General features: G+C 37.2%; 64 protein-coding genes, 1 riboswitch and 1 other annotated feature (2 of these 66 cut by a window edge). Of the genes, 55 read left to right on the top strand and 9 right to left on the bottom strand.

What is annotated here, in order from left to right; genetic code table 11:
• Positions 1-135, bottom strand: partial view of a bifunctional diguanylate cyclase/phosphodiesterase gene (locus EDD60_RS05015; RefSeq protein WP_132226295.1) — the start only. Its footprint begins 2,865 nt before the window's first position; only the first 135 of its 3,000 coding nucleotides appear in the window; the start codon lies at positions 133-135; its stop codon lies off the left edge, out of view.
• A gap of 132 nt (positions 136-267) precedes the next feature.
• Here EDD60_RS05015 and EDD60_RS05010 point away from each other — a divergent pair, with 132 nt between their 5' ends.
• From EDD60_RS05010 to EDD60_RS04925, 18 genes are all read left to right on the top strand, one after another.
• Positions 268-1,122 carry a DMT family transporter gene (locus tag EDD60_RS05010; protein ID WP_066449496.1) on the top strand — a complete coding sequence of 285 codons (855 nt, stop codon included), beginning with the start codon at positions 268-270 and terminating at the stop codon, positions 1,120-1,122.
• 101 nt (positions 1,123-1,223) lie between these two features.
• On the top strand, positions 1,224-1,742 hold the full coding sequence (locus tag EDD60_RS16370; protein WP_082787427.1) for a prepilin-type N-terminal cleavage/methylation domain-containing protein: 519 nt from the start codon (positions 1,224-1,226) through the stop codon (positions 1,740-1,742).
• Between the two features lie 80 nt (positions 1,743-1,822).
• Positions 1,823-2,587, top strand: coding sequence for a prepilin peptidase (locus EDD60_RS05000; RefSeq protein ID WP_066449639.1), 765 nt, complete (start codon positions 1,823-1,825; stop codon positions 2,585-2,587).
• 20 nt (positions 2,588-2,607) lie between these two features.
• Positions 2,608-3,798: a type II secretion system F family protein gene (locus EDD60_RS04995; RefSeq protein WP_066449499.1), complete on the top strand. Its 1,191-nt coding sequence runs from the start codon at positions 2,608-2,610 to the stop codon at positions 3,796-3,798.
• 14 nt (positions 3,799-3,812) lie between these two features.
• Positions 3,813-4,715, top strand: a complete 903-nt coding sequence (gene pilM, locus EDD60_RS04990; protein WP_066449502.1) for a pilus assembly protein PilM — start codon at positions 3,813-3,815, stop codon at positions 4,713-4,715.
• An 11-nt stretch (positions 4,716-4,726) separates the two neighbouring features.
• Positions 4,727-5,371 (top strand): translocation/assembly module TamB domain-containing protein, encoded by a 645-nt coding sequence (locus EDD60_RS04985; protein ID WP_066449505.1) that lies wholly within the window; start codon positions 4,727-4,729, stop codon positions 5,369-5,371.
• 1 nt (position 5,372) lies between these two features.
• Positions 5,373-5,648 (top strand): type II secretion system protein GspM, encoded by a 276-nt coding sequence (gene gspM, locus EDD60_RS04980; RefSeq protein ID WP_066449507.1) that lies wholly within the window; start codon positions 5,373-5,375, stop codon positions 5,646-5,648.
• A gap of 81 nt (positions 5,649-5,729) precedes the next feature.
• Positions 5,730-6,110 (top strand): hypothetical protein, encoded by a 381-nt coding sequence (locus EDD60_RS04975; RefSeq protein WP_066449508.1) that lies wholly within the window; start codon positions 5,730-5,732, stop codon positions 6,108-6,110.
• Between the two features lie 15 nt (positions 6,111-6,125).
• Positions 6,126-6,581, top strand: coding sequence for a hypothetical protein (locus EDD60_RS04970; RefSeq protein ID WP_066449641.1), 456 nt, complete (start codon positions 6,126-6,128; stop codon positions 6,579-6,581).
• A complete protein-coding gene (locus EDD60_RS04965; RefSeq protein WP_066449511.1) occupies positions 6,568-7,503 on the top strand; it encodes a type II secretion system protein in 936 nt (311 codons plus the stop codon). The genes EDD60_RS04970 and EDD60_RS04965 overlap by 14 nt, the downstream gene beginning before the upstream one ends.
• A gap of 17 nt (positions 7,504-7,520) precedes the next feature.
• On the top strand, positions 7,521-8,084 hold the full coding sequence (locus tag EDD60_RS04960; RefSeq protein ID WP_066449513.1) for a PilW family protein: 564 nt from the start codon (positions 7,521-7,523) through the stop codon (positions 8,082-8,084).
• A 44-nt stretch (positions 8,085-8,128) separates the two neighbouring features.
• Positions 8,129-9,619 (top strand): PilW family protein, encoded by a 1,491-nt coding sequence (locus EDD60_RS04955; protein ID WP_066449515.1) that lies wholly within the window; start codon positions 8,129-8,131, stop codon positions 9,617-9,619.
• 19 nt (positions 9,620-9,638) lie between these two features.
• The gene (locus EDD60_RS04950) at positions 9,639-11,312 is read left to right on the top strand and encodes a GspE/PulE family protein (protein WP_066449517.1); all 1,674 of its coding nucleotides are present in this window, start codon (positions 9,639-9,641) and stop codon (positions 11,310-11,312) included.
• Positions 11,313-11,323: 11 nt separating this feature from the next.
• The gene (locus tag EDD60_RS04945) at positions 11,324-12,370 is read left to right on the top strand and encodes a type IV pilus twitching motility protein PilT (RefSeq protein ID WP_066449519.1); all 1,047 of its coding nucleotides are present in this window, start codon (positions 11,324-11,326) and stop codon (positions 12,368-12,370) included.
• Between the two features lie 11 nt (positions 12,371-12,381).
• Positions 12,382-13,245, top strand: coding sequence for a type II secretion system protein (locus EDD60_RS04940; RefSeq protein WP_082787429.1), 864 nt, complete (start codon positions 12,382-12,384; stop codon positions 13,243-13,245).
• 101 nt (positions 13,246-13,346) lie between these two features.
• Positions 13,347-13,580 (top strand) — a binding site (T-box leader).
• Between the two features lie 118 nt (positions 13,581-13,698).
• The gene (locus EDD60_RS04935; RefSeq protein ID WP_066449522.1) at positions 13,699-14,682 is read left to right on the top strand and encodes an ABC transporter substrate-binding protein; all 984 of its coding nucleotides are present in this window, start codon (positions 13,699-13,701) and stop codon (positions 14,680-14,682) included.
• Between the two features lie 11 nt (positions 14,683-14,693).
• Complete coding sequence (locus tag EDD60_RS04930) at positions 14,694-15,557, top strand: ABC transporter permease (protein ID WP_066449524.1); 864 nt, start codon at positions 14,694-14,696, stop codon at positions 15,555-15,557.
• Positions 15,551-16,345, top strand: coding sequence for an ABC transporter ATP-binding protein (locus tag EDD60_RS04925; protein ID WP_066449527.1), 795 nt, complete (start codon positions 15,551-15,553; stop codon positions 16,343-16,345). Before EDD60_RS04930 ends, EDD60_RS04925 begins: the two co-directional genes overlap by 7 nt.
• A gap of 85 nt (positions 16,346-16,430) precedes the next feature.
• On the opposite strand, the gene EDD60_RS04920 is transcribed toward EDD60_RS04925, so the two are convergent.
• Positions 16,431-17,180, bottom strand: a complete 750-nt coding sequence (locus tag EDD60_RS04920; protein WP_066449533.1) for a MurR/RpiR family transcriptional regulator — start codon at positions 17,178-17,180, stop codon at positions 16,431-16,433.
• Between the two features lie 101 nt (positions 17,181-17,281).
• Between EDD60_RS04920 and EDD60_RS04915 the strand changes: the two genes are divergently transcribed.
• The 8 genes from EDD60_RS04915 (at position 17,282) to EDD60_RS04880 (ending at position 24,973) form a co-directional block, all read left to right on the top strand.
• A complete protein-coding gene (locus EDD60_RS04915) occupies positions 17,282-17,566 on the top strand; it encodes a ParB N-terminal domain-containing protein (RefSeq protein WP_066449535.1) in 285 nt (94 codons plus the stop codon).
• Positions 17,517-18,266, top strand: a complete 750-nt coding sequence (locus EDD60_RS04910; protein WP_243646633.1) for a pseudouridine synthase — start codon at positions 17,517-17,519, stop codon at positions 18,264-18,266. Before EDD60_RS04915 ends, EDD60_RS04910 begins: the two co-directional genes overlap by 50 nt.
• A gap of 30 nt (positions 18,267-18,296) precedes the next feature.
• Positions 18,297-19,625 carry an MATE family efflux transporter gene (locus tag EDD60_RS04905; RefSeq protein WP_066449538.1) on the top strand — a complete coding sequence of 443 codons (1,329 nt, stop codon included), beginning with the start codon at positions 18,297-18,299 and terminating at the stop codon, positions 19,623-19,625.
• Positions 19,626-19,654: 29 nt separating this feature from the next.
• Complete coding sequence (locus EDD60_RS04900; protein ID WP_066449646.1) at positions 19,655-19,900, top strand: Smr/MutS family protein; 246 nt, start codon at positions 19,655-19,657, stop codon at positions 19,898-19,900.
• A 16-nt stretch (positions 19,901-19,916) separates the two neighbouring features.
• Positions 19,917-21,350 carry a beta-Ala-His dipeptidase gene (pepD, locus tag EDD60_RS04895; RefSeq protein WP_066449541.1) on the top strand — a complete coding sequence of 478 codons (1,434 nt, stop codon included), beginning with the start codon at positions 19,917-19,919 and terminating at the stop codon, positions 21,348-21,350.
• 28 nt (positions 21,351-21,378) lie between these two features.
• Complete coding sequence (locus EDD60_RS04890; RefSeq protein WP_132226292.1) at positions 21,379-22,854, top strand: glycoside hydrolase family 1 protein; 1,476 nt, start codon at positions 21,379-21,381, stop codon at positions 22,852-22,854.
• Between the two features lie 106 nt (positions 22,855-22,960).
• Positions 22,961-23,043, top strand: a riboswitch (cyclic di-GMP riboswitch).
• Positions 23,044-23,206: 163 nt separating this feature from the next.
• Complete coding sequence (rlmD, locus tag EDD60_RS04885; protein ID WP_132226291.1) at positions 23,207-24,337, top strand: 23S rRNA (uracil(1939)-C(5))-methyltransferase RlmD; 1,131 nt, start codon at positions 23,207-23,209, stop codon at positions 24,335-24,337.
• A 171-nt stretch (positions 24,338-24,508) separates the two neighbouring features.
• Positions 24,509-24,973, top strand: coding sequence for a hypothetical protein (locus tag EDD60_RS04880; protein ID WP_132226290.1), 465 nt, complete (start codon positions 24,509-24,511; stop codon positions 24,971-24,973).
• Between the two features lie 65 nt (positions 24,974-25,038).
• Here the strand turns inward: EDD60_RS04880 and EDD60_RS04875 are convergent, their stop codons facing one another.
• The 7 genes from EDD60_RS04875 to EDD60_RS04845 all read right to left on the bottom strand — a co-directional run bounded on the left by EDD60_RS04875 (position 25,039) and on the right by EDD60_RS04845 (position 32,082).
• Positions 25,039-26,046, bottom strand: a complete 1,008-nt coding sequence (locus EDD60_RS04875; protein WP_132226289.1) for a DNA cytosine methyltransferase — start codon at positions 26,044-26,046, stop codon at positions 25,039-25,041.
• Between the two features lie 82 nt (positions 26,047-26,128).
• Entirely contained in the window at positions 26,129-26,893 is a 765-nt protein-coding gene (locus EDD60_RS04870) for an Eco47II family restriction endonuclease (RefSeq protein ID WP_132226288.1), read from the bottom strand.
• An 82-nt stretch (positions 26,894-26,975) separates the two neighbouring features.
• Positions 26,976-27,623, bottom strand: coding sequence for a DNA-3-methyladenine glycosylase family protein (locus EDD60_RS04865; protein WP_132226287.1), 648 nt, complete (start codon positions 27,621-27,623; stop codon positions 26,976-26,978).
• Between the two features lie 8 nt (positions 27,624-27,631).
• On the bottom strand, positions 27,632-28,087 hold the full coding sequence (locus EDD60_RS04860) for an 8-oxo-dGTP diphosphatase (RefSeq protein ID WP_165973124.1): 456 nt from the start codon (positions 28,085-28,087) through the stop codon (positions 27,632-27,634).
• Between the two features lie 10 nt (positions 28,088-28,097).
• Positions 28,098-28,301: a helix-turn-helix domain-containing protein gene (locus EDD60_RS04855; RefSeq protein ID WP_117445783.1), complete on the bottom strand. Its 204-nt coding sequence runs from the start codon at positions 28,299-28,301 to the stop codon at positions 28,098-28,100.
• Between the two features lie 16 nt (positions 28,302-28,317).
• Entirely contained in the window at positions 28,318-31,116 is a 2,799-nt protein-coding gene (locus tag EDD60_RS04850; RefSeq protein ID WP_132226285.1) for an ATP-dependent DNA helicase, read from the bottom strand.
• Between the two features lie 18 nt (positions 31,117-31,134).
• Entirely contained in the window at positions 31,135-32,082 is a 948-nt protein-coding gene (locus tag EDD60_RS04845; protein ID WP_132226284.1) for a hypothetical protein, read from the bottom strand.
• 514 nt (positions 32,083-32,596) lie between these two features.
• On the opposite strand from EDD60_RS04845, the gene EDD60_RS04840 reads away from it, so the two are divergent.
• From EDD60_RS04840 to EDD60_RS04700, 29 genes are all read left to right on the top strand, one after another.
• Positions 32,597-33,112, top strand: coding sequence for an ECF-type sigma factor (locus tag EDD60_RS04840; protein ID WP_132226283.1), 516 nt, complete (start codon positions 32,597-32,599; stop codon positions 33,110-33,112).
• Positions 33,113-33,180: 68 nt separating this feature from the next.
• Positions 33,181-33,948 (top strand): phage antirepressor, encoded by a 768-nt coding sequence (locus tag EDD60_RS04835; RefSeq protein ID WP_132226282.1) that lies wholly within the window; start codon positions 33,181-33,183, stop codon positions 33,946-33,948.
• A gap of 5 nt (positions 33,949-33,953) precedes the next feature.
• Positions 33,954-34,394: a DUF7768 domain-containing protein gene (locus EDD60_RS04830; protein WP_132226281.1), complete on the top strand. Its 441-nt coding sequence runs from the start codon at positions 33,954-33,956 to the stop codon at positions 34,392-34,394.
• Positions 34,387-36,642 (top strand): phage/plasmid primase, P4 family, encoded by a 2,256-nt coding sequence (locus EDD60_RS04825; protein WP_132226280.1) that lies wholly within the window; start codon positions 34,387-34,389, stop codon positions 36,640-36,642. Before EDD60_RS04830 ends, EDD60_RS04825 begins: the two co-directional genes overlap by 8 nt.
• Before the next feature lie 144 nt (positions 36,643-36,786).
• Positions 36,787-37,068: a VRR-NUC domain-containing protein gene (locus EDD60_RS04820; protein ID WP_132226279.1), complete on the top strand. Its 282-nt coding sequence runs from the start codon at positions 36,787-36,789 to the stop codon at positions 37,066-37,068.
• Positions 37,049-38,410 carry a DEAD/DEAH box helicase gene (locus EDD60_RS04815; RefSeq protein ID WP_132226278.1) on the top strand — a complete coding sequence of 454 codons (1,362 nt, stop codon included), beginning with the start codon at positions 37,049-37,051 and terminating at the stop codon, positions 38,408-38,410. The genes EDD60_RS04820 and EDD60_RS04815 overlap by 20 nt, the downstream gene beginning before the upstream one ends.
• Positions 38,400-38,822, top strand: coding sequence for a hypothetical protein (locus EDD60_RS04810; RefSeq protein ID WP_132226277.1), 423 nt, complete (start codon positions 38,400-38,402; stop codon positions 38,820-38,822). The genes EDD60_RS04815 and EDD60_RS04810 overlap by 11 nt, the downstream gene beginning before the upstream one ends.
• Positions 38,823-38,940: 118 nt before the next feature.
• Positions 38,941-39,336: an HNH endonuclease gene (locus EDD60_RS04805; protein ID WP_396627787.1), complete on the top strand. Its 396-nt coding sequence runs from the start codon at positions 38,941-38,943 to the stop codon at positions 39,334-39,336.
• Positions 39,337-39,446: 110 nt separating this feature from the next.
• Positions 39,447-39,998: a terminase gene (locus EDD60_RS04800; protein ID WP_132226275.1), complete on the top strand. Its 552-nt coding sequence runs from the start codon at positions 39,447-39,449 to the stop codon at positions 39,996-39,998.
• Between the two features lies 1 nt (position 39,999).
• Positions 40,000-40,782 carry an S-adenosylmethionine synthetase N-terminal domain-containing protein gene (locus EDD60_RS04795; RefSeq protein WP_132226274.1) on the top strand — a complete coding sequence of 261 codons (783 nt, stop codon included), beginning with the start codon at positions 40,000-40,002 and terminating at the stop codon, positions 40,780-40,782.
• 9 nt (positions 40,783-40,791) lie between these two features.
• Positions 40,792-42,069, top strand: a complete 1,278-nt coding sequence (locus tag EDD60_RS04790) for a site-specific DNA-methyltransferase (protein WP_132226273.1) — start codon at positions 40,792-40,794, stop codon at positions 42,067-42,069.
• Complete coding sequence (locus EDD60_RS04785; RefSeq protein ID WP_132226272.1) at positions 42,053-43,900, top strand: DNA cytosine methyltransferase; 1,848 nt, start codon at positions 42,053-42,055, stop codon at positions 43,898-43,900. The genes EDD60_RS04790 and EDD60_RS04785 overlap by 17 nt, the downstream gene beginning before the upstream one ends.
• 88 nt (positions 43,901-43,988) lie before the next feature.
• Positions 43,989-44,699: a virulence protein gene (locus tag EDD60_RS04780; RefSeq protein WP_132226271.1), complete on the top strand. Its 711-nt coding sequence runs from the start codon at positions 43,989-43,991 to the stop codon at positions 44,697-44,699.
• Complete coding sequence (locus tag EDD60_RS04775) at positions 44,699-44,926, top strand: DUF4314 domain-containing protein (RefSeq protein ID WP_132226270.1); 228 nt, start codon at positions 44,699-44,701, stop codon at positions 44,924-44,926. The genes EDD60_RS04780 and EDD60_RS04775 overlap by 1 nt, the downstream gene beginning before the upstream one ends.
• A 132-nt stretch (positions 44,927-45,058) precedes the next feature.
• Complete coding sequence (locus EDD60_RS04770) at positions 45,059-46,003, top strand: amidoligase family protein (RefSeq protein WP_132226269.1); 945 nt, start codon at positions 45,059-45,061, stop codon at positions 46,001-46,003.
• A gap of 88 nt (positions 46,004-46,091) precedes the next feature.
• Positions 46,092-46,562 (top strand): gamma-glutamylcyclotransferase family protein, encoded by a 471-nt coding sequence (locus EDD60_RS04765; RefSeq protein ID WP_132226268.1) that lies wholly within the window; start codon positions 46,092-46,094, stop codon positions 46,560-46,562.
• A complete protein-coding gene (locus tag EDD60_RS04760; protein WP_132226267.1) occupies positions 46,552-46,752 on the top strand; it encodes a hypothetical protein in 201 nt (66 codons plus the stop codon). The genes EDD60_RS04765 and EDD60_RS04760 overlap by 11 nt, the downstream gene beginning before the upstream one ends.
• A 64-nt stretch (positions 46,753-46,816) precedes the next feature.
• Positions 46,817-48,418 carry a terminase large subunit gene (locus tag EDD60_RS04755; protein WP_207905294.1) on the top strand — a complete coding sequence of 534 codons (1,602 nt, stop codon included), beginning with the start codon at positions 46,817-46,819 and terminating at the stop codon, positions 48,416-48,418.
• A 23-nt stretch (positions 48,419-48,441) separates the two neighbouring features.
• Positions 48,442-49,785 carry a phage portal protein gene (locus tag EDD60_RS04750; protein WP_132226266.1) on the top strand — a complete coding sequence of 448 codons (1,344 nt, stop codon included), beginning with the start codon at positions 48,442-48,444 and terminating at the stop codon, positions 49,783-49,785.
• A complete protein-coding gene (locus EDD60_RS04745; protein WP_132226265.1) occupies positions 49,703-50,530 on the top strand; it encodes a head maturation protease, ClpP-related in 828 nt (275 codons plus the stop codon). Before EDD60_RS04750 ends, EDD60_RS04745 begins: the two co-directional genes overlap by 83 nt.
• 14 nt (positions 50,531-50,544) lie before the next feature.
• Positions 50,545-51,735, top strand: coding sequence for a phage major capsid protein (locus EDD60_RS04740; protein ID WP_132226264.1), 1,191 nt, complete (start codon positions 50,545-50,547; stop codon positions 51,733-51,735).
• Positions 51,736-51,866: 131 nt separating this feature from the next.
• Positions 51,867-52,139 (top strand): head-tail connector protein, encoded by a 273-nt coding sequence (locus EDD60_RS04735; protein WP_132226263.1) that lies wholly within the window; start codon positions 51,867-51,869, stop codon positions 52,137-52,139.
• A complete protein-coding gene (locus EDD60_RS04730; RefSeq protein WP_132226262.1) occupies positions 52,139-52,471 on the top strand; it encodes a phage head closure protein in 333 nt (110 codons plus the stop codon). Before EDD60_RS04735 ends, EDD60_RS04730 begins: the two co-directional genes overlap by 1 nt.
• 2 nt (positions 52,472-52,473) lie before the next feature.
• The gene (locus EDD60_RS04725; RefSeq protein WP_073126634.1) at positions 52,474-52,854 is read left to right on the top strand and encodes an HK97 gp10 family phage protein; all 381 of its coding nucleotides are present in this window, start codon (positions 52,474-52,476) and stop codon (positions 52,852-52,854) included.
• Positions 52,854-53,171, top strand: coding sequence for a hypothetical protein (locus EDD60_RS04720; protein ID WP_132226261.1), 318 nt, complete (start codon positions 52,854-52,856; stop codon positions 53,169-53,171). Before EDD60_RS04725 ends, EDD60_RS04720 begins: the two co-directional genes overlap by 1 nt.
• A gap of 5 nt (positions 53,172-53,176) precedes the next feature.
• The gene (locus EDD60_RS04715; RefSeq protein WP_132226260.1) at positions 53,177-53,752 is read left to right on the top strand and encodes a major tail protein; all 576 of its coding nucleotides are present in this window, start codon (positions 53,177-53,179) and stop codon (positions 53,750-53,752) included.
• Between the two features lie 13 nt (positions 53,753-53,765).
• The gene (locus tag EDD60_RS04710; RefSeq protein WP_132226259.1) at positions 53,766-54,140 is read left to right on the top strand and encodes a hypothetical protein; all 375 of its coding nucleotides are present in this window, start codon (positions 53,766-53,768) and stop codon (positions 54,138-54,140) included.
• 226 nt (positions 54,141-54,366) lie between these two features.
• Positions 54,367-57,552, top strand: coding sequence for a phage tail tape measure protein (locus tag EDD60_RS04705; protein ID WP_132226258.1), 3,186 nt, complete (start codon positions 54,367-54,369; stop codon positions 57,550-57,552).
• A protein-coding gene (locus tag EDD60_RS04700; protein ID WP_132226257.1) for a hypothetical protein crosses the window boundary here: on the top strand, positions 57,549-57,671 show its start. 528 nt of this gene lie beyond the right edge of the window; 123 of the gene's 651 nt are visible here — the first part of the coding sequence; the start codon lies at positions 57,549-57,551; the stop codon falls past the right edge of the window. Before EDD60_RS04705 ends, EDD60_RS04700 begins: the two co-directional genes overlap by 4 nt.

Here is a 57,671-nt window from a genome sequence, read left to right as displayed (position 1 = left end):
TACTTCCATAATATTATTTAATATATTTAATAAAGATTGAAAAATATGATCATAATGACTTCCTAAAAAGAAACGTCGAAAGTCTTTACAATGCTGATAAATTTCTAGAAGATATTTCCCATTTTTTAAGTCCACAATATCACTCCCTTGTCATTATTATATAGTTTTTCAAAATAGAATGCTATGGTTATTTAGTGGAATTAAAAAAGTATTTCCTTTTACAAATAGAGTAAAATAAGATATATTAATGAACATTGAGGTGAGAGTATGAAAAACAAAGGAATTATGTTTATTGTTATATCAGCATTATGTTTTGCTGTAATGAATTTATTTGTTAAATTATCTGGTGATTTACCGGCTATTCAAAAGAGTTTCTTTAGAAATTTTATTGCTGCGTTTATCGCCTTAGCAATCTTAAAGAAAAGTGGGGTAGGTTTTCATATTGAAAAGAAAAATGTTCCGCTCTTGCTTTTACGCGCTATTTTAGGGACAATTGGAATTATTGCTAATTTCTATGCCGTTGATCATTTATTATTATCAGATGCATCCATCATTCAAAAATTAGCCCCATTTTTTGTTATTATCTTTTCTTTTCTATTATTAAAAGAAAAAGTATCCAAACAACAAATTCTTTCTATTATTATTGCTTTTATAGGAATGTTATTTGTTGTTAAACCAAGCTTTGCAAATAGTGAGCTATTTGCATCTTTAATAGCTATGATAGGTGCTATGAGTGCAGGAATGGCTTATACACTAGTAAGAATGTTGTCACAAAGAGGAGTCAAAGGACCACAAATTGTCTTTTACTTTTCACTTTTTTCATGTTTGAGTGTTATTCCGTATTTAATATTTAACTTTCAACCTATGACTTTTCAGCAAATCGCTTACTTATTATTAGCTGGAATTGCTGCTGCAGGTGGACAATTTGCAGTAACATCTGCGTACTCACATTCTGCTGGTCGCGACATCTCTATTTATGATTATTCACAAGTTATTTTTGCAGCATTATTAGGATTTATTGCCTTTGGACAAATCCCAGATTACCTTTCTATTATCGGATATTTTGTGATTTTTATGGTGACATTCTACATGTATTTACAAAATCAGCGAGAAAACTCATAAGTTGTGATATTTTTACAATTTATTTGTTATTTTTTTGTGATTTTTCTTGATGAATCCTTTTTTTGGTATTATAATCTAAGTATGAAAGGGAGGTTTTTGAAATGAATATCAAAAAACTTAGAGAATTAAAAAAGAATAAGAAAGGTTTTACATTAATTGAAATCATAGTAGTCGTTGTTATTTTGGCTGTATTAATGGCTGTTGCAGTACCTTCAGTTATGAAATACTTAAGCGAAGCTGATAATGCTAAATACATGGCACAAGCAAGAACTGTCATGACAACTGCTCAAGCTGAAATGGCTAAAGCTTATGCTGGTGATAAGAAAATCGATGCAGAGGAATGGGCAGCAATGATAAGCGATACAGCAAAGGCAGAAGGAACTATCAATACGGCTATAGGTGATGGTAAGAACGCAACTAACATTAAGTTGTATACTAGTGCTAAAATTACTCAAAAAGGTGATGTGATAACTGTTACTGATCAGTCTGAAATTACAGCTCCATCTGGTACTACAACATTGTCTAGTCCTGATTTTAAAGTAATGACTTTTAATTTGGATGGTAAAGGAATTGCTATCGAATTAAATGGAAAAGTTTATGTAGGTGACGAATTTGAATAAGTTTTTAAACCCTCTCTCTTTTTGAGAGAGGGTTTCATTCTTTAAGCAAATCAGTTATAATAATAGAAGGGTGATAAATGATGGAAACAATACTTATATTCTTGTATATTTATATGTTTGTTATTGGAACTTGTGTTGCAAGTTTTATAAATGTTGTTATTTATCGCTTGCCTTTAGGAATCAGTGTGGCAAAAGGAAGAAGTTTTTGTCCAAGTTGTCAACATCAATTAAAAGCTATTGATTTAATTCCAATTGTTAGTTATTTGTGTTTAGGTGGAAAATGTCGATATTGTCGTTCACCTATTCCTATGAGGGATACAATATTGGAGTTTATTGGTGGAATGCTAGGAATGTTGTGTTTTTATCGTTATGGAATCCATTGGATGACATTGATTTCATTTGTGTTTGCAATGATTTTAGTGGCTATTACAATGATTGATTTTGATACAATGACAATTCCTAATTCTTTAGTGATTGCTTGTTTAGTTGTTTGTGTTTTGTATTATCCTTTTAATCATAATAGTTTGTGGGAATGTCTTATTGGATTTTTTATTGTTAGTGGACCAATGTATTTAATGAACTTGATTATTCCTGATTGTTTTGGTGGAGGAGATATCAAATTGATTGCCGTATGTGGGTTAATGTTAGGTTGGAAATTGGTATTGGTTGGCATGTTTATAGCTGTTATTATTGCTGGATGTTATGCAGGATATTTAATGTTAACACATAAGGTTGATAAGAAAGGTCATATTGCTTTTGGTCCGTATATTTGTTTTGGAATGTTTGTATCGTTGTTGTATGGGAATGAATTGTTAAGCTGGTATTTAGCTTTGTTTGGATTATAATATGAGAGGATGGAACGTTTATGGCAACGTTTAAGTATATTGCAAAGGATATAAATTCTAAGAAATATCATGGCAAGAGAGAGGTCAATTCTCGTGAAGAACTTGTCACTTTATTGCGTTCTGAGAATTTATATCTTTTGAAATGTAAAGAGATTGTAAAAGAAGAAGATCGTAAAAAAATGAAGTTAAATGATTTATCAGAGTTTTGTAGAGAATTAGGAACGATGGTTTCTTCTGGTATTTCTTTGATCATGGCAATGAATATCATAGCAAAAAGAACACCTAATCCAAAGTTACAGGCCCTATATAAAGATATTTATGTTAAGCTTCAACAAGGGTTGTCGTTATCAGATGCTTTGGCTGCACAAGGAGAAATGTTTCCTTCACTTATGATTAATATGTTTAGGGCTAGTGAATCAACGGGAATGTTAGATAAGACATCTATGAAACTCGCAACACAATTCGATAAAGATAATAAATTACAAAATAAAGTAAAGAGTGCAATGATGTATCCGATGATTTTGGTTGTTGTAACGATTTTTGTAGTCATTGCGGTATTTACACTTATTTTGCCTAATTTCTTTGATATGTTTGGTGATGCGCCAATTCCTTTGATTACTCAAGTTATGTTTGGGATTTCTAAAGCAATGATAGCTAATTGGGAATGGTTTTTAATTGGAGTTTTAATTATAATATGTATTATTACAATGAGTATGAGAGTGACTAAGATACGATTTGCTTGGGATAAATTTAAGGTACATTGTCCTAAAGTAGGATATCTAACAAAAATTATCTATACTGCTCGTTTTGCTAGAAGTATGAGTTCACTTTACACAAGTGGAGTATCCATGTTAAATTCATTAGCTTTGGCAAGAGGAACAATTAATAATGTTTATATAGCCAGTCAATTTGATGAAGTCATTAAACAGGTGCGTGATGGAACAAATTTAAGTCAAGCAATTTCAATTATTGATGGGTTTGATCCTAAACTTGCAAGTTCAGTTTATATTGGTGAGGAAAGTGGTAAATTGGATCAAACTTTGTTAAATGTTGCGGATGATTTTGATTATGAAGCAGAACTGGCAACTGAAAAAATGGTGACATTATTGCAACCATTAATGATTATTATTTTGGGTGTTATTATAGGTACAATTATTATATCAGTCATGCTTCCTCTTTATTCTTTATATGGAAGCATTGGATCAAGCTAAGAGGGGGTATAACTATGAAAAATGGAACAGTGATATATATTTCAAGTGAGAATATATCTGTTGTGACTGCTGAATCTAAAAGAGATGTTTTAAGAGTTAATGATTATTTTCAACTTCCTCTTAATGAGGGAACAATGTTAAATGGGGTCATTATTGATGATTATGATTTGAAACAGAAATTAAAAGTTGTATATGATAAGGGAATTACTGAGGCTGTTTTGGTCGTAGATAGTGCAAAGATTTTGGCTAAATCTGCTAGTATTCCAAAAATGCGAGAAAAAGAAATTTTACAGTTTGTTAAAGATGAATTATCTACTGTTGATAGTAATAGTGAGGATGTTGTATATGATTATTCTTATATAGGAGATGATGAAACTGTTAAAGGTGCAAGTAAAATCTTTTGTGTAGGAGTAGAAAGACAATTTATTGATAGTTATTTGGAAGTCTTTAATGAATCTGGAATTGCTATTGTTGCAATTGATTATGCTATTAATGTTTTAATGAGTCTTGTCAAACAATTAGCAGGATTTCTTGATAAGTCATATGCAATCACCCAAATAGATGGTCAAAATGTAATCAGTGTTTTGTTTATTAACAATGAATATATTTTGACAAATCGTTCAAGAATTTTTTCTACTAAGGGGACTTTAGAATTTGAAAATGAAGTTATAGGAGTTATTTCTCAATTGAAACAATTTGCTTCATCAAGTCAGCAAGATCATCCATTAACAGATATTTATTTCTTTGGATTAGATCAAGAAAAAGAGCAAAAGTTATTTGATAGAATAAGAACTTCTTTAGGCATTATTGCTAATCGATTGCCTAAATCAAAGGCGATATATGCTGTCAATAATAATGAAGTATCTTTTGATATTAATGATTATGCCTATTGTGTTGGATATTTTAAGAGAAAGTGAGGTCGTTAATAATGTTTAGAATTCAAAATAAAGAATTAGACTTACTTGCGGCCTATAATCGAAAAGAAGGTCCTTCAAAGTCATCAAAAGTATTAAAATATGTAAGTATTCCTTTAGGATTATTTCTTGTTTTTGCAATGGCATTTATTTTTATATTTGTGATGAATAGAACAGTTCAAAATAAAATTGATGATGTTCAATTATTAAATGAAGAAATTCAATTGAAAATAGATGCTACTGATAAAGAACCATATTATAAGCTAGCAACATTAAAAGCAACTTATTCATCATTACAATCTGTTGATAACACTATTGCAAGTTTACCAGAACTTACAAAAAAACAAGTTTTAACATTAAAAAATTCATTATTATCAAATATGACATTAAATTCATTAAGCTTTGATCAAGAAGCAAAAACAATTGCAGCTTCATTTACTTCAATGAATGTTCAAAATATTGAAAAATATATTTCTAATTTAAAAACAAAATATCAAATGACTAATATTTCTTATAATGGTTATCAGCAAACGAAAAAAACAAACACTGTTGGTACTGGTGAATTTGATGCTTTGACTGGTCAAGAGATAACAACAACCAGTGAAACAACATTTTATTCATTTAGCATAGTTATTTTGTTAGATGGAGGTGCACAATAATATGAAAGAAATTGTAGACCAATTATCTAGTCGAGAGAAAAAATTATTGTATTTTCTTGTTTGTTTTTTAATAGTTGTAGGAGGATGGTTTTTTGTTATTGTTCCAGCTTTGGATAAAAATACTGTATTAAATAAAGAATATCAAGATATTTTGATGGAAAATACTGCTTTACAAATAGAGTTAACAGATTATCTTGGAGCACCAGATCAGTTAAAAGTTGAACAAGATAATTTGAAACAAGTTATAGAAAATTATAATCCTATTTTATCTACTTAAAAAATAGATAAATTAATAACAACAACTTTTTTATCGCAAGGATTGACTCCTACATCATTAACATTATCTGATGTTACAGCAGTGAAAATAAAAAAAGCTAAAGATGATAAAAAAGAAACAACGACTAATGAAACAGATGAAAAAATAAAAGAATTAACAAAAACTGATGAAAAAGATAAAACTAATGAAAAAGATAAAACAGATGAAAAAGACAAAGATGATGAAACGAGCAAAGATAAAACTGATGAGAAAAAGAAAAAACAAGAAGAAAAGGATTATGTCTTTCAAGCAAAAGTTAATGTTTCAGTAACGGGAACATTAAATCAAATAACAAAAACAATTGATGAATTTAATAAGATGAAAGGGGTAGAAATTTCTAAATTTAATTTTAGTGAATCTACTGATCCAACAAAACCTGCAACAGTATCATTAGAAATTGTTATTTATATGGCAGAACAGTAAAGTGAGGTGTCAATGATGAAAAAGATGAATGAACGTGGTTCTACAATTGTAACAGGAATAGTTATAGTTCTAATTATTTTCATCATATTAGGGACTGCACTTGCTATTGCAACATCTTACCAAAAAAGAGCAATTAATGAACATGCAAGAAAACAGGCATATTTAAATGGTATTTCTGTCATAGAGACTATTGCTGGTCAAATAAATAATAGTGAGGAATTATTTTTACCTTCAAATAACTATACTGATAGAAAAATAACTGATGTTCAATTACCGAATGGTCATGCAGGTGAAATATCTGCAGTTATTAAATATGATAACAATGACAAAAATATAATTTATATTCAAGTAACATCTATATATAATCATCAAACTGAAGAAATACAATTAACATTGATGAAACAAAGCGGTCAATGGAAAAAAGTAACTTATTCTAAGATTGGGGATGAATACAACCATGAAAATGAATAAAAAGGGATTTACTTTAATTGAATCGATAATTACTTTTGCTATACTTGCTATTGCAGGAGGAATGTTTTTAGTAGGTTTTTATAATGTATCAGTTATTGCGAGTGAAGGTTCTATCATAAAAACAGAAACGAATACATTATATAATTCAATTGTTGCGACTGACAATGATGATATAAGTCTTTATTCTGACTCAATGATTTTCACTTTTGATGATGGAACATCTACATCGTTTAAGTGTTCTACAGTATCTCAAGAAAAAATGGTTGGCAGTTCTTCAGATATGTTTGATATCAAATTTTCTAAGTTTATATCATCTAATCAATTAAATGAATGGGTTGACAATGAAACTCCATCTGATGATGAAATGGTAGAAGCAACTATAAGATTTCGTATGCGTTGGCCTATGGCAAGCACTCAAGCTTCTTTCCCATCATATATAAAAGTTAACATAAATCATAATTATGATGGTGGTGTTACTTATCAATATTATTCTGACGAAAGCATTAAAATAAAAAAGTCTGCTACTGAGACATATTATAATGAAAAATATGTTTTAAGTTGCTTAAGCAGAGTCGCAACTCAATCTCAAATAAAAAGTTCTATTTCCGCTTATTTAAATATAAAGGGAGATATCATATGGTATCAGATTCAAAAACAAGCTGATTCATCATATGATGTTATTGGTTTTGAAACCCCATATGGAGATTATCAAAATAGAACAGTTTTATTGGGTCCTAATGGAGGGACTTTGTTTGATGAAAGAGATAATTGGGCCCGCGGGAATTTGCAAAGCGCCTTTTCTAAAAATGGTTATCAAGATGCAAAAGCGATTAGTATTCGTGATGGAAAGGCCTATACACCAGAAGAAATTTATGATAACCGTAATAAATATAGATTTAACATATATATGATTGAAAAATAATGGATGGAGATAAGATAATGAAAACGAGTAAAGGTTTTACTTTAATTGAAATGATTTTTTCAATTACTGTTGGATTAATAATGATATTTATAATAGTTGGATTTACTTTGTCTTCATCAAAACCGGTTAATATTGATATTGAAAAACAATCTTTAGATTCAATTATTGATTTTGTTAGAGGAGAAATAGAGTATTCTACAGATGTTAGATTTATTCCAAAAGATAGTAAACTTGTACCTGATTATTCTGATGATGACTTAAATTGGCATTATTTCTATGTTAAAAATGGAGAATTATATCATGATGGTGAAAGGGTTTTTGATAAAAATTTTACTAATAAGAAAAGTCTTTCTATCATGATGAAAGGAAATGGAACAACCCAATCGAATCATCGTTTGGATATAAAATATAAATTGTTAGACAATAATAATGATTTAGTATATTCAAGTAGGGATACAATTTTGTTTATTAATCTATCTGTAGATCAAAAAATACTTAAACAGGGACTTTATACTGCAGAATATAAAGAATTATTAAATACTGAATATTGGTTATTTTATCTGAATGAAAATGATAAATAACGATATTGCGTAAGTTTTATATAACGTAAAGGAGAGATGAAATAATGAAAAAAAGTAAAGGATTTACTTTAGTGGAAATTATTGTTTCAATTGCTATAGGGTCAATTGTTTTGCTTATAGCTGGAGGAATTATTTTATCATCTTCTAATTTTTTAACAACAACAACAGAAATGGATTTAGATAAAAGATGTATAGATTCTATAACTGATTATGTTAGAGACGAAATTAAATATTCGACTGATGTAAGATTTATAGAACAAGATAATAGTATGGTGCCTAATTATTTAGAAGATTCTGACTGGCATTATTTCTATATTAAAGATAATGAATTATATCATGATGGAGCGAGAGTGTTTGATAAAAATTTTACAAATAAGAAGAATCTCTCTATTGCTATGAAAGGTGATGGTACTTCCCAATCAAATCAACGGTTAGATATTAAATATAATTTAGTAAATAATAAAAATGAAGTAACATATACGAATCGAGATACGGTTATATTTCTTAATTTATCTACAAATAAGCAAATTTTAGAACAAACTTTTTATACATCTGATTATAAACAATTATCAAATGATGGCTATTGGTTATTTTATGCAAATAAGGATAAAGGAATAATTGATCAGTCTGATAATGATAATACAATTGAAGGTGATGGGACAGTTGCTGACCAATTATTATCTATGGATTTAGGGACAAATAGATGGTTTTATTCATCATCATATTTTTATAGGGAAGGAGATAGAGTCTTTCATAATGGTTACTGGTGGTTATACAATAATACAACTAATTCTGGATGTGATGAGCCAGGGGTTTCATCTTCTTTCTGGAAAAGATTGACATCAGAATGGACATTAAATAGTAAATATTCTTTAGGGGATGTTATTATTTATAATGGTAAATATTATCGTAATTTAGGTTTACTTCCTTATAACCCTGTACCTGATAATATTTGGAATAAAAACTGGGAAGAAATTTCTGAAGAAGAAGCTAAAAGTACGAAATATGAAATAAAACCTAATGAATATGCTAATTATGATGAAAAAACAATTATATCAAAGCTTGATAAAATAGATCTTTCAAAAATTGTTGATTATGATCCTAAAAAAAATAGTCAATATCCAGTATTTTTTAGCGATCCTCCAACAGATCCTAGTGGCTTTGTAAGAATTCTTGATACTTCAGTAACAGGTACATTTTATCATTATTATTATCGTGTATTTAATAATGATGCTAAGCCAGGAGAAAAATCTAATGGAAAATTTGGTTGGCAAGAGATTAAATTAGATTATGATGAGAATAGTGCTTATGTTAAGGGAGATAGTATATTATCAGTGGCAAACAATGGAAGTGTTAAGAGTCATTTTGAAGCACAATGTGATATATTGACGGATGAAACATTAGATGTCATTAAAAATTATACAACTAATATCGCTAATACAGGATATTATGAAGGACAATTATATAGCAACTATTTAAATCCAGGAGGTGAGTATAATACTAGTTATGGTTTAGTTTGGAAGAAATTATATTGAAAAGGTTGGTGAGAGATATATGAAAATGATACCAATAGGTGAGGTATTAAAAGAACAAGGATATATTAATGAAGAACAGTTACAATTGGCATTAGATGCTCAAAAGAATGATAGAAGTAAGAGATTAGGTCAGCATTTAATTGATTTAGGTTTTGTAACAGAAGAACAAACATTGCAGGCTTTATCAGTTAAATTAGGGGAACCTTTTGTAGATATGAATAGTGTTAATATTGATGTGGAAGCAGTAAGTAGAATTCCTGAAACATTAGCTAAAAAATATAATATTTTATCTACTGAGATTAAAGGAAATACCTTAGGTGTTGTAACAAGTGATCCAATGAATTTCTACGGTTTTGAAGATATTCGTTTAGTAACTGGAATGGATTTAGCTATTTCTTTAGCGACAACAGAAGCAGTAAAAAATGCTATTTCATATTATTATTCTGAGGTTCGTGCTAGAAATGCTGCGGATGTTGCAAATCAACAAACGAATCAATTTCAAATGTCTGATGAGGAAATTTTTGATAGTGAAGCTGATGATACACCTGTTGTTAAATTATTAAATTCTTTATTAACAAATGGTTTTAATAGTAATGTTTCAGATATTCATATTGAGCCATTTGATAATGAAACATTAGTGCGAATGAGAATTGATGGAATGTTGATTGAATCCATGAAATTACAAAAAAATATTCACAATGCTTTGGTTGTTCGTACAAAGATTCTTGCGAATCTTGATATTTCTGAAAAAAGAATTCCTCAAGATGGACATTTTGTTATAACGATTAATGGAGAAAGAATGAATCTTCGTGTATCTATTGTTCCAACTGTTCATGGAGAGAAAATTGTTTTAAGATATTTAAATTCTAATACACCTATTGATTATGCTAATCATTTTGGTATGAATGATGAAAATTATGAAAAAATGATGAAAATGATGGATAATCCTAATGGTATCATTTATGTAACTGGTCCGACTGGTTCTGGGAAAACTACGACATTATATATGATTATGGAAAAGTTAGCTAAACGCGATGTGAACATATTGACGATTGAAGATCCAGTTGAAAAAACATTAGATAGAATTAATCAAATGCAAGTCAATAATGTAGCAGGATTGACTTTTGAAAGTGGTTTAAGGGCTATTTTGCGTCAGGATCCAGATATTATTATGGTTGGTGAAACACGTGATGCTGAAACTGCTTCTATTTCCGTAAGAGCTGCTATTACTGGCCACTTAGTTGTATCTACATTACATACGAATGATGCGATTAGTACGATTGTTAGACTTGAAGATATGGGGATTGAACCTTATATGGTTTCTAATAGTGTTGTTGGGATTGTGGCTCAACGTTTAGTTAAAAAAGTATGTCCACATTGTGCTAAAAAAGTAAAGGCTAATGATGATGATAAACGTATAATGGGAAAAGATATTGAATATGTTTATCAAAGTGTTGGATGTCCGGCATGCCATCATACTGGATATAAAGGACGTATTGCTGTTCATGAAATGATTTTGATTGATAAACGTATTCGTCGAATGATTAGTGATAAAAATGATATTAGTGATATTTTTGATTATGTAAAGGTTAATCAAAATTATCATTCATTATTTGAAGAAACATTAAAACTAGTTGAAGAAGGTAAAACAACAGTTAACGAATTGTTAAAGATTTCATATTATGAAAGATAGGAGGTAGTCATATGCAAAGACTTGATGATATTTTACATCTTGCCCGTAATAATGGATATTCTGATGTTCATTTAGGTGGGGAAAATCATATTATGATGCGTAATAATGGGATACTTTTTCCTTATGAACATTCATATACTACTGAAGATGTAGTTGAAATGATTTTATCAATGTTGGATGAAAATCAAAAAGAAAGATTAAATGCTGGTAAAGATATTGATTTAGTTTATGTGGAAAATATAAATCGTTACAGAGTCAATGTTTATAAAGAAAGAGGGCAATTATGTGCGGCATTAAGAGTTATCTATGAACGTATACGTTCTTTAGAAGAACTACAATTACCTCCAATTCTTAATAAATTAACAAAAGACAATAGAGGATTGGTTTTATTAACAGGACCTACTGGTTCTGGAAAGTCTACGACTTTAGCTGCAATGATTAACGAAATCAATCATCATCGTAAATGTCATATTTTAACAATTGAGGATCCTATTGAATATGTTTATAGACAAGATTTAGCACTAATTCATCAAAGAGAAGTAGAGTTCGATGTTGAGTCTTTTGATACAGCCTTAAAAAGTGCATTAAGAGAAGATCCAGATGTTATATTAGTTGGAGAAATGCGTGACTATGAAACTATTCAAGCCGTTATGACTTTAGCTGAAACTGGACATTTAGTCTTTTCAACACTTCATACAATTGGAGCAGCAAAAACAATTGATCGTATTGTGGATGTATTCCCTCCTCATAAACAAGAGCAGATTCGTACACAACTTTCGGGAGTTTTAAATGCTGTTGTTACACAACAATTAATACCTACAGCAGATGGAAAATCGCGTGTAGCTGCATTAGAAGTTATGCTTGCAACACCAGCAGTTGCAAATTTAATTAGAGAAAATAAAGGTCATCAAATTAATAGTATGATTCAAACTGGCTCACAATTTGGTATGCAATCGTTAAATATGTGTTTGGTTTCTCTTTTAAGACAAGGTAAGATTTCAAGAGAAAGTGCTATCCAATATACAGATAATATTGCTGAATTACAGCAAATGATTTAGAGGTGATAACCTTGAATAATCAAAAAGGTTTTACATTAGTAGAAATTATTGTAACAGTTGTTATTTTAGCTATTTTAATGGCTGTAGCAGTGCCAGTATCAATGAGTTATTTTGATGATGTACATGAAAAAAGAATTATAAATGAAGCCCAATCTGTTTTTCACGTTGCTGAAAGTGGTTCAAGATCTAATCGTGCTTCTTTGAATGGGACATATCACTCTAGTTCAGGGACATATTATGAAGTTAATAATGATATACTTCAATCCTATGTTTCTAAAGCAAATGGTAGTGGAACAATAAAAGATTTAAGATTTGAAAATGATAAAATCAGTTATTTTAGATATAAATATGATGAAACAACATATGTGTTGTATACAAAAGAATCAAATGAATTTGTTATTGAAACGAATCCAGATTTGAGTACAATAGCTGAAATAATTATGACATCTGAAGAACCGATGAGTCAAATTAAAGATTATTTTAATACAAAAGCAGTAGGAAGTGTTGCAGATTCTGAAGCGCCTAGTAAAGAGGCAACTGGAGGTAAATTGCATGGGATTGGAAGTGCAATTTCTAGGTGGCTAAATGATTCTGGAATTAATTCTGATTATTTTAGCTGGAAAATAATTTTTGAAAAGAAAGAAACGGATAATCGTATGTGTGAACATAAATTTCGTTATGTATATGCAATGTATATTTGTAATGAGAAAATCACTAAAGCAATGGTTGGTAAAGAATTAGAAGTTTGTGTTTATAAATTTTATGCTGATGGTTGTGTTTATAATTTAGATGATTCTTTTGGTTCAACTATAAAGTGTAAAGTTATTATGCAAACAACACAGGGTTATACTTATCCAATTTTACAAATACCATAATATAAATGGAAAAATCATAAATATAATATGCTTTTTTATCTAAATAACAAAAAAATATATTTTTTATTGACACACTATAAATTCTATGTTAAATTGTATACAACAAACCAATGAGTAGGAGATAAAACTTAAAGATGTACTTTTAGAGAGTCTAGGGTGGTGGAAGCTAGATAGTGGCAGTTAAGTAAATGGACCTACGAGGGCAAAGGGGAAAGGTAACGAGTATCCTGCGACGTGAGCTTACGTTATAAAGCAAAAATGTGTTAGCATTTTACAGAGTGGGTTCATTGTAACCAATAAAGGTGGTACCGCAGATTATTACATCTGTCCTTTGATAGGACAGGTGTTTTTTGTTTTATGCTAACAAGAGGGGGGGAATTGTAATGAATAGAAAACGATGGTGTAGCTTCTTTTGATTTAATAAAAAAATAAATGAAAAGGAGAGAAAGAAAAATGAAAAAATTAGTTAAGGGTATGATGGTAGCAGCGTTAGCTACAAGTTTATTAGTGGGGTGTGGAAGTGAAAAAGCTTCCCAAGATGTTAAGAAGGTTGCAGTTATTCAGTATGTTGAACATACATCATTGAATACAATTAAAAATGCATTTGACAAACAAATGCAAACATTAGGTTATAAAGATGGTGAAAATGTTGAGTATTTATTTAAGAATGCTCAAGGTGATAACAACACTGCAGCAAGTATTATTCAGGATTTTAAAGGAAAGAATCCAGATGTTGTCATGGCAATTGCCACACCAGTGGCTCAATCAGCAGCAAAATTAGCGACTGACACACCAGTTGTCTTTGCCGCAGTCAGTGATCCAATTGGAGCAAAATTAACTTCATCTTTAGAAAAACCAGATAAGAATATAACAGGAACAAGTGATGAGATTCAAGTGGAATTGATTTTAGAAAAAGCAATGCAAGTGAATCCACAATTAAAGAAACTTGGTGTGATTTATAACAAAGGTGAAGCGAATTCAGTGACAAATATTAATAAAGCAAAAGCTTTTGCTAAGGAAAAAGGAATTGAAATTGTTGAAGCAACAGTGACAGGGGTTAATGAAGTTCAAAGTGCAATTGATGTTTTAACAGCAAAATCAGATGCTATCTTTGCACCGAATGATAACACTGTAGCAAGTGCTATGAATGTGGTTTCTAAGGCTTGTGTGAAAGCGAAGATTCCTTTATATGTTGGGGCTGATTCAATGGTTCAAGATGGTGGTTTCTTAAATGTTGGTATTAATTATGAGGATTTAGGGAAAGAAACAGCAAATATGGTTGATCAGATTTTAAAGGGAAAGAATGTTAAAGATATTCCTGTCAAAGTCTTTAAAGATCATTTAAATATTTATGTTAATGAGAAGATTTATCAACAATTAGGAATACAATTACCAGATAGTATATCAAATGACAAGTCATTATCAATGATGAAATAGGGGTTGATTTTATGAATATGACAATCATTTTAGGCGCATTAGAATTAGGTGGAATATTTGCTATATTATCACTTGGTTTATATATCAGCTATAAGATTTTAAATCTTCCTGATTTAACAGTTGATGGAAGTTTTACCTTAGGGTGTGCAGTGAGTGCAATCTTCACTGTTCACTCTTACCCTTATTTAGGGATTATTGTATCATTTTTAGCAGGGTGTTTTGCTGGTCTTGTGACAGCATTATTGATTACTAAAATTAAAATCATGCCTTTGCTTGCTGGGATTTTAACAATGACTGGCTTATATTCCATTAATTTAAGAATCATGAATGATTCTCCAAGTATTTCTTTATTTGAAGAATCAACAATCTTTTCTTCATTATCATTTTTACAGCCTTATGATAAATTGATTCTTATTGGTCTCATTGTTTTCTTAATCGCATTATTTTTGCACTATTTTTTAAGAACACAACTTGGCTTAGCGCTTCGTGCTTGTGGGGATAATGAAGATATGGTTCGAGCAAGTTCGATTGATACAGATAAGATGAAAATTCTAGGTCTTTCTTTAGCGAATGGTTTTGTCGCTATGTCAGGAGCGGTTTTTACACAACATCAAACATTTGCTGATATTAATAGTGGGACTGGAATGATGGTCATTGGTCTTGCAAGTATTATTGTTGGTATGACTTTTATTAAAAAAGATAAGATTATATTTCAGCTGCTTGCGGTTATTATAGGAGCAATCTTTTATCGAGGTATTTTAACTGTAGCATTGCAGTTAGGACTACCTTCAGGTGATTTGAAGTTATTATCTGCATTATTAGTTGTCTTAGCAATTGCATCAACACAAATGAAAAGGAGGAAGAAAAGATGTTAGAGTTAAAAGATGTCAAGGTTGTCTTTAATCCAGGAACTGTGAATGAAAAAGTAGCTTTAAATCATATTAATCTCCTTTTAGAAGATGGTGATTTTGTCACTATTATTGGCAGCAATGGGGCTGGGAAATCAACTTTATTTCAAACGATTGCTGGGGCAGTTGAAGCCAGTCAGGGGCAGATTATTTTAAATCAAAAAGATTTAAGTGATATGCCAGAATATCAACGTTCACGTTTCATCGGACGATTATTTCAAGATCCTTTAAAAGGAACCGCTCCATCTATGACAATTGAAGAAAATCTTTCATTAGCATCACAAAGGGGTAAACATTTTAGTCTTAAATTATTTTCTCACACTCATAAACAAGAAATGAAACAAGCTTTAAAAGAATTGAATCTTGGTTTAGATGAAAGGCTTGATGTCAAAGTTGGAACTTTATCTGGAGGACAAAGACAAGCACTGACTTTATTGATGGCGACTTATGTTACACCACAGTTACTTTTATTAGATGAACATACTGCAGCTTTAGATCCCAAAACAGCTCAAAAAGTGTTATCTATATCTTCAAAGCTTGTTGAAGAAAACCATATTACAACCCTTATGATAACCCATAACATGGAAGATGCACTTCGATATGGAAATAAAACAATGATTATGAAAGATGGAGAAATTATTGCTTTAATTGAAGGAGAGAGAAGAAAGAATATGACTGTTGATGAATTGATTCATTTGTATTCTACTTCTACACATGATTATAATGATCGTCTATTGTTGAGAGATAGTAACTAATTGTTGCTATCTTTTTAGTTATGCACAATAAAATGTGCATAACTATCTATTCGTGCACAAAAAAAGTTGATATCAATCAACTCTTTTATAAATAGTATTGTTGGAAATAATGGAGACGTATTAAATCACAAATCGTCATAATCTGATAATTAAAGTTAATACTATCAAATTTACCTGGAACATAAATAACTTTACAATTTGGACTTGTTTCAGTTCTTAAATATTTCTTATTTTGTGTAATTAAGATTTGTTGAGCATTTTCAATATGAACATCTTCTTTAGATTTCTTAAATCCTTCTAGATATCTACCAGTTGCACTAATTACAATCGCAACATCTTTTTCATCCATAACAATTGGGTCATAGCTATGATATTGAATAAAAGGTTTCCCAAAAGTAATCATATCAGTTTGTAGTTCAATCGCAATAGAAATAGGGTATAAAGCACCAAAAACAACAATTCTTTTCGCTTTATATAATTTAGCACAAATATCACTAATAATAGTTTCCATTTCATCATCACTACAATCTTTATCCATTTTTTCAATAAAATCTCGACTATCAACACCAAGCATTCTTACTCTAATTTGATTTAAACGTGTCTGATGATGATTCACTAATGTTTCTCTAAATTCCTCATATTGATTAAATCCTAATAAAGCTATAAAAGCATAGAGTTCTTCTTTTTTAAAACTTCCCAACTCTAAGAACTTTTCTTCACTCATATCTTCCATTTCTAAATAATGAAAAATAACAAAAGTACAAATCTTATAATGAAAATCATGAAATAATGTCCCATTTAAATATGTGAGGATACGACTTAATAAGATATTCATATAGTTACCTCCCTTGTTTTTTATTATATCATGATATAAAGTAAAAAGATAATCATTTTGATTTTATGAAAAAAATGATATAATTTTAAAGAGGTGATTTTGTGCGTATTCATAAAATAGATTTATCATCCATTGAATTTAACTATTGTTCTTATTCAAAAGAACTTTATGATTCGATTGTTCGTATTGGTTTTTCATTTCCGATTGCGGTTTATCAAAATGGTGATTATTACCAATGTGTTGATGGTCATAAACGCTTATCAGCATTAACTGATATTCTTAAAGACAATCCTCATTATAAACGTGGACGAGAGGTTTGTATCGTTATTAAAAATAATGATAACATTCGTTCAAATGATTGTTGGAGAGGAAGAAATACTCATTAAACCTTTATATCTTATTTTAATGAAAAATCAATTAGGAAATGTCAAACAATGTCGGACATTGATAAAACATGGTCGTGTACACGTTAATGAAGATATTATCAGTGATATTGATTTTCAAGTGAATGAAGATGATGTGATAAAAGTCGATGGACAAGTTATTGATACAAATGTTTTTGTTTATTATATGATGAATAAGCCTAAAGGATATATTTGTGCTAATCATGATAAAAAGTATCCTTGTGTTATTGATTTGATTGATAGAAAAGATTGTTATTGTGTGGGAAGATTAGATAAAGATACGACAGGTTTTTTATTATTAACCAATGATGCTTCTTTATCTAAAGCATTATTATTACCAGATTATCATGTTGAAAAAACATATTTGGTCACTGTTTTGAAACCATTAAAAGAACAATTAATTGATCTTTTTAAAGAAGGTATTGTGATTGATCAAAAAATAAGGTGTCAAAGTGCAAGGTTAGAGATTATTGATGATTTTCATTGTTATGTAACGATTCATGAGGGAAGATATCATCAAGTAAAGAAGATGTTTTTATCTTGTGATAATCAAGTGACTGCCTTAAAGCGAATGAGTTTTGCTGGAATTTTATTAGATGAGCAATTAAAAGAGGGACAATTTCGTCAATTGACAAAACGAGAATTTCAAAAAATGAAAGAAGTACAAAAGAAATATTTTTAGGATTATAATAGGTTCGTGGGGTGAACGAATATGTTATTTTCTAATCGTGATTTAAAGAAATTAATGATTCCATTAGTCATTGAACAATTATTAGCCGTGACAGTTGGTTTTGCAGATACAATTATGGTATCAAATGTTGGCGAAGCTGCTGTTTCAGCAGTTTCATTGGTTGATGGAATTAATATTTTATTAATTAATATTTTTGCTGCGTTGGGAACCGGAGGAGCCGTTGTGGCAGCACAGTTTATTGGCCAGCAAGCCCATGAAAAAGCACGATATTCAGCTAAACAATTGATTTTGATTACGGCTTTATTATCAGCGATAATGATGGTTATTGTGGTCTTTTTTAATGCTTCACTGTTACATTTGATTTTTGGTAATGTTGAAGTAGATGTGATGAAAAATGCTGAAATTTATTTTTTATTTTCAGCGCTTTCTTATCCTTTTATTGCTTTGTATAATTCTGGAGCAGCTTTGTTTAGGGCAGTAGGAAATTCTAAGATTTCAATGATTAATAGTGCAATTATGAATGCGATTAATATTGTCTTGAATGCAATTTTTATCTTTGGTTTTCAATGGGGTGTATTTGGGGCTGTTTTAGCAACTTTGATTGCGAGGGCAGTGGCATGTATTGTGATTTTGTATATGCTTATTCATAGTGATAATGAGTTAAGAATTGATGATATGAAACATTGGTCATTTGATTTTACTTATATTAAGAAGATTTTATCAATTGGTGTTCCTTCAGGATTAGAAAATGGGATGTTTCAATTTGGAAAGATATTGGTTCAAAGTTTAATTGCTACGTTTGGAACTTATTCAATTGCGGCAAATGCAGTTTCTAATAATATTGCACAAATGCAAATTATTCCTGGTATGGCGATGGGACTTGCGATGGTTACAGTAGTTGGGCAATGTGTTGGCGCTAATGATTATCAACAGGCGCGTTATTATATTAAGAAAATTATGAAAATCACTTATCTTTCAATGCTTGTTTTAATTGCTATTATTTTATTAGCAACACCAACAATTTTAACTTTTTATTCTTTATCAAAAGAAACTATTGATTTAGCTTATCAATGTATCTTTATGCATGGTTTCTTTGCTGCAACTGTTTGGCCACTATCCTTTACTTTCCCTAACGCTTTAAGAGCTTCTAATGATGCTAAATATACAATGATTGTATCAGCTTCATCAATGTGGATTTTTAGATTTTGTTTAAGCTATGTTTTAGGACAATATATGGGATTAGGGTTAATTGGTGTTTGGATTGCGATGTTTGTTGATTGGATTGTTCGTGTGATTTTCTTTGTATGGAGATATTTGAGTGGTAAATGGATGAATAGACAATTAATTTAAGAATTGTTATAATGAATAGTGGTGAAAATATGAATGCAGGAATAATTGAAATAGATGTTCATGGTATGAATCAGTTTCAAGCCAGGACAAGAATAGATGCAGCATTAAAGAAAGCATCTTCAGCAACATATATGATTCGTATTATTCATGGATATCATGGAGGAACGGCTTTAAAGGATATGATTAGAAAAACGTATCGAAAGCATCCTTTGGTAAAGCGTGTTGAGTTATCAATGAATCCAGGAATAACCGAACTTATTTTGCGAGATTTTTAATGGAAGGAGAATGATTATGGCTGTTTTAGATGAAAGTATTTTGATTAATCGTTATTTTGAGGAGATTGCTCAGATTCCCCATGGTTCTTATCATGAGGAGGGAATTGCTGATTATATTGAACAATTGGCAATTGAACATGAATTAAAATACTATAGAGATGAAATGAACAATATTGTTATTTTTAAAGAGGCTTCAAAAGGATATGAAAAACATGAACCTTTGATGTTACAGGCTCATATGGATATGGTGAATGAAAAGAATAATGATAGTGATCATGATTTTGATCATGATCCTTTGGCTTTATATGTTGAAGATGGTTATTTACATGCTGCTATGACAACTTTAGGGGCTGATGATGGGTATGGAGTTTGTTATATGTTAGCTATTTTAACTGACAAGGCACTAAAACATCCACCTCTTGAATGTGTTTTTACAGTTCAAGAAGAAGTTGGATTATGTGGAGCCTTAGGATTAGATACAAGTATTCTTAAGGCAAAAAGAATGATTGGTTTAGATAGTGAGACAGAAGGAGAAACATGTACTTCATCTTCTGGGGGTAATGATTTAACAATGGTTAAACAAATTATTGGTGAAGATAATGATTCACCTGTCTATGTTTTAGAAGTGAAAGGATTGTTAGGTGGACATTCTGGAGAATGTATTGATAAAGCAAGAGGGAATGCGAATAAGCTTGCAGCTAGAATTATGTATCATTTATTAAAAGAAGGTATTGATATTCGTTTGGTAGAAATGACTGGTGGACTAAAAAACAATGCTATTCCTCGTGAATGTCGCGTTGCTTTTGCAAGTTCTAGTTCGTATGATCTTATTTGTCAATTACTTGATGCATATGAAAATGACATTCGTCAAGAGTTAGCTAATAGTGATCCGGATTTTAAACTTGATATTTATGAAGATGAATGTGATGTTTGTATTCGTTTCCAAGATAGTGAAGCTATTATTTCAATGATGTATCTTGCGATTAATGGATTGATTGAAAAATCACAGGTGATTCCTGGTTTGACAACTGTTTCATTAAATATGGGGGTTGTAAGAACATTGGACGATTGTATTCAAATTGAATATTCTATTCGTTCACCATTACAAAGTATTAGACAGGAATTATCCCTTCAATTGGAATTGGTTGCTTCTCTTTATGATGGTTATGTAGAGGTTTCTAATGATTATCCTGGTTGGGATTATGATCCTCATTCTGTGTTAAGAGAACAATTAAAAGCTTTTTATCATAAACAAACAGGTCAAGCATTACGTGAAGTTGCCACTCATGGTGGCTTAGAAACGGGAGTTTTTAAAGGAAAAATTCCTGAATTGGATATTGTCACATTAGGCCCAAATATGGCAGATATTCATACACCTGATGAAAGATTAGAATTAAAATCATTTTATCAGACTTATCAATTTTTAGTGGCATTTTTAGAAACATTGTAATCAATAGGAAAAAGGAGGTAAATAAATTATGGGATTTCCTAAAGATTTTTTATGGGGTGGCGCAACGGCTGCTAACCAATGTGAAGGAGCATGGAACGAGGACGGACGTGGACCTGCCTTGACAGATGTAACGACTGGTGGCTCAGTCAAAGAAAGTAGACAAGTGACTTATATTGACAAGGATGGTAATCATTGTCGTATGGTGACTTCAGAAGGACAAGTACAATTGCCTGAAGGTGCACATTTTGCTTGTTTAGATGAGTGTTTATATCCAAATCATGATGGTATTGATTTTTATCATCATTATAAGGAAGATATTAAAATGTTTGCTGAAATGGGATATAAAACATTTAGAATGTCTATTTCTTGGTCAAGACTTTATCCAAATGGTGATGAAGAACAACCTAATCAAAAAGGAATTGAATTTTATCGTAATGTTTTTAAGGAATTAAGAAAATATGGGATTGAACCATTGGTGACAATATGGCATTTTGATACACCTTTATATTTGATTGAAAAATATGGTGGATGGTCAAATCGAAAATTAATTGAGTTCTTTGATCGTTATGCAAGAACTTGTTTTGAAGAATTTAAGGGATTGGTTAAATATTGGTTAACATTTAATGAAATTAATAATACAATTATGGGATTAGGCTTGTTCTATGAAGCTAAAGAAGAAGATTATCAAAGAGCTTATCAACATTTACATCATCAATTTGTTGCTAGTGCTCATGCTGTGAAGATGGGACATGAAATTGATCCTGAAAATATGATTGGTTGTATGATCTGTGGAATTACAAGTTATCCTGCAACATGTGATCCTAAAGATATTATTGCTAATCGTCATCAATGGGAAAAATCTATTTTCTATTGTGGAGATGTTCAATGTTTTGGAAAATATCCAACTTATGCAAAACGTTTATGGGATGAACATCAGGTAAAATTAGACATCACTGAGCAAGATCTTATTGATTTAAAAGAAGGGACAGTTGATATGTATACATTCTCTTATTACATGTCTTCATTAGTTACAACTCATGAAATTAAAGATCAAGTTGGTGGAAATTTTACAACTGGTGCTAAAAATGAATATTTGAAGTATTCTGATTGGGGTTGGGCATTTGATCCTGATGGGTTACAATATTACTTAGAAATGATTTATGATCGTTATCAAAGACCATTAATGGTTGTTGAAAATGGTTTAGGAGCCTTTGATACTGTTGAAGAAGATGGTTCTATCCATGATTCATATCGTATTGATTACTATCGTGATCATATTGAAGCAATGAAAAAAGCCATTGATAATGGTGTAGATTTAAGAGCATATACGACGTGGGGATGTATTGATTTAGTTTCAGCTGGTACAGGAGAAATGAGAAAACGTTATGGATTTATCTATGTCGATAAACATGATGATGGAACTGGAACAATGAAACGTAGTCCTAAAGATTCATTCTATTGGTATAAAAAAGTCATTGAAAGTAATGGTGAGGATTTAGCATAAAGACAAGTTATAGCTTGTCTTTTTCTTATATAAAATTTATTTCAATAATTGAAACTTTATAAGAGTTTATATACTTTTAAGAAAAAGACTGTTATAATATAAACAGATATGTAAATGGCTAAACTATTGAAAAATAGTGACGCAAAGCTATAGGGTCTAAGTCGTAAGATAAGACAGCCAGTTGCCAATCTTTTTTATTGGAGTCAGCATGTTTTACATGTTCATTTACATATGAGCTTTCATACCGAATATATTGATATTCATGTATTGACAAATCCCTTTCTGTCATGTGTATGAAAGTAAGGTAAAAGCATTTGCTTTTACCTTTTCTCATTTGAAAGGAGATTTTTTTATGAAATGTGATATAAGTAAACGTTGTGGAAGTTGTCAATATATCAATATGGATTATCATCAACAACTTGTAAAAAAACAAGAAGAATGTCAGAAACTATTTCCGCATTTGAATGTTCATTCAGTTGAGGGAATGGACCATCCATATGAATATAGAAATAAAGTTATAGTTGCTTTTAATCAGAAATACGAATATGGATTATACGAAGAATCAAGTCATAAAATCGTTCCAACTCAAAAGTGTTTGTTACATGACGAAGAAACACATAAGATTTTATCTAAAATCCAATCGTTATTTAGAAAATATAGAATGTCTATTTATGATGAAAAGAAAAATAGAGGTTTTATGAAACATGTGCTAATCAGAAGGGCTGTTTCAACAAATCAAACATTAGTTGTTTTGGTTGCTACGGATGGAATGTTTAAAGGCTCTAAAAATTTTTGTCAAGAGTTAGTCAAAGCCTGTCCAACTGTGAAAAGTATTGTTTTAAATGTTAATAAAAGACAAACAAGTGTTGTTTTATCAGATAATGAAAAAGTTCTGTATGGAAAGGGTTTTATTGTTGATGAACTATGTGGTTTAACTTTTAAAATATCAGCACGTTCTTTTTATCAAATCAATCATGAACAATGTGTTAAACTTTATGCTAAGGTAAAAGAGTTGTTAAATTCACAAAAAGATGAAATTATCTTGGATACATATTGTGGAATTGGAACAATTGGTATGAGTGTGGCTGATAAGTGTCAAGAGGTTATAGGAGTTGAATTAAATAAAGATGCATATAAAGATGCTTTAAATAATGCGAAAATGAATCATATTGATAATGTTCGTTTTATCAATGATGATGCTACAGAATTTATGATTCAAATGGCAAACAAACATCAAAGTGTCGACAGTATTATTATGGATCCACCACGTGCTGGAAGTACCAAAGAATTTATTCATAGTGTAAAAGTTCTTCAACCTAAGAAAGTTGTGTATGTTTCATGTGATCCTACAACTCAGGCGAGAGATTTGAAATGGTTCAAGGAAATTGGCTATCAAGCAAGTGATGTTTATTTGTATGATATGTTTCCACACACCGGACATGTTGAGTGCGTGGTGCTGTTGACTAAAGTACATAATGGATAGTGTGAGAATGCCTGAAATATAAGGCTTTTTCAGTGTTTTGGGTGTTGAAAATCTATTGATGAAAAAGCAGGAAACCCCCAGGAAAATTTATCTAAATTTTATAGTTGGGTAGATAAAAGTATTGAGATTAGGTTGGGCAGACAAAAATATTGAATGGTAGGTGATAAGGAAATGCGAACAATGTTAATGAGTTTAAGGGACGATGTTTATCGTAAAGTGTTATCAGGAGAAAAGATATATGAGCATCGTAAGGTATTCCCGGATGAACCTGTAAAGGCTTATATTTATGTCAGTGCTCCAACAAAGGCTATCTGTGGAATTATGTATCTAAGTAATAGAACATCCTTACTTAAGTGGAAAGAACAATATAAAGATGACGCGGAGTGCGTAAAGCGAATCAACGAATATTTGTCGCATCATAATTATGCAATGGAAATAAACAAATTTGAAAGAACTAACTCCATAGATTTGGAACAGCTTAGAGCTGATTTGAGTAAATTTGTAGTTCCGCAAATGTATTACTATATAGAAAACACAGAATTGCTTGATTATTTAGAAGAGAAATTAGATGCGGATGGTTTTGTAGTGACGCATGAATACGAATTTATAGATAGCAGCATGATATGTAAAGCATGATGTATAAAATAATAGAGCCATCGAGGTTGATTACATCGATGGCTCTGTTTTTTGTATATTTGGGGTTATAACATTTCTAAAGTCTTAATACATTCCAATCCGATTTCTTTTGCTAAATTACAAGGAACTGCATTTCCTACCTGTCGATATTTAGCACCGATTGTTCCCTGAAATTCCCAATCGTCTGGGAAGGTCTGTATACGTGCATTTTCTCTAACGCTGAAAGGTCTAACCTCCAAAGGATGACATCTATCAGTTTGTTTCATTTGAGGGGTTGTTAATACGGTTAGTGAAGGTTCTTCAAGACTTAACCTTCTAAGTATTCCAGTTCTTCCACCACCCATGAACCAGCAAGTTTTCATATACTCTTTTGCAATATCAGGGTCGATATCCCTCCAGTATCCACCCGGAGGAACTAAGGCAAATATATTTGCTTTGTATTCAGAATATTTGCCACATTCGGTAGGATTTGTTTCTAACTCGATATCTTTTAGCAAAGGTTTATAATCGTGTTTAGCTGGATAGTTGAAAGAGCATTTTTCTACTAAGTCATTTCTGATTCCAATAGTAATCAATCGTTCTCTTTTTTGAGGAACACCATAATCCCATGCGTTAAGAACTTGATATTGAATTGTATAACCTTCATCGTTGAAGATATTTCGAATCGTTTCATATGTGCGACCTTTATCGTGGGTTAACAAGCCTCTAACATTTTCAAATAAAAACATTTTTGGCTGCAACTTATGTAAAAAAGTAGCATAGTGATAGAACATTGTTCCTCGAACATCATCGAGTCCTAATCTTTTACCCGCATAACTGAAAGATTGGCAAGGCGCTCCGCCGCTTAACAGGTCAAGTTCTCCCTTTTTTATGCCGAATTCTGTTTCAAGGTCTCGTGCAGCAACAATCTCTACATCCTCACATAAAACGTTCCATGATGGACGATTATGAATAAGGGTATCAGCTGCAGAACGATCGAATTCAACAAGACCGATATGTTCAAAACCAGCTTGCTCTAGTCCAAGGGCTAAACCTCCGGCACCAGCAAACAGTTCAATTGATTTAAAAGCCATATAAGGCTACCTCCATTTCTTATCGTAGTATCCTAAAACGGTATTTCTATATATCACTCTTAATTTTCATAAAGTCAAGTCATTACTGATTAAATCCCGTATAGGTTTCAAAGTTGTCAGCCATAATCTGCTCGATTAGAGTTTTACCGTTTTGTTGAGCCTTTGTATTTAATTCAGAATAAACTGACGCAGACTCAGTTTTTCCTTGTGAGTTGTTGTTTAGGCTATCGAGATAATCCTTTGTAGCCTGAGGAAGAACGGCACACAGATGATAAAACGCATCTGGAATACCAGTAACTAATGCATAAAATCTATCTGCGGAGATTTTTCTTACTCTAGGATGAGCATAGTGCTTACCGTTGAAAGATCCTTCCCATAATTCATCAATGCTTCTTTTGGCAATAATCTGAATCCAATAACAAGTAGCATTTGGATATTCTTCAGCAAAATGAATCAACTTCTGAATTGTAGCTTCCGAAGAGCTGCTGTTCATGGTATTGTGTTTGTTTTTCAGTCCGGCAAAAATTGTCTTTTGGTCATTCACCAAATCACAACCGTTACCAACACCTAAATCATTGAGGCCATCAATACAGCCTAATAATCTTTGATGGAAGTCACCGATTGCATTTGAAATTGTTTTATCAACCTGACGTGTAATCTCTGCTTTAATGTAGTCATTATCATTGATACCATTGAAAGCCATATCAAACTGGAATTTAATGGGATCAACTTTATTCTTGTAAAAGTCAGCGGTAGTAAAGGCTCTCTGACACTGTTCGTAAGTATTGTGTAATTCAGCAATACACTGCAATAAATCCTCGTCTGAAATAAATGATAAATAAGCCATAATTATTCTCCTTTAATCTTTACTTATTTAACTGTATCATCTTTGATGTACCAAAAAACGTACAGCTATTATGTGTTGTTTATTATTTGTATAAATGGAACTCGCTTTTGGTAAATCCCATATCTAATGCACGATATAAGTATCTCGATGCGATAGAAGAGTAAGGTTTCCATTTTTTACATCTTTTGGTGATAGATTCTTTTGACCTATCTTTAGTTTTGTATATCCATTCATATGATTGTAGAAATGCGACATCTTCATAGGGAAGTATGTCCTGCCTATCCAATACGAATATCAGATACATTTTTGCTGTCCAACTTCCAATTCCTCGTAAGGATAATAGTTTTTTATACACTTCTTCGTCATCGAGGTGTTCAAAAGTTTCTAAATTGAGTTCTCCAGATATTACTTTGTCGGTTAGAGAACGAATAAAAGAAACTTTGGAAGAAGAAGTGCCAATACTTTTTATTTGTTCATTGGTCAACTGAGCAATTTTTTCAGGAAGAACTTCTCCATTGCACAAATCTTTTAGTCGACCGTAAATCTTTGCTCCAGCTTTAACAGAGAGCATTTGTTCTATGATCTCATGAACTAAAAAAGCATACGGGTTCTTGGATTCTACTTCATAAGTGATGGGTCCGACCATTTTAATGACTTTTGCTAGGCGTTTATCTTTCTTGCATAAGTGCTGTATGGCTGGAGATGTTTCGTCTAATACTATTGTCGACATAGAACCTCCTATTTTAGTTCTGGGTTAGGAGTATTGAGATTTCGATTGAAATATAATTCTGTTACTCCATTGCCTTCAAAAATCTCTAGCATCATATCTAAATGCCATAGGGTTTCCTTTGCTTTTAATTCTTTAAGTGGCATCCAGAATATTTCTCCCTCTGATGAGGATTGAATGCTGCCAGAATATGTGCTGGTTTTATAAAGGAAAACCATGTAACGAGAACCATCTAATTCAATCCAATCTTTGATGCCACAGAACTGAAGATTACTAATCGTGAGTCCTGTTTCCTCTTTGATCTCTCGAATCATAGACTCAGCTACCGATTCGTTGCTTTCTACGTGACCGCCTGGGAAAATTAATCCTTTGGAGTTATGTACAAGCTTTTCTTCGACAAGTACATTTCCTTGGTCATCATAAATCATACACATATTCGTGAGTTCGACCGGGGTTTTACGATTCATCCGTTCCACCTCAATCCTTTATTGTTTCCATGATGTCTTCCAACTTACAATCCATAGCCTCACAGATTTTGAGAAGAACATCAGTTGTGATGTTTGCACCCTTGCCAAGTTTGGCAATGGAAGCTGCACTGATTCCGGCAGCCTCCTTAAGGTCATTTCTGTTCATTTCTTTGTCAATCAACATCTTCCATAATTTGTTGTAACTGATTCGCATAATCAACCTCCTTGTTTTACAACCAAAAATCGAATGATTCTTCTTGCTGTTTTTCTGTGAGATAGTTTTTCAAGAGTTCGACATCTTTACTGATATCTCGTGGTCTGATTCGGTTAATAACCTTTTCCTCGACTTCAGGAGTCCAGTAGATTTTTAATTTTTCTCTGGCTCTTGTGATAGCAGTGTAGAAGATATTGTGAGTTACTAATTCTTCCACCTCATCGGTAATAACTATTTTTACAGAGTCATATTCCAGACCTTGTGCTTTGTGTATTGATACAGCATAAGCAATTTGGAATGGAACAACAGTGAATGAGGTACTTTCATCTCCATCTTCGTCAGCACTCTTTAATTTGTGTACACAAAATCTAACTAACGATTTTCCTTCGCTTTCCCAACATTCAAGTAGTTCGAGATTAATACGCCTGAGATCACTTTCATCTACTGCTTTAGGTATCTCAACATCAAACTGAATGCGTTCTTCATGAGTGCCGGGGTCTAAGATTTCTATTCCCTTGATTATTCCCTTCATATTATTGTGTATGACAGGGAAGAACCTATCTGAATCAAGGAAGAGAATCGGGTCTCCAACTTTATACTGTTGAATGTCCCATTGAACAGCAGGATTAGGATTGCTTTCCTGTAGGAATCTATTGATGTTGTTTATTCCATATAAACCATCGTAGTTTAGGCAGAGGATAGCCTCTCCAGGTTCAAGAGAAGAGAGAAGGGATTCATCTACTTTTAAGGAGTAGCTTTCTCTTTCGATGACTTCTTTTGCAGTATCATCCATCTGTCTGACCTTATCCCACAGTTCAAGTAATCGTTCATCCTTGGTTCGATGGGGCTGGGTGAGTTCAAATACAGCACTTTCTGGTAAAAATGCTTTTAATACCGAGAACCAATTTCCAAATTGAATGGCGTCAATCTGATAAGTATCTCCAACCAATAAAAGCATTTCAAAATTTGCCTTTTGAAGAACCTCAACCATATCTTTATTGCTTACGGTACTACACTCATCGATAACCAATAATTTATATTTCATAAAAGCAGAGCCTTGATGTTTGAAACTTTCAATTGTTGAAAAAGTAGTATTTTCAGCATCGATCTTTCGCATCAAGTTCTCTTTGGCAGGATTCGTTTGTGTAAGGTATAGTTTGGAATCATCATTTAAGTAGTGAGAAACATGGTTTATTAGCGTAGATTTTCCTACACCTGCTGAACCGTATATCACACCAACCTTTGATTCCGAAAATATACGGGTGATGATGTCTTTCTTTTCATCGCAGTCAATTTCGTAATCGCCGAATAGTAGCCAAAATTCAACATCGTCACTGTAATTTTCGATACCGGATTCTGACAACTCTTGTAATTTTTCAATTACAGTGCAAGTATCGAGTTTGTAATCGTTTATAAATACTTGATTATGTTCAAGCATTAAATCACTTTCAGGTCTGTGCCCTGAATAAAGACTGTCGTTATACTGTTCGATGAGTCTTGGGTAATCAGGAAAATTACCTAGTTCATCAACATCAGTAAAGAGTTGTCCTCTGCCTTCAGTGTTATTCCTTATAAACCTTGCGAACAATTCCGGGCGTTTGTCTTTACACGGAATACAATCAAAAACAGCACCTAATTTTGGATTGTGACCAACAGGAGATCTGTTAAATGGTAAAGAATCAAACTGCCTGCAACCGTTTGATAAGTACAAATTAGAAAGATAACTGTTTCCGGCGTGTATCCATTCTTCATAGTATTTGCTATAGTATCCGTCTGAATATTGACCTTTAATAATAACATTGTTCATGTTATAGAGAAGGTATCGCAGCACATTCTTTCCATTACGACCATTTCGAATAAGTTCTCTGCAGTAATCTAAAATAGGAATAAACACCGTAGATTTAAGGTTGTTTTTCCATTCAAGAGTAAGCCTATCATATGCTTTATCCGGGAAGTCCATTATGGCAGTCAAAGTGTACTTTGTTCTAGTAAGGAACTCACAGATTAAGCGTTGCTCTGGATATGGTACTCTTTTTTTCTCTCCTTTTATCAGTTTAATAAAATTTTGAAATTCACAGTCACGAATGGATACCTCCCAGCCGTCAATAATGATGATAGGCATTGTTTTTCCTAATATCTCGATAGTTTCATGTACGAGATGAAACTTTGATGCGTAATTGCTTTTAATTGGAAGTTTAGTAAAAGCAATTACTCTGTTAGACTTGGATTTGTTTTTTCTATCATCTACAGGTGTAAATGTGATTTCATAATATATTCTTCTGTTTACAAACAGCGGTTTGATTTTCTGAATATAGTATTTGTCTTTGCTGTCGGTATGGAATTCCACTGGATATCGTTCTATTTTTTCAGAAATCTTTTTATAGTATTCCTGTAAGGTATCATCTAGATGAAGAGGGAACTTATCTAAATTATGTAGTACCTCAATACCAAAGTAGTGCCAGATAAGATTCTTCGCTTCTAACAGGTACTGGTAATACTTAAGCATTAGTCGTTCGGAGCCGTCTTCATCCAATGTATATTGTGTGGTGACTACTTCCAGGTAATTATGGAATTTATATAAAGTGTACAGTTCACTGCTTATCTGTGCAAACTCTGTGGCCTTTGCTATGTTTTCGGCAGTGATAGGTATTTCTCTCCCGTTGGCATAAAACTTGAGCATGACATGATTTACGAACTTTGTCAGCTGCTCTAAAATGTCTTGAGAAATAGCACCACGAGAATTGTTTTCTATTTCATCTAAATGCCTACATATGACGTTGTCTATTTTACGGATGGATTCATCAATCGATGGCATCAACATCCTCCTTTCCGATTAATAATATTCTCCATCATCCCAATCATCGATAAATGCATCATACGGAAATGTCCCAGCAAACTGGTCGGGATGAAGCTTTACATACAAATTGCGTATTTTGGTTCTGGAACTTCCTAAAAAAGGAGTTGCAGAGCCACTGACTAAAAAGCTGCTACTTATATTGTTTAATTCGCCAAGCAAACCAAAAACATATGATTTTAAAGATGGATCAGCAAATGTATCTGCTTTTGACATCCATTTGGTTTCATACAAGTCTTTTATTTTACATGGCAGAGTCATGTCGATTAATGACGCAGCATAGTTTTCTCCAATGAGAATAACCATGATTTCGTCATAATCTGCTGTGAATTCTTCAAGCAGTAAATTGTCTTCAGAAGAATAGAGGGATTCATTTGGCTGTTCTTCTGGAAGCTGAACACTTGTTATTCCGGCATTATCGTTTCCATCTAATCCATTTACCAGGTTGCTTACTGCGTTACCCCACGCATCGGCTACTGCCTGTCCAGATGCCAGTATCTTTTCTTCAAGAATATCATGTGGGGTTTTATCAGCACTCTTAGGAGTGCTTTTTCTTTTTTGTGTGGCAGCTGTTGTAAGAATTTTTTCAAAATAATATGCAATTTTCTCAGCTGCATTATATAGGTCAATCCCCTCGATATCAGACTCAAATGTGTCGCACAGTCTTTGCGTTGTAGCTTCTGGGAAACCATCCAAATATGCGATAAATTGTTCTGGATCTATGTGAGGCAAAATACGTTGAGAAATTTTCGTTATTTTGGTTTGACCGTTGTAATAGGCCTTAAAAGTGTTTTCACTTATATCTTCAATTTGTAATAACCCTTCTTCGGTGATGATTGATTCAAACAGTGTTCTGGTAAAGACATGAGTGCTGTATGAACCACCGATGATGGGTTTTATTTTTTGTGCAAATTCTGTGAATTCCATAATCCACCTCTTTCTTCATTACACCCAAGACTACCGAAGCCTACCAGCCACTACCAAGTTCTACCGAGCCAGTTATCTATAATGAGAAGTGTAAAAAGCAAACAGCGAGTGCTTGCTACTTGTAAGGCTGTATTGGGAAATTGTTCTACCCAATAGTATATCAGAAAAGAACGCAAAAATCTACACTTTCACAGTTTGTTAATATGCGTTCGCAGAGAAAATTTACAAATGCAGTTATTTTACCTCTCTGACCTTTAGTTGAGTTCATTAGGTGGATTCAACTAAGTGCCAGAGGCACTTAAAAAATAAATATCACAAGGCCTGATTAGCTATAAGGGCATTGGGATACAGATATCGACATCAACCACAGGACAACCTGTGGAAGGTGTGATAGAGGTACCCTTATTTCCTTATGCCCTTTTTCAGGCTTTATGGGTCGGTACTTCTATAGGCACCGGCCTTTATTTGTTCCCATTGCCCTTCTGCAAGAACCAGGCAGAAAGGCAGGAACTTTATGAAAATCAAGATTCGTTACGAGAACGAGTACCAGACCCTTGAGGTCGAAAACGTGGAATTGGAGAGATGGCTTAATATCTCCATTTCAGAAAATGAAAGCCAGGAAGACTACGAACAGAGAATCCAGGATGTAATCGAAGAGAGATTCAACAGACCCGATTACAACAGCTGGCACAAGCATGACCGTCATACTGGCAATGCTTATATGAAGAGCAAGGACGGAACAGTTGAGGTCAACACCGAAGAAGCAATCATGTACAGAGCAGCTGATAAGTCAGCCTTTAACAGTTCAATTGATGGAGTACATAACCAGCTTGAATACGAAGATTGCTGTGAAACTTTGAGAAGTCTTCTTAAGCCTGCAGTGGCAGATATGGTCATTGCAATTGCACTTGATGGTTACACCGTTGGTGAGTACGCAGCAGAAATCGGTGAGGATGCCAACACTGTCAGCCATCGTTACAGACGTGCTATCAACAAATTAAAAAAAGTTTTTTCAAAAACGTCCTTTTAACCCTTCTCCCAAGGCTACCAGGTAGGAGGGTGACACCTCCGAGAAATTAATTTAAGGAGGTAATTCGTATGGAATTACAAGTATTTAACAGCACAGAGTTTGGCTCTGTAAGAACAGCAACTGTAAACGGTGAGGTTATGTTTGTCGGCAAGGATGTAGCAGACATTCTCGGGTACCAGAACGGTAGTCGAGATATCAACCGCCATGTAGAGGAAGAGGACAGACACAAGGTCATGATTTTTGATGGAAACCAGGATAAGGAAACCATCATCATCAATGAGTCTGGACTTTACAGTCTTATCCTTTCAAGCAAGATGCCGAATGCGAAGAAGTTCAAGCACTGGGTTACATCAGAAGTTCTTCCGGCTATCCGTAAGCATGGAATGTATGCCATCGATGAGATCTTGGAAAATCCTGATCTTGCGATTGCAGCACTCACACAGCTTAAGGAAGAGCGTGAGAGAAGAAAGCAGCTTGAATGTCTGGCACTTGTTCAGCGTCAGCAGATTGCAGAACTTCAGCCTAAGGCAAGCTACTATGACCTTATTTTACAGAACAAGAACACAGTACCTATTACACAGATTGCAAAGGATTACGGTATGAGCGGTCGCAAGTTCAATGAACTTCTTCACGAACTTGGGGTTCAGTACAAGTTCAGAAAGACCTGGCTTTTATATCAGCACTATGCAGAGTGTGGATACACACAGTCCCGTACCTATGCAATCGATGAGAGCAGAAGTGTGATGCATACCTACTGGACTCAGAAGGGCAGACTTTTCCTTTATGACCTTTTGAAGAGTGAAGGCATCTTACCAGTTATCGAACAGGAGGATTAAGAGATATGGGTGTTGATAAGTTTAATCACGAAGGGTACTTTGACCCGACCACATATGAGGCTCTTACCAACATCCACCGTGAGGAAATGGCAGCTGATAAAAAGGCTGCCTATCTTCCTTTGGTGTATGTGTGCAGTCCATATGCAGGTGATGTTGAAACCAATGTAAAGAATGCAAAACGATACAGCAGATTCGCTGTTGATGAAAATGCTATCCCGGTAACACCTCATCTTTTATATCCGCAGTTCATGGATGACGGTAATGAGGCTGAAAGAGAGATGGCTATGCATTTCAATTATGTACTTCTTGGCAAATGCACAGAGGTCTGGGTCTTCGGTGGTGTGATAAGCCGTGGCATGGCTCGTGAGATTGGTGTTGCCAAGAAAAGAAGAATGAAGATCAGATGGTTTACCCAGGATTTGAAGGAGGTCGGAGAATATGATTAATTTTACTGTTTATTCAGCAGACTGTGTCGGCAACAGCGGTAACTGTCTGTATCCCAATAAGAATGTTGTAACGGATAAAGAGTCCTTTATCGCAGCAACCAAGATGGATCATGTCACTGCAAAGTATAAAGGAAACTATCGCAGTAAGGATAACTTTGAATCCTCCGACTGTATTCCTCTTGACTGTGACAATGACCATTCAGAGAACCCGGATGACTGGCTTGCTCCTTTTGATATCGCATTATCAATTCCGGGAGTTGTTTTCGCTGCATCTTACAGCAGACACCACAACCTTCCAAAGGGTGATAAATCGGCAAGACCAAGATTTCATGTATTCTTCCCTATACCAAAGGTAACGGACGGAGAAGAGTATGCAGCCATGAAACGCAAGATAGCTGATGCTTTCCCTTATTACGATACCAACGCATTAGACTCTGCAAGATTCCTTTATGGCAATGACTCTGATGAAGTGGAGTTCTATGAAGGTGACAAGACCATTCTTGATTATCTGGAAGAGGATGATTTTTCAGATTTCGATGCAAGCCTTGAGCAGGTGCCGGAAGGTCAGCGTAACAGTACCATGAGCCACATTGCCGGGAAGATTATCAAGAGATACGGAAATACAGAAGAGGCTTATCAGATCTTCCTTAAGAAGGCAGAACTCTGTAATCCACCACTTCCTGAAAGTGAACTCAAGGTGATATGGAGAAGTGCATCAAAGTTCGGTAACAAGGTGTCGAACCAGGAAGGATACATTCCACCTGAACAGTACAACTCTGACTGCAGATTAAAGCCGGAAGACTTCTCCGATGTGGGGCAAGCTACGGTTCTTGCAACCGAGTATAAGGACATCCTTCGCTATTCCCCATCGACTGATTACATGGTTTACAACGGCAGTTTCTGGGAAGAGTCAAAACCAAAGTCCCAGGGGGTTTCCCAGGATTTGACAGAAAGACAGCTTGCAGAGGCTGAAACCGAAATGAAGAAAGCTATGGATGAACTTGTAAAGAATGGCGGTATGGAGATTCTTGTATCCGTGGGTCCGAAGAAGGCAGTGCAGATGTTCAATAAACAGCAGGCTCATGCCTACGAGATGTATGAAGATGCTGTGGCATATAAGAAATATGCCATTAAGCGAAGAGATACAAAGAATATTGCTGCCACATTAAAAGAGGCTCGTCCGATGCTTGAAGTAGAACAGAGAAACCTTGATGCTGATGAGTTCATGCTGAACACACCGACTCTTACCTATGATTTAAGACAGGGCACCAAGTTTCCGATGGAACACAGACCAGAGCATTTCATCACAAAGCAGACAACCGTTGACCCATCAAGTGATGGAGCAGATATCTGGGCAGCCGCACTTGATACCTTCTTTTTAAAGGATACCGACCTTATCGATTATGTTCAGAGAATGGTTGGTCTTTCAGCAATCGGCAAGGTGTATGTTGAGGCACTCATTATCGCATATGGAGAAGGCCGCAATGGTAAGTCAACCTTCTGGAATGTTATCGCAAGAGTTCTTGGTACATACTCAGGAAACATCTCTGCAGATATGCTTACCGTTGGATGCAGAAGAAATGTCAAGCCGGAACTTGCCGAGGCAAAGGGTAAGAGAATGCTCATTGCAGCAGAGCTGGAAGAAGGCATGAGACTGAATACTGCCAATGTTAAACAGCTTTGCTCTACCGATGAAATCTATGCTGAAAAGAAGTATAAAGATCCGTTCTCATATACTCCGACACATACACTTGTACTTTATACCAACCATCTGCCAAAGGTCGGTGCGATTGATAAGGGTACATGGAGAAGACTTATCGTTATTCCGTTTGATGCCAAGATTGAAGGAAGTGCTGATATCAAGAACTATGCGGACTATCTGTTTGAAAAGGCAGGTGGAGCAATCCTTACATGGGTAATCGAAGGTGCAAGAAAGGTAATCGCAGACAACTACAAGATTGACCCGCCACAGAAGGTGCGTGATGCCATTGAGCATTATAAGGAAAGTAATGATTGGCTTTCCTACTTCTTAAGTGAACGCTGCGAACTTGACCCTGCCTATGTGGCAAAGTCGAGCGAGGTATATAACGAGTATCGAATCTTCTGTACCCAGGTGGGTGAGTTTACAAGAAGTACAACAGATTTCTACACAGCCTTGGAAACAGTCGGATTTGAAAGATACCGTGACCGTAAGGGCAGATACATTAAAGGCTTAAGACTCAAGACGGACTTTATGGAAGAAGAGTAATGACAGTAGGTGTGACAGTTAATGACGGCTATTTACTATCCTTTTCTATAGAGTAAAAAAATTAAGTCTATATATATAAAGTATAGGAAATGACAGTCTTACCCTGTCACACCATCAAATTCAGCATTGATGGAGGTGGCACGAATGCGTGAAAAAGAAGTAGAGCAGAAGCTTGTAAAGGCTGTAAAGCTTGCAGGTGGTTTCTGCATTAAATTTACATCTCCCGGATTTGACGGAGTGCCGGATAGACTGGTTCTTCTTCCAAAAGGGAGAATGGCTTTTATAGAACTCAAGGCTCCTGGCAAGAAACCAAGAGCCTTACAGAAAAGAAGAATGAAACAGTTATCAGCTTTAGGGTTTCCCTGCTATGTGGTTGATAACACTGATGTGATTGGGGGTGTCATTGATGAAATACAATCCTCATGATTATCAGACTTATGCAACAAACTTTGTATTGGAACGTCCCGTGGCAGCAGTCCTTTTAGAAATGGGACTCGGAAAGAGTGTGATTACCTTAACGGCAATATTTGAACTTCTCTATAACAGATTTGAAGTTGGAAAGGTTCTGGTTATCGCACCTCTTCGAGTAGCAAGAGATACATGGCCTGCTGAAATAGAAAAGTGGGATCACTTAAAGAGACTGACCTATTCGGTGGTCATAGGTACAGAGTCGGAGCGAAAAGAGGCACTAAGAAAAAGTGCAGGAATCTACCTGATCAATAGAGAAAATGTGGACTGGCTTATCAACAAAAGTGGCTTTCCATTCGATTTTGATATGGTTGTCATTGATGAATTATCGTCATTCAAGTCTGCATCGGCTAAACGATTCAAGAGCCTTCTTAAAGTAAGACCAAAGGTAAAAAGAATCGTGGGTCTTACAGGAACTCCAAGCAGTAATGGACTTATGGATTTATGGGCAGAGTTCAGAATCCTTGACATGGGAGAAAGGCTCGGAAGATACATCACACATTATCGTATGAATTTCTTTGTGCCGGATAAACGAAATCAACAGATGATATTTTCCTACAAACCAAGACCAGGTGCGGAAGATGCTATCTACAGACTGATATCGGATATAACGATTTCTATGAAGTCAGCAGATTTCCTTAAAATGCCTGAATGCATTATGAACGAAGTGGAAGTAAAGCTTTCAGAAAAGGAATGGTCTGTATATGACGAATTAAGGCAGGAAATGGTTGTGTCTTTAGAAGATGAAGAGATTGATGCTGCAAATGCAGCTGCTCTTTCAGGCAAACTTCTGCAGATGGCCAATGGTGCTATCTATAACGAAGAAAAAGAGGTCTTTCATATTCATGACCGTAAGCTTGATGCACTTGAGGACTTGATTGAAGGTGCAAATGGCAAGCCTGTACTTGTAGCTTACTGGTATAACCACGATCTGGAGCGAATCAAGGAAAGATTCAAGATCCGTGAAATCAAGACTTCAAAGGATATCAGGGATTGGAATAATGGCGAGATACCGATTGCTGTAATCCACCCTGCGAGTGCCGGACACGGCTTGAATTTGCAAAGTGGTGGTTCGACCCTTATATGGTTCGGTCTTACCTGGTCATTGGAACTCTATCAGCAGACCAATGCAAGGTTATGGAGACAGGGGCAGAAATCCACGGTTGTCATACATCACATTATTTCAAAGGATACCATTGATGAAGATGTGATGAATGCATTAAGGCTCAAAGAGAAAACACAGACAGATCTTATCGATGCGGTTAAGGCGAGAATCGGAGGTGGTGCTTATGACGGCTAAAGATTATCTGAACAGACCGTTCATTCTAAATAACAAGATTAACGATAAGCTTATCAAGCTGGAATGCTATAAGGAATTATCAACAAGTGTTTCTTCCCCAAGCTTTGAAGAGAAGTTTTCAGGAACAAGAAATCTTGAACCTCCCTTTGTAAGATATCTTGGCAAAATCAGTGATCTGGAAGAGGAGATAAAAGCTGACTATGAACAGCTTGAAGATATGAAGAAGGAAATCGATGCAGAAATCGATAAACTGGAAGACCCGTATGAACAGCTTATCCTTCGTTACAGATACCTGATGTTTATGCCAATGAACCAGATAGCAACAAAGGTGCATTACACATTAAGGTGGACACAGCGAATTCATAACAGAGCAATAGAAAACTTTGAAAGAGTTCACCCCAGTTCACCCTAGTTCACTCCGAGTTCATCTATAAGTCGCATAAGGGATGTGCTATACTTATAATAGCAAAATAGAATGAGTTACAGCCTTGTGGGGAAACCTGCAGGGCTTTTCTTATGCCCATAAGGAGGTGGAGAAGTTGCCGAAACTACCGAAGAAACCGTGTGGTTACCCCGGCTGTCCAAACCTTACTGATGGAAGGTACTGCAAGGAACACGAGAAACAGGCGGCTCGTTCCTACGAGAAGTATGGCAGAGATCCAGCTGTACGCCGTAGGTACGGAAGAGCATGGAAACGTATCCGTGACAAGTATGTATCACAGCATCCTTTCTGTGAAGTGTGTTTTGAGAAAGGAATCCTTGTGCCTGTTGATGAGGTTCATCACAAGCTGCCACTGTCAGAAGGTGGAACACATGAGAGGTCTAACCTCATTGCTTTATGTAAGTCATGTCATGCAAAGATTCATGCCGAGCGTGGTGACTATCAAGGAAGTAAAAAACATCGTGTGTACAGCTACGATAAGTGACCCCAGGGGCGGTTCAAATCCCAAACGCATCAAGATCCCGGGGAACGGCGTGGGGTCTTGCGTGTGAAAAATGCGAAATCAAAAGGGTAATTAAAGGAGGGTGTACAGACGTGCCTACAAAATCGAATAACATCGGTGGCCGTGGTGGTGCAAGACCTGGTGCAGGTCGCAAGAAAACGGCTGTATCCGAGAAAGCAAAGAACGGAAATCCGGGTGGCAGAAAATTAGAAGTCCTAGATATTCCTGAAGTGGAAGGTGTGGAGATGCCAAAGCCACACGACTTCCTGTCTGCAGAACAGAGAGACGGAAGTGAACTGCAGGCTCACGAAATATATACGGAAACATGGAACTGGCTTAACAAGATCGGATGCTCATCGAAGGTATCCCCACAGCTGTTGGAAAGATATGCGATGTGTTCTGCAAGATGGATTCAGTGCGAAGAAATGACCAACAAGCTGGGATTTCTTTCAAAGCATCCAACAACACAGAAACCAATCCCATCTCCGTTCATTAACATTGGCATCAACTATATGAACCAGGCAGTAAGGCTCTGGAACGAAATATTTCAGATTGTGAAGGAGAACTGCAGCACAGATTATGATGATGCTGCTCCACAGAATGATTTGATGGAAAGACTCCTAAGAGCAAGGGAAGGAAAATAATATGATTGAAAAAGTAAATCCATGCCATCCTGATAAGGTGGCTGACAGAATAGCAGGTGCCATTGTTGATTTGGCTTATGCAAAAGAAGAAAATCCGAAGGTTGCCGTTGAGGTGCTTATCGGTCATGGGCAGGCTCATGTAATTATTGAAACATCAGCTGAACTTGATAAGTTTGACATCGCTGCAGCCATTCATAGAATTGCCGGAGATGTCAGAGCAAATATTGTGATAGTTCCCCAGGATACACACCTTGCAAAGAACCAGGAAGAAAGCATCCATTGTGGTGACAATGGTATCTTCAAGGGAATGCCACTTACTGAAGAGCAGAAAGCATTATCCCAGATAGCAAGAGACATCTATAGGGTGTATCCGTTTGATGGAAAGTACATTCTTGATCAGGCAAGACTCATCATCTGCCAGAGCAATGCGAAAAAAGTACACTTAAAGGAAATCTGCCCTGCAGCAGAAATCAATCCCCTGGGTGACTGGACTGGTGGCACGGATGTAGATACTGGGGCAACTAATCGTAAGCTTGGTTCTGATATGGCAGACTCCGTAACAGGCGGTGGTCTTCATGGCAAGGACTTATCCAAGGCAGATGTTTCTGTAAATATCCACGCATTCCTTAAGGCACAGAGAACTGGCAAGCCAGTAGAACTTGTATGTGCCATTGGTGATGATGCTGTTGATGGTATTCCATATAAGGAAATTGTGGAAGAAGCAAGAGAGTTTATTCGTTCCATCGGTGGCTTTGAGAAGTTTGCCGAGTGGGGACTTTATTAAGGAGGCATTATGGGAAAGACAACTACAGAAATGCAGCTTGTAGCTGTATCAAAACTTATTCCTTATGTGAATAATGCAAGAACCCATTCTGCCGAGCAGGTTATGAAACTTCGTTCTTCCCTTCGTGAGTTCGGTTTCATCAATCCTGTTATTATTGACCGAGAGTTTAATGTTATCGCAGGTCACGGAAGAATCCTTGCTGCAAAGGAAGAAGGAATACTTGAAGTGCCTTGTGTATTTGTGGACTACCTTACAGAGGCACAGAAGAAAGCATATATCCTGGCAGACAACCGTATGGCAATGGATGCAGGATGGGACGAAGAGTTACTTCGTATTGAGATTGAGGCTCTCCAGGGTGAGGACTTCGATATCGGACTTACGGGATTTGACGAAAGCGAGATTGCAGATCTCTTTGGTTCGGATGATACTTCCGGGGTCAAGGATGATGACTACGATTTGTCAGCTGCACTTGAGAAAGCAGCCTTTGTAAAGCGTGGTGATATCTGGACAGTCGGAAGACACAGACTGATGTGTGGTGATGCGACTTCTTCGGAAGATGTAGCTGCACTTATGGATGGTAAGAAAGCCAACCTTATCATTACTGACCCACCTTACAATGTGGCATTTGAAAGTTCCGATGGCTTATCCATCAAAAATGATAAGATGGCAAATGATAAATTCTATGAATTCCTGCTTTTAGCATTTAAGAACATGGCCGAGCATCTTGAAAAGGGTGGCTCGGCTTATGTATTTCATGCAGATACAGAAGGTCTTAATTTCAGAAAGGCTTTCATGGATGCAGGTTTTCACTTATCCGGCTGTTGCATCTGGGTAAAGAACTCCCTTGTGCTTGGCCGTTCGGATTATCAGTGGCAGCATGAACCAGTCCTTTACGGCTTTTTACAGAATGGAAAGCACTACTGGAGCAAGAATGCAGGCAGAAGTCAGACTACCATCTGGAACTTCGATAAGCCGAAGAAGAATAAGAACCATCCGACTTCAAAGCCACTTGACCTGCTTGCCTATCCGATTGGAAATTCAAGTCAGGAAAACGCAATCGTCATTGATACATTCGGTGGCAGTGGTTCAACACTCATGACCTGTGAGCAGACGAACCGTGTATGTCATACGATGGAACTTGATGAGAAATACGCATCCGTCATCCTTCGCAGATATGTTGAGGATACCGGTGATGCAGAAGGTGTATTTGTAATCAGAGATGGTGAGAAAATCCCATACTCTGCACTGGTAAAAGAAGTGGAGGGTACGGATGGAGAAACAGAATAATTTGACCCTTGGCAGCCTTTTTGATGGTTCTGCCGGGTTTCCTTTAGGAGGCTTGCTTTCTGGTGTTACCCCTTTGTGGGCATCGGAAATCGAGCCTTTTCCTATTCGTGTAACAACGAAAAGACTACCGCAGATGAAACACTACGGTGACATTTCCAAGATGAATGGTGGGGAGATTCCTCCCGTTGACATCATTACATTTGGAAGTCCATGCCAGGATATGTCTGTTGCCGGAAAGAGGGACGGACTTGGTGGCTCTCGTTCCAGTCTGTTTTATGAGGCGGTAAGAATCATAAAAGAAATGAGGTGTAAGACAGATGGCAGATATCCAAGATTTATCGTCTGGGAAAATGTCCCAGGAGCCTTCTCAAGCAATAAGGGAGAAGACTTCCGAGCCGTCCTCGAAGAGGTCTGCAAAATCAAAGATGAATGTGTGTCAGTGCCTAAACCTTCAAAATGGCAGAGTGCAGGAAAAATCCTGGGAGACGGTTACTCAGTCGCATGGAGACAGCTTGATGCTCAATTTTGGGGAGTACCCCAGAGAAGAAAACGTATCTACCTTGTCGCAGATTTTGCAGGCTGGAGTGCCGGAAAAATACTATTTGAGTCAGAAGGCTTGTCTGGGTATTCTCCGCAGGGCTTCCGTTCGTGGCAAGAAACTGCCAACGGTTCTGCAGAGAGCATTGGAGAAACAGGCAGCAACAGCTTAATGTTTGAAAACCACGGACAGGACTCAAGATATACGGGTCCGCTTGAAGTGGCACAGACCGTTCTTTCCACATTTGGAACGGGTGGCAATAATCAGCCTTTTGTGGTGCAGACACCAAAGACTCTCAAAATCAGAAGTGGCTGCGAAGGTGGTGGCAAGGGTGCCTTGATTCAGGAAGACAAGTCAGCGACCCTTGGATGCAGCAATGATCAGACTTTGTTCGTACCAAAGGTCTATGGCATCTGTGCCAAGGACAGTAATGCGATGAAGTCATCAAATCCTAACAGTGGATTCTATGAGGCAACTACCAGCAGATGCCTTGATGGGAATGGTGGCAATCCATCATGCAATCAGGGCGGTATGGCTGTTATCGAAGGAAACGGAACTAGACCTTCTCATAAGGGTGATGGCTATAAGGAATCCGATGTGATGTACACGCTTAATGCGACAGAACAGCATGGAGTTGCGTATGGAATCGGAAGACCTGCAATGAACCAGGGTTACAACGCACAGTTTTCTTTCCAGGTGGAAGAGGAAGTCGAACCTACACTTGTTGCAGCAGGAGCAAGTGGAGTGGCTCATCCTGTGTTCAGTTCTTCAAAGGCATCGTTCTTTACGTCAGCTGAAGAGGAACTTGCAAACACACTTGTAGCAACCGACTACAAGGACCCGCCAATCGTAAATGACAGTCCAAGCTATGGATTCTATCCACAGATGAAAGCAGAATGCATTACCTTTACGGAAGAAAAGAGTGGATGCCTTGTGAATGGTACAAATCCGGGATTTCAGAATGGAGTACTTGAAGCTGACTATATCGTAAGAAGGCTTACACCAACCGAATGTGCAAGACTGCAGGGATTTCCCGACTGGTGGTGTGATGACCTTGGTATTCCTGAACCTACCGATGCAGATATTGCAGAGTGGAGAGAAATCTTTGATACCCATGCAAAGGCTCTCGGTAAGGAAACAAAGCCGAAGACCGATGCACAGATAAGGAAATGGCTCATCAATCCCCATTCTGATTCTGCTGAATATAAGATGTGGGGCAACGGTGTGGCACTTCCTAATGTGGTATTCGTGCTTTCAGGCATTGTGTACTACTCACAGTTTCCGACCGAATAATATCTGCTTATTCTACACACAAACAACTTGATATATGTGCCTTTTAGAGTGATATATGGTACTACCAAAAACGAAGGAGGTACATAACATGGTACTGCATTTTAATGTAAAGGGCGAAAGCCGAAAAGCAATGGTAAAGGCAATCGAAAAGGAACTCGGTGTTAAAGCCAGATACCTTGGAGTTCCAAGCTGCTCATACGAGGTTGGAAACTACACGGTAGGAAGAAACGGAGAACTTGAGTTTGCAGATGGAGAGAGTATGGAAGAAACAGCAAAGATCATTGATGCCTGCGTAATGGCCACAGGCACTTCCCCAGAAGAATGGGATAACAATCAAATGGGGGCAAAAGAAGCCGACTGTGAGCCGAATAAGGGGGCAACAACGGGCGAAACCACAGGACTTACGGTATCAATCCCAATTGAGAAAGTGAAGGTGGGAAACCTTACGGCACTTATTGATTCCAAAGCCGGACTCATCAAGAAGGCTCTTGGCATTACAGACCTTGGCATCGAGATAGAGGAAGACAAGGTTTCCTTCCCTTGGTTTTCAGAAGACCTGGATGCAGATAGCATTCAGACCTACACACGATTCATTGCAGCACTTTGCGAGATGAGTGTGAATCAGAAAAGAATCCAGGCTAAGGAGAAGGAAGTCGACAACGAGAAATACGCATTCAGATGTTTCCTTTTAAGACTCGGATTCATCGGAGCGGAATACAAGGCAGACAGAAAACTTCTTCTTAAGAACCTTGAAGGCTCTGCAGCTTTCAAGAACGGTGCGAAGGGAGGCGAAGAATAATGTCCTTTCCAAGCAGAGATATCGTTGAAAGAGTGAAAAAGGAATATCCGGCTGGCACAAGAGTTGAACTTGTAAGAATGGATGATTTCCAGGCACCACCGATTGGTACGAAGGGTACGGTCAGAGGTGTTGATGATACTGCAAGCATTATGGTTGCATGGGACAACGGCAGCAGTCTTAATGTGGTCTACGGTGAGGATAAATGCCGTAAGATCACTGAAGAATAAAGGTCAGAAATACACAGTTTTTCTGCCAAAAGATTGTGTAGTATATGGTGCTAATTAACTTGATATAGTGTGCTTTTAGAGTGATATATAGTACTACCAAAAGGGAAAACACACCAAACGGAGGTACATAGAATGAACGAAAAAATCACACATCAGATTGAAGAAATGAAAAAGCAGACCATCGGAGTTGAGGTCGAGATGAACAGCATCACAAGAGAGCGAGCAGCAAAGCTTGCAGCCGAATACTTCGGAACAGGACGCTACGAGAATACAGCATCAAGGAACGGCTACATGACCTGGTCAGCATGGGATGGACAAGGCAGAGAATGGAAATTTCAAAAGGACGTAAGCATTGCCGGAGACGATGCACACAAATGCGAAATGGTAACCCCAATCCTTAAATACGAGGACATGGAAACCTTGCAGGAACTGATCAGAAAGCTTCGCAAGGCAGGAGCCAAGAGCGATGCAACAAGGGGATGCGGAGTTCACATCCACATCGGAGCAAATGACCACACACCACAAACCATGAGAAACCTTGCAAACATCATGGCAAGCCACGAAAGTTTGATAGCCGAGGCACTTGACCTTGACCGAGGCAGAATGAACAGATACTGCAGAACGGTTGACCCAAGATTTTTAGAGCAGCTCAATAAGAAGAAACCAAAGACCATGAGCAAGCTTGCAGACATCTGGTATGGCACACAGGGTTGCAACTACGGACGCAGCCAACACTACAATGACAGCCGATACCATATGCTCAACTACCACGCAACCTTCACAAAGGGAACCATCGAGTTCAGACTTTTCCAGTTTGACGCACCTGCCGATGGAAAGCAGAACGGACTTCATGCCGGACAGCTTAAAAGCTACATTCAGCTTTGCTTGGCACTCAGCCAGATGGCAAAGGAAGTAAGAACAGCAAGTCCAAAGCCACAGCAGAACGAAAATCCAAAATACGCAATGAGAACATGGCTCTTAAGACTTGGGTTCATCGGAGACGAATTCAAGACAGCAAGAGACCTTCTTACAAGAAGACTTGCAGGAGATACAGCATTCAGAACTGCAAGGAGATAGCCTTGTAACACCTTAATAAAAAGAGTCGACCACTTCGGTGGTCTTAAGGTGGTAGAAGGGTGTCCCCTTCAGAAAGGATGGAAACCACATGAGTAAACGATACTACATTGCCTATGGCAGCAACCTGAACATCCCACAGATGAGAATGCGATGTCCGGGTGCAAGGATTATTGGAACATCGGTCATTGAAGACTATCAGCTTTTATTCAAAGGCAGCAAGACAGGTTCTTACCTTACCATTGAACCGATGGAAGGTGCTGAAGTTCCTGTTGTAATATGGGAAGTTACCGAGACCGATGAGAAAGCACTTGACCGTTACGAAGGATATCCAAACTTCTATTACAAAAAGGAAATGACCCTGGATATCAAAGGCATCAGAACGGGAAAGGTGCGAAGACGAGATGCTTTTGTCTACATCATGCATGAAGAAAGAGAACTTGGAATTCCAAGCTGGTACTATGTGAACACCTGCCTTGACGGATACCGAGCCTTTGGATTTGATGAGAAGTACCTGTTTGATGCAATCAGAATTAGCAGGAGGGATACACATGAAGACTGAAGTAAGAAGAATTGCAATCTGCCCTAAATGTGGCAAGGAATATCACGGAAGTCCGGCTCTTTCAAGAGTGGATAACGAAACCTATATCTGCCCCGACTGTGGAACAAGAGAGGCTCTTGAAAGCATCGGTGTGGACAAGGATGAGCAGGAAGAAATCCTGAACACCATTCATAGCTGCATGGGACAGTAACAACTGAAAAAGAATACTTTTCGGGACTCCACCAGGGGTCCTTTTTTCGTGGAGGTGATGGCGAATGAGAAAACTGAAAAAGTATAAACCCACGAAGCTTATGGCGAAGTCTTCTCATTACGATGAGCAGATGGCGGATTATGCCGTCAGCTTTATTGAGGAACTATGCCATACCAAAGGAACGTGGGCAGGAAAGAAATTTGAACTGATAGACTGGCAGGAACAGATTATAAGGGATCTGTTCGGTGTGCTGAAACCAAACGGATACAGACAGTTCAATACAGCCTATATTGAAATTCCCAAGAAACAGGGAAAATCGGAACTTGCAGCTGCCGTTGCACTTCTTCTTTTATGTGGTGATGGAGAAGAAAGAGCAGAAGTGTACGGATGTGCAGCAGACAGAAACCAGGCAAAAATCGTATTTGATGTTGCCGTTGACATGATAAGGTTCTGCCCGGCTCTTATGAAAAGAGTGAAGATATTGGAATCGCAGAAGAAGATCATCTATAAGCCGACCAACAGTTCCTACCAGGTTCTGTCGGCGGATGTTGCAAACAAGCATGGCTTTAATACACACGGAGTAATCTTTGATGAGCTGCACACCCAGCCAAATCGAAAACTCTATGATGTAATGACCCAGGGTTCGGGTGATGCCCGTATGCAGCCGTTGTATTTTCTTATTACAACAGCCGGGAATGATACGAACTCCATCTGCTATGAGATACACCAGAAGGCTTTAGATATTGAGGCAGGCAGAAAAGTTGACCCTACCTTTTATTCCGTTATCTACGGTGCAGATGAATCGGAAGACTGGACAGACCCTAAAGTATGGAAGAAAGCAAATCCATCACTTGGCATCACAGTTGCCATTGAAAAAGTTAAAGCTGCCTGTGACTCTGCAAAACAGAATCCCGGAGAAGAAAACTCCTTCAGACAGCTAAGACTTAATCAGTGGGTAAAACAGTCGGTACGATGGATGCCAATGGAAAAGTGGGATGCCTGCAACTTTGCCGTTAATGAAGACGACCTGGAAGGCCGTGTATGTTACGGAGGTCTGGACTTATCCAGTACAACTGATATCACGGCATTTGTACTTGTGTTTCCACCACTTGATGAGGATGACAAATTTGCAGTCCTTCCTTACTTCTGGGTGCCGGAAGATACCCTTGAACTTCGAGTGAGAAGAGATCATGTTCCCTATGATCTGTGGGAGCGAAAAGGCTATCTGCAGACAACCGAAGGAAATGTTGTTCATTATGGATACATCGAGAGTTTCATAGAAAGTCTTGGTGAGAGGTTCAACATAAGAGAGATTGCTTTTGACCGATGGGGAGCAATACAGATGGTGCAGAACCTGGAAGGCATGGGATTTACCGTAGTGCCTTTCGGACAGGGATTTAAGGATATGAGTCCACCGACCAAGGAACTGATGAAACTTGTGCTTGAGCAAAGAATCGCACACGGTGGTCATCCGGTTTTAAGATGGAATATGGATAACATCTTTATCCGTACTGACCCCGCAGGAAACATCAAGGCAGATAAGGAAAAATCAACGGAGAAGATTGACGGTGCCATTGCAACAATCATGGCACTTGATAGAGCAATCCGATGTGGTAATGAAGTGACTGAATCGGTCTACGATACACGAGGCTTATTGGTCTTTTAATTTAGAAAGGTAAGGTGATTGGCATGGGAATTCTAAAAGGCTTGTTTAGGACAAGAGATGCTCCCACAAACAGAACAAGTGGCAGTGCCTATAGCTTTTTTATGGGCAATAGCACGAGTGGAAAAAGAGTAAATGAACGCTCTGCCATGCAGATGACTGCCGTTTACAGTTGTGTCCGTATCTTGTCAGAAGCAGTGGCAAGCCTGCCATTACATTTTTATAAATATGATGAGAACGGAAGTAAGGTAAAAGCTACAGAGCATCCACTTTATATACTGCTCCATGACGAGCCGAATCCTGAAATGACAAGTTTTGTTTTCAGGGAAACTCTAATGACGCATCTTCTTTTGTGGGGCAATGCTTACGCACAGATTATCAGGAATGGCAAGGGAGAGATAATCGCACTGTATCCACTCATGCCGGATAGGATGAAGGTGGACAGAGATGAACACGGACGTCTTTATTATGAGTACCAGGTAAATTCAGATGATGTCCCAACCAATAAAGGCTCTTCTGTTAAGCTTGCACCTGATGAAGTGATGCATATTCCGGGACTTGGCTTTGACGGTCTTGTAGGTTACTCGCCTATTGCAATGGCCAAGAATGCTATCGGTCTTGCAATTGCAGCCGAGGAGTATGGAAGCAAGTTTTATGCCAATGGTGCTGCACCGAGTGGTGTGCTTGAACACCCTGGAACATTAAAAGACCCATCAAAAGTAAGGGACTCATGGTCGCAGACTTTTGGTGGTAGTGCAAATTCGCATAAGGTGGCTGTTTTGGAAGAAGGAATGAAGTACACACCAATTTCCATTTCTCCGAATGAAGCACAGTTTTTAGAAACAAGAAAATTTCAGATAGATGAGATTGCTCGAATTTTCAGAGTGCCTCCGCACATGGTAGGTGACCTTGAGAAGTCGAGCTTTTCTAATATTGAGCAGCAGTCACTTGAATTTGTGAAATATACTCTTGACCCCTGGGTTTCAAGGTGGGAGCAGAATATGGCTCGATCTCTGTTAACAGCAGAAGAAAAACAATCTTATTTTATCAAGTTTAATGTGGACGGACTTCTTCGTGGTGACTATCAGAGCCGTATGAACGGTTATGCCACTGCAAGACAGAATGGCTGGATGTCTGCCAATGACATAAGGGAACTTGAGAATCTCGACAGAATTCCTGCAGAACTCGGTGGTGACCTTTATCTTATCAACGGCAACATGACCAAGCTTGAAGATGCAGGTATTTTTGCTGCAAGCCCGGATACATCAGACGGAGAGGAGAAAGCAGATGAAGAACAAGAAGTTCTGGAACTGGAAGAGCCACAAGACTCTAAACCAGGCAAACGAAGAAGTCGCAGAACGAGTCCTTGAGTTACACGGCACCATTGCCGAAGAAAGCTGGTTTGATGATGATGTCACACCACAGCTTTTCAAGGATGAGCTAAATGCCGGAAGTGGAGATATTACCGTATGGATTAATTCTCCGGGCGGTGACTGTGTGGCTGCGGCTCAGATCTACAATATGCTCACACAGTACAAAGGAAATGTCACAGTGAAGATTGATGGTATTGCAGCATCAGCAGCATCGGTCATTGCGATGGCAGGAAACACAGTGCTTATGTCCCCTGTTTCCATGATGATGATTCATAACCCTGCAACTGTAGCATTCGGTGACCATGCAGAAATGCAGAAGGCTATCGATATGCTTGCAGAAGTGAAAGAGTCCATCATCAATGCCTATGTGATTAAGACTGGTCTTTCCAGATCAAAGCTTAGTCACTTGATGGATGCCGAGACCTGGATGGATGCCAACAAGGCCGTTGAACTTGGCTTTGCTGATGACATCATTACAAGAGCAGAAACAAAACCGAATACTGATCCCGAAGAAGAGGACGAAGATGAAGAAAGCACCGAAGAGAAGGAAAAGAAACCTTCCGATTCGATGCTTTTTTCACGCAAGGCAGTAAACAACGCTCTTATGAACAAGCTGGAAAAACACTATGTCCAGCCTAAAGAAACCGTAACAAAGCAGGCAGAGATTTCTGCACCTGCAAACAAAGGCACTCCTGCAAAAGAAATCAAGGAGCGTCTGGACTTTATCAAGAAATTCATTTAAGGAGGAATTCTATTATGACTATTAAGGATTTAATCGAAAAGAGAGCAAAGGTGTGGGAAACTGCAAAGAACTTTGTGGAGACTCACGAAGACAAGAACGGTGTGCTTTCCGATGAGGATACAGCAACCTACAACAAGATGGAGAAGGAAATCGAGGATTTGACTGCTGCCATCGACCGTCAGCAGAGAGCAGAACGCAGAGAGGCGGAACTTGCAAAGCCTGTTAATTCTCCGATTACTGGTAAGCCTTTTATGGGTGATGCCAAGGAAGTGAAGAAGGGTCGTGCTTCCGATGCTTATAAGGATGCGATGCTTTCTGCAATGCGTTCTAATTTCCGTAATGTAAGCAATGTGTTACAGGAAGGTGTGGATGCCGATGGTGGTTACCTTGTGCCGGAAGAGTATGACCGCAGACTTATCGATGTGCTTGATGGTGAGAACATCATGCGTAGTCTTGCTACAAAGATTACTACTGCAGGTCAGCATAAGATTAACATCGCAGCTACCAAGCCTGCAGCTGCATGGATTGAGGAAGGTGGAGCATTATCTTTCGGTGATGCAACATTCGACCAGATCTATCTTGATGCCTACAAGCTTCATGTAGCAATCAAGGTTACTGAAGAGTTGCTTTATGACAATGCCTTCGGTCTTGAAAACTACATCATCACTCAGTTCGGTAAGGCTTTAGCAAATGCCGAAGAGGATGCGTTCCTTAACGGTAACGGAACTGGAAAGCCTACTGGTATCTTTGCAGCAAACGGTGGTGGTCAGATTGCAGCTACTCTTACTGCAGCTATCAAGTCCGATGACCTTATCGATTTGGTATATGGTCTTAAGAGACCTTATCGTAAGAACGCATCTTTCATCATGAATGATGCAACACTTGCTTCTATCAGAAAGCTTAAGGACAACAATGGTGCCTACATCTGGCAGCCTTCCTACAAAGAGGGAGAACCTGACAGAGTGCTTGGCTATGCTGTTCACACTTCTGCTTTTGCACCTACAAATGCGATTGCATTCGGTGATTACAGCTACTACAACATCGGTGACCGTGGTTCTCGTTCTTTTGCAGAACTTCGTGAACTTTTCGCTGGTAACGGCATGGTTGGTTATGTAGCCAAGGAAAGAGTCGATGGTAAGCTTATCCTTCCTGAAGCAGTACAGATCTTAAAGCTTAAGGAAGAAACTGCAACTACTAAGGGTTAAGAATAATTAAGTGTGACACCCTATGACGGCTATTTACTATCCTTTTCTATAGGGATAAAAAAATAAAGCCTATATATAGATATAGGGAATGCCAGTCATAACGTGTCACTGATTATTAGGTGGTGATAGATATGATTGTAAATCTTGATGAGATGAAGGGTTACCTTCGAGTGGACTTTGATGACGATGATACGCTTATCGAAAGTTTCATCACAACCGGGCAGAATCTCTGTGCAGATATAGCAAGGTTATCCGTGGATGAACTGGGTGCGATTCCATCATCCAAGATTGCTGTCATGTACGCAGTTGCCTATCTGTATGAACACAGAGAAGATGCAGATCATCATCAGCTGACCATTTCCCTTCGCTCCCTGCTTGAAGGTGTAAGAAGGAGTGTGTTCTGATGGATATTGCACTTTTGAATGTGAAGATTACGGTACAGAAGAATGAAACTGTTGTAGATGCCATCGGCAATCATAAGAATACCTGGACTGACTATCACACCTGCTTTGCAACCGTAAGTGGCGAGGGTGGTTCTGAAAAGAGTGTGGCAGGTCTTATCGTTGATGATTCCGATATTTCATTTACGGTCAGATACTGCAGGGCACTCGCAGACCTGGATATTACAAAGCACAGAGTTCTTTTTGAAGGCTCTTTATATAATATCGTGTCTGTTGACCACATGAACTACAAGAAGAAATGCCTGAAACTGAAATGTGAGAAAGTGAGGAGATAGTGATGGCAAATGTAAAGATTGATAACCTTGCAGATGAAATCATGAACGGCCTCAAGGAGTATGCTGATCTGGCCACAGATGACTTGAAGAAGTCTGTAAGGAAGGCAGGAAATACAGTAAGGAAAGATATCGCTGCATCTGCTCCAAAGGATACGGGTGCCTATGCGAAGAGCTGGTCGGTCAAGAAAACGAAGGAAACTTCAAATTCACTTGAACTGACGGTGCATTCCAAGAACCGATATCAGCTTGCCCACCTTCTTGAACACGGTCACGCAAAACGTGGTGGCGGAAGAGTGGCTGCAAGACCCCACATTGCCCAGGCAGAAGAGAATGCGATTGAAACATTGGAAACAGAAATCGCAAGAGCACTTGGAGGTATGTGATGGAAGAACTGTTACAAATCATTAAGGAAATGGATATTCCGTTTGCATATGACCATTTTGCAGAGGGAGAAAGTCCAGATCCACCGTTTATCTGTTATCTCTTGCCCGGCAGTGATAACTTCGCAGCTGACGGAAGAGTGTATCTGAAGGTAAACGAAGTCCATATAGAACTGTATACCGATTTGAAGGACTTGTCGGTAGAACAGAAAGTTGAATCCGTGCTTGACAGTCACGGCATTTTTTATGACCGATTGGAAACATGGATTGAAAGCGAAAAGATGTATGAAGTCCTATATTCATTTGAAATGGAGGCATAAAAGCTATGGGTAATAAAGTAAAATACAACCTTAAAAATGTTCATGCTGCAAAGCTTACAAAAACTGCAGATGGCGAGTATACCTATGAAACTCCAAAGGCAATCCCTGGTGCAGTAAGTATCAGTTTGGATGCCGAGGGTGATTCCAGTCCGTTCTATGCAGACGGTATCGTGTACTTCCGTTCTACAGCAAACAACGGTTACAGCGGTGACCTTGAGATTGCTCTTATTCCTGAATGGTTCAGAACTGAAATCTTGAAAGAGGCACTTGATAAGAATGGTGTTCTTGTTGAGAGTGCTACTGTCACAGAGATGGAGAAGTTCGCACTGTTATTTGAATTTGATGGTGATGTGAGATGCATCCGTCACGTCCTTTATAACTGCAGTGCATCTCGTCCTTCTATTGAGTCTGAAACAAAGGAAGATGCAATAGAGCCTGGTACAGAGAAGTTATCTCTTACAGCTGATCCTAGAGAAGATGGTCTTGTGAAGTCAAGAACCGGGGATGCAACTGATGAGGCAACATACAACAACTGGTATAAGAACGTGTACATTCCTGTTGCCAAGGATACTGTAGGTTAAGGAGGAGTAGCATATGCTTAAAAAGGTTATTAATGTCGGTGGTAAAGAAGTGGCATTCCGTTCTTCTGCAACGGTGCCTCGTCTTTATCGTGCCAAATTCAAGAGAGATATTTTCAAGGATTTAGCGAAACTTGAGAGTTCGTATAAGGGCAGCAAGGAAGATGGTGAGGAGTTCGCAATCGATGATCTTGAAATCTTCGAGAACGTAGCCTACATCATGGCCTACCATGCAGACCATACGATTCCGGCAAATATTGATGACTGGCTTGACCAGTTCGAGATGTTTTCCATCTATGAGGTATTGCCTGAAATCCTTGCACTTTGGGGTACGAACCTTATTACTGATATCGAGTCTAAAAAAAACTTAAACGCAGTAGCAGGGAGATGACAACCCCGCTGTTCCTCCTTCGTTGCCTTGAGATAGGAATTTCCATCAAAGACCTTGATTATCTTACCATTGGTATGGTGATGGATATCTGGACTGAAAAAGGAAATGATTCCTACAAGTATGACAATGTTGCAACCCAGGAGGACTTTGACAAATTCTAATAATATTGCAATGGGACTTTTGCTTATAGCAGGAGTCCTTTTTGCGTTAAAGGAGGTATCTGCCAATGGCAAATAGAATCAAAGGTATAACCGTTGAGATTGGCGGAGATACCACTAAACTACAAACAGCATTAAAAGGTGTCAACGGACAGATTAAGAGTACACAGTCTGCTCTTAAGGATGTTGAAAAACTTCTGAAACTTGACCCTACAAATACAACTCTGCTTGCCCAGAAACAGAAACTTCTTACACAGGCAATCGGAGAAACAAAAGAAAAGCTTGCTACCTTAAAGACGGCAGCACAGCAGGCAAATGAACAGCTGCAGAAGGGTGAGATTACTCAGGAGCAGTATGATGCTCTTCAAAGAGAGATAGCTGAAACAGAGGCTGAACTTAAAAAGCTTGAATCACAGGCGTCAAAAGCAAATCAGACTCTTGCAAAGATTGGTGAGGTCGGAGAGAAACTTGAAAATGCCGGACAGAAGATTACCAATGTCGGTAAGAAAGTTACAGTAGTATCCACGGCTGTTACTGCAATGGGTGGTGCTGCCGTAAAGACTGCTGCCGACTTTGAAAGTTCCATGAGCCAGGTTCAGGCTACTATGGGAATTACCAAGGATTCCATGTCAACACTTGATGGGCAGTCTGTTAATACAATGGATGCCTTATCTGACCTTGCAAAGGAAATGGGCTCTAAGACAGCTTTCTCTGCCAGCGAGTGTGCCGAGGCATTAAACTACCTTGCACTTGCCGGATATGATACCCAGGAGATGGCAGATACACTTCCTACGGTTCTTAACCTGGCAGCTGCAGGTGGACTTGACCTTGCATCGGCATCGGACATGGTTACAGATGCTATGTCTGCCCTTGGAATGGAAACCAAGGATGCTGACAAGATGGTCGATCAGATGGCAAAGACGGCTTCTTCTACAAACACCTCTGTAGGTCAGTTGGGAGAAGGTATTCTTACTATCGGTGCTACGGCAAAGTCCATCAAGGGTGGTACAGCAGAACTTAATACAGCACTCGGTATTCTTGCCAACAACGGTATCAAGGGTGCTGAAGGTGGTACGCATCTTCGAAATGTCATTCTTTCATTACAGAATCCAACCGATAAGGCAGCGGATACGATAGATGCACTTGGTGTATCTGTATTTGACTCCGAAGGTAATATGAGAAGTCTGAATGATATACTTGGTGACCTTAATACAAGTATGGAAGGAATGACTGCTGAAGAAAAAGCCAATATCATCAGTAAGATTTTCAATAAGACAGATCTTTCTTCTGTAAATGCTCTGTTAGCTAATACGGGAGATACCTGGGATGAACTGCAGACTTCCATTGAAAACAGTGGTGGTGCAGCACAGCAGATGGCAGACACACAGCTTGATAACCTTTCAGGTCAGCTTACGATTCTGAAATCTGCAGTAGAGGGTTTTGCAATTTCTATCGGTGAGACTCTTATGCCGATGATCAAGAATATCGTGGCAAAGCTACAGTCCTTTGTTGACTGGCTTAATAACCTGGACGAGGGTACAAGGCAGGTCATTGTAAAGATTGGATTATTTGTTGCTGCACTTGGCCCCGTGCTAGTCATTCTGGGAACGGTCATATCGAAGGTCGGAGTCACCATGCAGGCTTTCAGTAAACTTGGACTCAAGATTTCTGGAGCAGTTGCAAATGCTGGTGGCTTGTCTGGTGTGATGGGGAAATTAGGTACGGCTATTATGGGTGTTAATCCGGTGGTTCTTGCCGTTGTGGCTGCGATAGCACTTCTGGTAGGTGCGTTTGTACATCTTTGGAGAACCAACGAAGATTTCAGAAATAACATCATTGCTATTTGGAATAGAATCAAGGCTGTATTTGAGAACTTCGCAAAGGGTATTACTGATCGATTAAATGCACTAGGCTTTAATTTCGAGAATTTCGGAGAAGTGGTAAAGGCTGTATGGAATGCTTTCTGCAGTGTACTTGCTCCGGTATTTGAAGGCGTGTTCACGCAGATAGCAAATATCCTTGAAGGTGTGCTTGGTGTTATCTTGGGAATTGTTGATGTATTTATCGGCATCTTTACAGGAAACTGGTCACAGGTATGGGAAGGTGTCAAAGGCATCTTCGGTTCAGTTTGGGACTTTATCAAGAATACGTTTACAAACTACATGAATGTTATTCAGAACGTTGCAAATGTGGTGCTTGGATGGTTCGGTACGAGCTGGAATGAAGTGTGGACAGGCATCCGAGATTTCTTTGTAAATCTATGGACGGGAATTGTTACTTTCTTTACGAACTTGTGGGAAACCATCAAGAATATCGTACAGACAGCAATTATGTTCATTTCATCAATATTCCAGGCAGCATTTGAAATCATCACATTGCCGTTCAGGTTTATATGGGAGAACTGTAAGGAAATCATTATTACAGTTTTCAATGCGATAAAAGAAAAGATAACTACTGTTATTAACGCCGTGGCTACAGTATTAAATACAGTACTTACAGCTATCAAGACGGTGTTTTCAACAGTGTGGAACGCAATAAAGACTGTTGTTACAACTGTTATCAATGCAATTAAAACTACTGTTACAACTGTGTTTAATGCGATTTATTCAACAGCAACAACAGTATGGAATGCAATCAAGACTGCTGTGACAACTCCGATAAATGCTATCCAGAATACAGTTACAACTGTGTTCAATGCTGTGAAGAGTACGATTAGTTCCGTATTCAATAGTATAAAAAGTACGGCTACATCAGTATGGAATGGTATCAAGTCGGCAATCACTACACCGATTGAGGCAGCAAAGAATAAAGTGAAATCTGTGGTTGATGCAATAAAGGGATTCTTCTCCGGTATGAAGATATCTCTGCCCCACATCAAACTTCCACACTTTAAGGTTTCTGGTTCACTTTCCATTGCTCCACCATCTGTTCCTAAGCTTTCTATCGACTGGTATAAGAATGGTGGTATTATGACCAAACCGACTGCATTTGGTATGAATGGCAGTTCATTGATGGCTGGTGGTGAGGCAGGAGCAGAGGCTATCCTTCCTCTTTCTGCTTTCTATAAACAGCTTGAGGCAATGCTTGACAGCAGACTTAATATGTCGAGCATGGAAAAATACCTTGCAGTCATAGCAGACAACAGCAGCAAGGGTATCTATCTTGAAGATGGAACACTTGTGGGACATTTACTTCCTGCTATTGATGATGGTCTTGGTAAACAGCAGAAATTAACAAGGAGGCTTGCACTATGATAAAGGATATTAAAATCAATAATATTTCGTTATCCGGTATGGGATGGATTAGAGAAAACATTGATTTTCCTACTCCGCAGTCTCAGTCAGAAACAGTGGTAGTTCCCGGACGCAATTCT

Source organism: Longibaculum muris, assembly GCF_004343035.1.
Classification (GTDB): domain Bacteria; phylum Bacillota_I; class Bacilli_A; order Erysipelotrichales; family Coprobacillaceae; genus Longibaculum; species Longibaculum muris.
The sequence above is the reverse complement of the archived record's forward strand: the minus strand, read 5'-3'. Positions and strand labels throughout refer to the sequence as shown.

What these genes read in the sequence shown, in the direction of transcription:
- EDD60_RS05010 (WP_066449496.1), top strand. Translation starts at nt 268, where the DNA reads ATGAAAAACAAAGGAATTATGTTTATTGTTATATCAGCATTATGTTTT.
- EDD60_RS16370 (WP_082787427.1), top strand. Translation starts at nt 1,224, where the DNA reads ATGAATATCAAAAAACTTAGAGAATTAAAAAAGAATAAGAAAGGTTTT.
- EDD60_RS05000 (WP_066449639.1), top strand. Translation starts at nt 1,823, where the DNA reads ATGGAAACAATACTTATATTCTTGTATATTTATATGTTTGTTATTGGA.
- EDD60_RS04995 (WP_066449499.1), top strand. Translation starts at nt 2,608, where the DNA reads ATGGCAACGTTTAAGTATATTGCAAAGGATATAAATTCTAAGAAATAT.
- pilM (WP_066449502.1), top strand. Translation starts at nt 3,813, where the DNA reads ATGAAAAATGGAACAGTGATATATATTTCAAGTGAGAATATATCTGTT.
- EDD60_RS04985 (WP_066449505.1), top strand. Translation starts at nt 4,727, where the DNA reads ATGTTTAGAATTCAAAATAAAGAATTAGACTTACTTGCGGCCTATAAT.
- gspM (WP_066449507.1), top strand. Translation starts at nt 5,373, where the DNA reads ATGAAAGAAATTGTAGACCAATTATCTAGTCGAGAGAAAAAATTATTG.
- EDD60_RS04970 (WP_066449641.1), top strand. Translation starts at nt 6,126, where the DNA reads ATGAAAAAGATGAATGAACGTGGTTCTACAATTGTAACAGGAATAGTT.
- EDD60_RS04965 (WP_066449511.1), top strand. Translation starts at nt 6,568, where the DNA reads ATGAAAATGAATAAAAAGGGATTTACTTTAATTGAATCGATAATTACT.
- EDD60_RS04960 (WP_066449513.1), top strand. Translation starts at nt 7,521, where the DNA reads ATGAAAACGAGTAAAGGTTTTACTTTAATTGAAATGATTTTTTCAATT.
- EDD60_RS04955 (WP_066449515.1), top strand. Translation starts at nt 8,129, where the DNA reads ATGAAAAAAAGTAAAGGATTTACTTTAGTGGAAATTATTGTTTCAATT.
- EDD60_RS04950 (WP_066449517.1), top strand. Translation starts at nt 9,639, where the DNA reads ATGAAAATGATACCAATAGGTGAGGTATTAAAAGAACAAGGATATATT.
- EDD60_RS04945 (WP_066449519.1), top strand. Translation starts at nt 11,324, where the DNA reads ATGCAAAGACTTGATGATATTTTACATCTTGCCCGTAATAATGGATAT.
- EDD60_RS04935 (WP_066449522.1), top strand. Translation starts at nt 13,699, where the DNA reads ATGAAAAAATTAGTTAAGGGTATGATGGTAGCAGCGTTAGCTACAAGT.
- EDD60_RS04930 (WP_066449524.1), top strand. Translation starts at nt 14,694, where the DNA reads ATGAATATGACAATCATTTTAGGCGCATTAGAATTAGGTGGAATATTT.
- EDD60_RS04925 (WP_066449527.1), top strand. Translation starts at nt 15,551, where the DNA reads ATGTTAGAGTTAAAAGATGTCAAGGTTGTCTTTAATCCAGGAACTGTG.
- EDD60_RS04920 (WP_066449533.1), bottom strand. Translation starts at nt 17,180, where the DNA reads ATGAATATCTTATTAAGTCGTATCCTCACATATTTAAATGGGACATTA.
- EDD60_RS04910 (WP_243646633.1), top strand. Translation starts at nt 17,517, where the DNA reads ATGATAACATTCGTTCAAATGATTGTTGGAGAGGAAGAAATACTCATT.
- EDD60_RS04905 (WP_066449538.1), top strand. Translation starts at nt 18,297, where the DNA reads ATGTTATTTTCTAATCGTGATTTAAAGAAATTAATGATTCCATTAGTC.
- EDD60_RS04900 (WP_066449646.1), top strand. Translation starts at nt 19,655, where the DNA reads ATGAATGCAGGAATAATTGAAATAGATGTTCATGGTATGAATCAGTTT.
- pepD (WP_066449541.1), top strand. Translation starts at nt 19,917, where the DNA reads ATGGCTGTTTTAGATGAAAGTATTTTGATTAATCGTTATTTTGAGGAG.
- EDD60_RS04890 (WP_132226292.1), top strand. Translation starts at nt 21,379, where the DNA reads ATGGGATTTCCTAAAGATTTTTTATGGGGTGGCGCAACGGCTGCTAAC.
- rlmD (WP_132226291.1), top strand. Translation starts at nt 23,207, where the DNA reads ATGAAATGTGATATAAGTAAACGTTGTGGAAGTTGTCAATATATCAAT.
- EDD60_RS04880 (WP_132226290.1), top strand. Translation starts at nt 24,509, where the DNA reads ATGCGAACAATGTTAATGAGTTTAAGGGACGATGTTTATCGTAAAGTG.
- EDD60_RS04875 (WP_132226289.1), bottom strand. Translation starts at nt 26,046, where the DNA reads ATGGCTTTTAAATCAATTGAACTGTTTGCTGGTGCCGGAGGTTTAGCC.
- EDD60_RS04870 (WP_132226288.1), bottom strand. Translation starts at nt 26,893, where the DNA reads ATGGCTTATTTATCATTTATTTCAGACGAGGATTTATTGCAGTGTATT.
- EDD60_RS04865 (WP_132226287.1), bottom strand. Translation starts at nt 27,623, where the DNA reads ATGTCGACAATAGTATTAGACGAAACATCTCCAGCCATACAGCACTTA.
- EDD60_RS04860 (WP_165973124.1), bottom strand. Translation starts at nt 28,087, where the DNA reads ATGAATCGTAAAACCCCGGTCGAACTCACGAATATGTGTATGATTTAT.
- EDD60_RS04855 (WP_117445783.1), bottom strand. Translation starts at nt 28,301, where the DNA reads ATGCGAATCAGTTACAACAAATTATGGAAGATGTTGATTGACAAAGAA.
- EDD60_RS04850 (WP_132226285.1), bottom strand. Translation starts at nt 31,116, where the DNA reads ATGCCATCGATTGATGAATCCATCCGTAAAATAGACAACGTCATATGT.
- EDD60_RS04845 (WP_132226284.1), bottom strand. Translation starts at nt 32,082, where the DNA reads ATGGAATTCACAGAATTTGCACAAAAAATAAAACCCATCATCGGTGGT.
- EDD60_RS04840 (WP_132226283.1), top strand. Translation starts at nt 32,597, where the DNA reads ATGAAAATCAAGATTCGTTACGAGAACGAGTACCAGACCCTTGAGGTC.
- EDD60_RS04835 (WP_132226282.1), top strand. Translation starts at nt 33,181, where the DNA reads ATGGAATTACAAGTATTTAACAGCACAGAGTTTGGCTCTGTAAGAACA.
- EDD60_RS04830 (WP_132226281.1), top strand. Translation starts at nt 33,954, where the DNA reads ATGGGTGTTGATAAGTTTAATCACGAAGGGTACTTTGACCCGACCACA.
- EDD60_RS04825 (WP_132226280.1), top strand. Translation starts at nt 34,387, where the DNA reads ATGATTAATTTTACTGTTTATTCAGCAGACTGTGTCGGCAACAGCGGT.
- EDD60_RS04820 (WP_132226279.1), top strand. Translation starts at nt 36,787, where the DNA reads ATGCGTGAAAAAGAAGTAGAGCAGAAGCTTGTAAAGGCTGTAAAGCTT.
- EDD60_RS04815 (WP_132226278.1), top strand. Translation starts at nt 37,049, where the DNA reads ATGAAATACAATCCTCATGATTATCAGACTTATGCAACAAACTTTGTA.
- EDD60_RS04810 (WP_132226277.1), top strand. Translation starts at nt 38,400, where the DNA reads ATGACGGCTAAAGATTATCTGAACAGACCGTTCATTCTAAATAACAAG.
- EDD60_RS04795 (WP_132226274.1), top strand. Translation starts at nt 40,000, where the DNA reads ATGATTGAAAAAGTAAATCCATGCCATCCTGATAAGGTGGCTGACAGA.
- EDD60_RS04790 (WP_132226273.1), top strand. Translation starts at nt 40,792, where the DNA reads ATGGGAAAGACAACTACAGAAATGCAGCTTGTAGCTGTATCAAAACTT.
- EDD60_RS04785 (WP_132226272.1), top strand. Translation starts at nt 42,053, where the DNA reads ATGGAGAAACAGAATAATTTGACCCTTGGCAGCCTTTTTGATGGTTCT.
- EDD60_RS04780 (WP_132226271.1), top strand. Translation starts at nt 43,989, where the DNA reads ATGGTACTGCATTTTAATGTAAAGGGCGAAAGCCGAAAAGCAATGGTA.
- EDD60_RS04775 (WP_132226270.1), top strand. Translation starts at nt 44,699, where the DNA reads ATGTCCTTTCCAAGCAGAGATATCGTTGAAAGAGTGAAAAAGGAATAT.
- EDD60_RS04770 (WP_132226269.1), top strand. Translation starts at nt 45,059, where the DNA reads ATGAACGAAAAAATCACACATCAGATTGAAGAAATGAAAAAGCAGACC.
- EDD60_RS04765 (WP_132226268.1), top strand. Translation starts at nt 46,092, where the DNA reads ATGAGTAAACGATACTACATTGCCTATGGCAGCAACCTGAACATCCCA.
- EDD60_RS04760 (WP_132226267.1), top strand. Translation starts at nt 46,552, where the DNA reads ATGAAGACTGAAGTAAGAAGAATTGCAATCTGCCCTAAATGTGGCAAG.
- EDD60_RS04755 (WP_207905294.1), top strand. Translation starts at nt 46,817, where the DNA reads ATGAGAAAACTGAAAAAGTATAAACCCACGAAGCTTATGGCGAAGTCT.
- EDD60_RS04750 (WP_132226266.1), top strand. Translation starts at nt 48,442, where the DNA reads ATGGGAATTCTAAAAGGCTTGTTTAGGACAAGAGATGCTCCCACAAAC.
- EDD60_RS04745 (WP_132226265.1), top strand. Translation starts at nt 49,703, where the DNA reads ATGAAGAACAAGAAGTTCTGGAACTGGAAGAGCCACAAGACTCTAAAC.
- EDD60_RS04740 (WP_132226264.1), top strand. Translation starts at nt 50,545, where the DNA reads ATGACTATTAAGGATTTAATCGAAAAGAGAGCAAAGGTGTGGGAAACT.
- EDD60_RS04735 (WP_132226263.1), top strand. Translation starts at nt 51,867, where the DNA reads ATGATTGTAAATCTTGATGAGATGAAGGGTTACCTTCGAGTGGACTTT.
- EDD60_RS04730 (WP_132226262.1), top strand. Translation starts at nt 52,139, where the DNA reads ATGGATATTGCACTTTTGAATGTGAAGATTACGGTACAGAAGAATGAA.
- EDD60_RS04725 (WP_073126634.1), top strand. Translation starts at nt 52,474, where the DNA reads ATGGCAAATGTAAAGATTGATAACCTTGCAGATGAAATCATGAACGGC.
- EDD60_RS04720 (WP_132226261.1), top strand. Translation starts at nt 52,854, where the DNA reads ATGGAAGAACTGTTACAAATCATTAAGGAAATGGATATTCCGTTTGCA.
- EDD60_RS04715 (WP_132226260.1), top strand. Translation starts at nt 53,177, where the DNA reads ATGGGTAATAAAGTAAAATACAACCTTAAAAATGTTCATGCTGCAAAG.
- EDD60_RS04710 (WP_132226259.1), top strand. Translation starts at nt 53,766, where the DNA reads ATGCTTAAAAAGGTTATTAATGTCGGTGGTAAAGAAGTGGCATTCCGT.
- EDD60_RS04705 (WP_132226258.1), top strand. Translation starts at nt 54,367, where the DNA reads ATGGCAAATAGAATCAAAGGTATAACCGTTGAGATTGGCGGAGATACC.